48 protein-coding genes and 5 pseudogenes are annotated in these 57,237 nt (G+C 70.6%); 17 read left to right on the forward strand and 36 right to left on the reverse strand.

Features of this window, described 5'->3' with window-relative positions:
- Window positions 1–2 precede the first annotated feature (2 nt).
- Window positions 3–665, reverse strand: coding sequence for a response regulator (locus AOK11_RS06400; RefSeq protein WP_055592659.1), 663 nt, complete (start codon window positions 663–665; stop codon window positions 3–5).
- Window positions 666–713: 48 nt separating this feature from the next.
- Window positions 714–1,868: a sensor histidine kinase gene (locus tag AOK11_RS06405; RefSeq protein ID WP_055592660.1), complete on the reverse strand. Its 1,155-nt coding sequence runs from the start codon at window positions 1,866–1,868 to the stop codon at window positions 714–716.
- Between the two features lie 109 nt (window positions 1,869–1,977).
- Here AOK11_RS06405 and AOK11_RS06410 point away from each other — a divergent pair, with 109 nt between their 5' ends.
- The 4 genes from AOK11_RS06410 (at window position 1,978) to AOK11_RS44560 (ending at window position 6,103) form a co-directional block, all read left to right on the forward strand.
- Window positions 1,978–2,898 carry an ABC transporter ATP-binding protein gene (locus tag AOK11_RS06410; RefSeq protein WP_055592661.1) on the forward strand — a complete coding sequence of 307 codons (921 nt, stop codon included), beginning with the start codon at window positions 1,978–1,980 and terminating at the stop codon, window positions 2,896–2,898.
- Window positions 2,899–2,900: 2 nt separating this feature from the next.
- Window positions 2,901–3,626: an ABC transporter permease gene (locus tag AOK11_RS06415; RefSeq protein WP_055592662.1), complete on the forward strand. Its 726-nt coding sequence runs from the start codon at window positions 2,901–2,903 to the stop codon at window positions 3,624–3,626.
- Between the two features lie 577 nt (window positions 3,627–4,203).
- Entirely contained in the window at window positions 4,204–5,958 is a 1,755-nt protein-coding gene (locus AOK11_RS06420) for a sodium:solute symporter family protein (RefSeq protein ID WP_240497240.1), read from the forward strand.
- A gap of 16 nt (window positions 5,959–5,974) precedes the next feature.
- On the forward strand, window positions 5,975–6,103 hold the full coding sequence (locus tag AOK11_RS44560; protein WP_240497241.1) for a putative transporter small subunit: 129 nt from the start codon (window positions 5,975–5,977) through the stop codon (window positions 6,101–6,103).
- Between the two features lie 70 nt (window positions 6,104–6,173).
- Here AOK11_RS44560 and purB read toward each other — a convergent pair whose 3' ends face one another.
- Window positions 6,174–7,616, reverse strand: a complete 1,443-nt coding sequence (purB, locus tag AOK11_RS06425; protein WP_055592722.1) for an adenylosuccinate lyase — start codon at window positions 7,614–7,616, stop codon at window positions 6,174–6,176.
- 1,134 nt (window positions 7,617–8,750) lie between these two features.
- Between purB and AOK11_RS06435 the strand changes: the two genes are divergently transcribed.
- The 3 genes from AOK11_RS06435 (at window position 8,751) to AOK11_RS06445 (ending at window position 10,600) form a co-directional block, all read left to right on the forward strand.
- Window positions 8,751–9,287 carry a DUF5994 family protein gene (locus tag AOK11_RS06435; protein WP_055592665.1) on the forward strand — a complete coding sequence of 179 codons (537 nt, stop codon included), beginning with the start codon at window positions 8,751–8,753 and terminating at the stop codon, window positions 9,285–9,287.
- Between the two features lie 262 nt (window positions 9,288–9,549).
- A complete protein-coding gene (locus AOK11_RS06440) occupies window positions 9,550–9,822 on the forward strand; it encodes a hypothetical protein (RefSeq protein WP_055592723.1) in 273 nt (90 codons plus the stop codon).
- A gap of 286 nt (window positions 9,823–10,108) precedes the next feature.
- Entirely contained in the window at window positions 10,109–10,600 is a 492-nt protein-coding gene (locus tag AOK11_RS06445; protein WP_055592666.1) for a DUF5994 family protein, read from the forward strand.
- 38 nt (window positions 10,601–10,638) lie between these two features.
- On the opposite strand, the gene AOK11_RS06450 is transcribed toward AOK11_RS06445, so the two are convergent.
- Both AOK11_RS06450 and AOK11_RS06455 read right to left on the reverse strand, forming a co-directional pair.
- The gene (locus tag AOK11_RS06450; RefSeq protein ID WP_420902968.1) at window positions 10,639–11,910 is read right to left on the reverse strand and encodes an ATP-binding protein; all 1,272 of its coding nucleotides are present in this window, start codon (window positions 11,908–11,910) and stop codon (window positions 10,639–10,641) included.
- An 81-nt stretch (window positions 11,911–11,991) separates the two neighbouring features.
- A pseudogene (locus AOK11_RS06455) lies at window positions 11,992–12,531 on the reverse strand (PP2C family protein-serine/threonine phosphatase); the annotation flags it as partial.
- A 107-nt stretch (window positions 12,532–12,638) separates the two neighbouring features.
- On the opposite strand from AOK11_RS06455, the gene AOK11_RS06465 reads away from it, so the two are divergent.
- Window positions 12,639–13,846 (forward strand): IS3 family transposase gene (locus AOK11_RS06465; RefSeq protein ID WP_276204804.1). Its coding sequence is split into 2 segments (ribosomal slippage): window positions 12,639–12,933 and window positions 12,933–13,846, totalling 1,209 coding nucleotides; the frame shifts between segments, so codons are not numbered across the junction.
- Between the two features lie 393 nt (window positions 13,847–14,239).
- Here the strand turns inward: AOK11_RS06465 and AOK11_RS06470 are convergent.
- From AOK11_RS06470 to AOK11_RS06500, 6 genes are all read right to left on the reverse strand, one after another.
- Window positions 14,240–15,481, reverse strand: a complete 1,242-nt coding sequence (locus tag AOK11_RS06470) for a PP2C family protein-serine/threonine phosphatase (protein ID WP_055592669.1) — start codon at window positions 15,479–15,481, stop codon at window positions 14,240–14,242.
- Window positions 15,482–15,788: 307 nt separating this feature from the next.
- Complete coding sequence (locus tag AOK11_RS06475; protein WP_338058914.1) at window positions 15,789–16,946, reverse strand: IS3 family transposase; 1,158 nt, start codon at window positions 16,944–16,946, stop codon at window positions 15,789–15,791.
- A 148-nt stretch (window positions 16,947–17,094) separates the two neighbouring features.
- The gene (locus tag AOK11_RS06480; protein ID WP_055592670.1) at window positions 17,095–17,964 is read right to left on the reverse strand and encodes a universal stress protein; all 870 of its coding nucleotides are present in this window, start codon (window positions 17,962–17,964) and stop codon (window positions 17,095–17,097) included.
- 434 nt (window positions 17,965–18,398) lie between these two features.
- Window positions 18,399–19,469 carry a zinc-dependent alcohol dehydrogenase family protein gene (locus tag AOK11_RS06490; RefSeq protein ID WP_055592672.1) on the reverse strand — a complete coding sequence of 357 codons (1,071 nt, stop codon included), beginning with the start codon at window positions 19,467–19,469 and terminating at the stop codon, window positions 18,399–18,401.
- Window positions 19,470–20,139: 670 nt separating this feature from the next.
- Window positions 20,140–22,539, reverse strand: a complete 2,400-nt coding sequence (locus AOK11_RS06495) for a glycoside hydrolase family 65 protein (RefSeq protein WP_055592673.1) — start codon at window positions 22,537–22,539, stop codon at window positions 20,140–20,142.
- A 75-nt stretch (window positions 22,540–22,614) separates the two neighbouring features.
- Window positions 22,615–23,478, reverse strand: coding sequence for a universal stress protein (locus tag AOK11_RS06500; protein WP_055592674.1), 864 nt, complete (start codon window positions 23,476–23,478; stop codon window positions 22,615–22,617).
- A gap of 273 nt (window positions 23,479–23,751) precedes the next feature.
- Between AOK11_RS06500 and AOK11_RS46370 the strand changes: the two genes are divergently transcribed.
- Together AOK11_RS46370 and AOK11_RS06510 are read left to right on the forward strand one after the other, a co-directional pair.
- Window positions 23,752–23,952 (forward strand): hypothetical protein, encoded by a 201-nt coding sequence (locus tag AOK11_RS46370; RefSeq protein WP_338058915.1) that lies wholly within the window; start codon window positions 23,752–23,754, stop codon window positions 23,950–23,952.
- Between the two features lie 277 nt (window positions 23,953–24,229).
- Window positions 24,230–24,916: a CBS domain-containing protein gene (locus AOK11_RS06510; RefSeq protein WP_107098511.1), complete on the forward strand. Its 687-nt coding sequence runs from the start codon at window positions 24,230–24,232 to the stop codon at window positions 24,914–24,916.
- 56 nt (window positions 24,917–24,972) lie between these two features.
- On the opposite strand, the pseudogene AOK11_RS39240 reads toward AOK11_RS06510, so the two are convergent.
- Window positions 24,973–25,370, reverse strand: a pseudogene (locus AOK11_RS39240) (pyridoxamine 5'-phosphate oxidase family protein); the annotation flags it as partial.
- Window positions 25,371–25,868: 498 nt separating this feature from the next.
- On the opposite strand from AOK11_RS39240, the gene AOK11_RS06515 reads away from it, so the two are divergent.
- The 4 genes and pseudogenes from AOK11_RS06515 (at window position 25,869) to AOK11_RS44570 (ending at window position 29,022) form a co-directional block, all read left to right on the forward strand.
- Window positions 25,869–26,747, forward strand: a complete 879-nt coding sequence (locus tag AOK11_RS06515; RefSeq protein WP_055592676.1) for a universal stress protein — start codon at window positions 25,869–25,871, stop codon at window positions 26,745–26,747.
- Window positions 26,748–26,816: 69 nt separating this feature from the next.
- A pseudogene (locus AOK11_RS44565) lies at window positions 26,817–27,026 on the forward strand (AAA family ATPase); the annotation flags it as partial.
- 476 nt (window positions 27,027–27,502) lie between these two features.
- On the forward strand, window positions 27,503–28,558 hold the full coding sequence (locus tag AOK11_RS06520) for an alcohol dehydrogenase catalytic domain-containing protein (protein WP_055592725.1): 1,056 nt from the start codon (window positions 27,503–27,505) through the stop codon (window positions 28,556–28,558).
- A 347-nt stretch (window positions 28,559–28,905) separates the two neighbouring features.
- The gene (locus AOK11_RS44570) at window positions 28,906–29,022 is read left to right on the forward strand and encodes a flavodoxin domain-containing protein (RefSeq protein ID WP_240497242.1); all 117 of its coding nucleotides are present in this window, start codon (window positions 28,906–28,908) and stop codon (window positions 29,020–29,022) included.
- Between the two features lie 109 nt (window positions 29,023–29,131).
- Here the strand turns inward: AOK11_RS44570 and AOK11_RS06525 are convergent, their stop codons facing one another.
- From AOK11_RS06525 to AOK11_RS06555, 7 genes and pseudogenes are all read right to left on the reverse strand, one after another.
- Window positions 29,132–29,878, reverse strand: coding sequence for a hypothetical protein (locus tag AOK11_RS06525; RefSeq protein WP_240497243.1), 747 nt, complete (start codon window positions 29,876–29,878; stop codon window positions 29,132–29,134).
- A 552-nt stretch (window positions 29,879–30,430) separates the two neighbouring features.
- Window positions 30,431–30,781, reverse strand: a pseudogene (locus AOK11_RS06530) (transposase); the annotation flags it as partial.
- Between the two features lie 110 nt (window positions 30,782–30,891).
- A complete protein-coding gene (locus AOK11_RS06535; RefSeq protein ID WP_055592677.1) occupies window positions 30,892–31,548 on the reverse strand; it encodes a potassium channel family protein in 657 nt (218 codons plus the stop codon).
- Window positions 31,545–32,204 carry a potassium channel family protein gene (locus AOK11_RS06540; RefSeq protein ID WP_055592678.1) on the reverse strand — a complete coding sequence of 220 codons (660 nt, stop codon included), beginning with the start codon at window positions 32,202–32,204 and terminating at the stop codon, window positions 31,545–31,547. Before AOK11_RS06540 ends, AOK11_RS06535 begins: the two co-directional genes overlap by 4 nt.
- Entirely contained in the window at window positions 32,201–34,978 is a 2,778-nt protein-coding gene (locus tag AOK11_RS06545) for a cation-translocating P-type ATPase (protein ID WP_240497244.1), read from the reverse strand. The genes AOK11_RS06540 and AOK11_RS06545 overlap by 4 nt, the downstream gene beginning before the upstream one ends.
- The gene (gene fdhF / locus AOK11_RS06550; RefSeq protein WP_055592679.1) at window positions 34,975–37,656 is read right to left on the reverse strand and encodes a formate dehydrogenase subunit alpha; all 2,682 of its coding nucleotides are present in this window, start codon (window positions 37,654–37,656) and stop codon (window positions 34,975–34,977) included. Before fdhF ends, AOK11_RS06545 begins: the two co-directional genes overlap by 4 nt.
- On the reverse strand, window positions 37,653–39,338 hold the full coding sequence (locus tag AOK11_RS06555; RefSeq protein WP_055592680.1) for an NAD(P)H-dependent oxidoreductase subunit E: 1,686 nt from the start codon (window positions 39,336–39,338) through the stop codon (window positions 37,653–37,655). The genes fdhF and AOK11_RS06555 overlap by 4 nt, the downstream gene beginning before the upstream one ends.
- A 450-nt stretch (window positions 39,339–39,788) precedes the next feature.
- Between AOK11_RS06555 and AOK11_RS06560 the strand changes: the two genes are divergently transcribed.
- Both AOK11_RS06560 and AOK11_RS43335 read left to right on the forward strand, forming a co-directional pair.
- On the forward strand, window positions 39,789–41,135 hold the full coding sequence (locus tag AOK11_RS06560) for a PEP/pyruvate-binding domain-containing protein (protein ID WP_107098513.1): 1,347 nt from the start codon (window positions 39,789–39,791) through the stop codon (window positions 41,133–41,135).
- A complete protein-coding gene (locus tag AOK11_RS43335; RefSeq protein ID WP_055592681.1) occupies window positions 41,132–41,413 on the forward strand; it encodes a hypothetical protein in 282 nt (93 codons plus the stop codon). Before AOK11_RS06560 ends, AOK11_RS43335 begins: the two co-directional genes overlap by 4 nt.
- A gap of 443 nt (window positions 41,414–41,856) precedes the next feature.
- Here AOK11_RS43335 and AOK11_RS06570 read toward each other — a convergent pair whose 3' ends face one another.
- From AOK11_RS06570 to AOK11_RS06640, 15 genes and pseudogenes are all read right to left on the reverse strand, one after another.
- Window positions 41,857–42,276, reverse strand: coding sequence for a CBS domain-containing protein (locus tag AOK11_RS06570; RefSeq protein WP_055592682.1), 420 nt, complete (start codon window positions 42,274–42,276; stop codon window positions 41,857–41,859).
- Window positions 42,277–42,409: 133 nt separating this feature from the next.
- The gene (locus AOK11_RS44575; RefSeq protein WP_478501585.1) at window positions 42,410–43,000 is read right to left on the reverse strand and encodes a cation transporting ATPase C-terminal domain-containing protein; all 591 of its coding nucleotides are present in this window, start codon (window positions 42,998–43,000) and stop codon (window positions 42,410–42,412) included.
- A gap of 87 nt (window positions 43,001–43,087) precedes the next feature.
- Window positions 43,088–43,662: pseudogene (locus tag AOK11_RS44580) on the reverse strand (P-type ATPase actuator domain-containing protein); the annotation flags it as partial.
- Between the two features lie 118 nt (window positions 43,663–43,780).
- Entirely contained in the window at window positions 43,781–44,659 is an 879-nt protein-coding gene (locus tag AOK11_RS06585) for a potassium channel family protein (protein ID WP_055592685.1), read from the reverse strand.
- 146 nt (window positions 44,660–44,805) lie between these two features.
- A complete protein-coding gene (locus tag AOK11_RS06590; RefSeq protein WP_420902969.1) occupies window positions 44,806–45,798 on the reverse strand; it encodes an Acg family FMN-binding oxidoreductase in 993 nt (330 codons plus the stop codon).
- Window positions 45,799–45,855: 57 nt separating this feature from the next.
- On the reverse strand, window positions 45,856–46,764 hold the full coding sequence (locus AOK11_RS06595; RefSeq protein WP_055592686.1) for a DUF1918 domain-containing protein: 909 nt from the start codon (window positions 46,762–46,764) through the stop codon (window positions 45,856–45,858).
- 432 nt (window positions 46,765–47,196) lie between these two features.
- Window positions 47,197–47,484, reverse strand: a complete 288-nt coding sequence (locus tag AOK11_RS06600; RefSeq protein WP_055592687.1) for a DUF1876 domain-containing protein — start codon at window positions 47,482–47,484, stop codon at window positions 47,197–47,199.
- 544 nt (window positions 47,485–48,028) lie between these two features.
- The gene (locus tag AOK11_RS06605) at window positions 48,029–48,850 is read right to left on the reverse strand and encodes a universal stress protein (RefSeq protein ID WP_055592688.1); all 822 of its coding nucleotides are present in this window, start codon (window positions 48,848–48,850) and stop codon (window positions 48,029–48,031) included.
- Window positions 48,851–48,919: 69 nt separating this feature from the next.
- Entirely contained in the window at window positions 48,920–49,792 is an 873-nt protein-coding gene (locus AOK11_RS06610; protein ID WP_055592689.1) for a universal stress protein, read from the reverse strand.
- A 682-nt stretch (window positions 49,793–50,474) separates the two neighbouring features.
- Complete coding sequence (locus AOK11_RS06615) at window positions 50,475–51,251, reverse strand: SGNH/GDSL hydrolase family protein (protein WP_055592690.1); 777 nt, start codon at window positions 51,249–51,251, stop codon at window positions 50,475–50,477.
- Between the two features lie 126 nt (window positions 51,252–51,377).
- Window positions 51,378–52,391 carry a hemolysin family protein gene (locus AOK11_RS06620; RefSeq protein WP_055592691.1) on the reverse strand — a complete coding sequence of 338 codons (1,014 nt, stop codon included), beginning with the start codon at window positions 52,389–52,391 and terminating at the stop codon, window positions 51,378–51,380.
- The gene (locus AOK11_RS06625) at window positions 52,388–53,788 is read right to left on the reverse strand and encodes a hemolysin family protein (RefSeq protein WP_055592692.1); all 1,401 of its coding nucleotides are present in this window, start codon (window positions 53,786–53,788) and stop codon (window positions 52,388–52,390) included. The genes AOK11_RS06620 and AOK11_RS06625 overlap by 4 nt, the downstream gene beginning before the upstream one ends.
- Window positions 53,789–53,996: 208 nt before the next feature.
- Window positions 53,997–54,215 carry a GNAT family N-acetyltransferase gene (locus AOK11_RS46655; RefSeq protein WP_420902970.1) on the reverse strand — a complete coding sequence of 73 codons (219 nt, stop codon included), beginning with the start codon at window positions 54,213–54,215 and terminating at the stop codon, window positions 53,997–53,999.
- A 76-nt stretch (window positions 54,216–54,291) separates the two neighbouring features.
- On the reverse strand, window positions 54,292–54,711 hold the full coding sequence (locus AOK11_RS06635) for a GNAT family N-acetyltransferase (protein WP_055592693.1): 420 nt from the start codon (window positions 54,709–54,711) through the stop codon (window positions 54,292–54,294).
- 180 nt (window positions 54,712–54,891) lie between these two features.
- Window positions 54,892–55,425 (reverse strand): nucleoside-triphosphatase, encoded by a 534-nt coding sequence (locus tag AOK11_RS06640; protein WP_055592730.1) that lies wholly within the window; start codon window positions 55,423–55,425, stop codon window positions 54,892–54,894.
- Window positions 55,426–55,547: 122 nt separating this feature from the next.
- On the opposite strand from AOK11_RS06640, the gene AOK11_RS06645 reads away from it, so the two are divergent.
- Window positions 55,548–56,000: a YbhB/YbcL family Raf kinase inhibitor-like protein gene (locus AOK11_RS06645; protein WP_055592694.1), complete on the forward strand. Its 453-nt coding sequence runs from the start codon at window positions 55,548–55,550 to the stop codon at window positions 55,998–56,000.
- 136 nt (window positions 56,001–56,136) lie between these two features.
- Here AOK11_RS06645 and AOK11_RS06650 read toward each other — a convergent pair whose 3' ends face one another.
- Window positions 56,137–56,325: a hypothetical protein gene (locus tag AOK11_RS06650; RefSeq protein WP_055592695.1), complete on the reverse strand. Its 189-nt coding sequence runs from the start codon at window positions 56,323–56,325 to the stop codon at window positions 56,137–56,139.
- A gap of 385 nt (window positions 56,326–56,710) precedes the next feature.
- On the reverse strand, window positions 56,711–57,076 hold the full coding sequence (locus AOK11_RS42705; protein WP_157869293.1) for a peptidoglycan-binding domain-containing protein: 366 nt from the start codon (window positions 57,074–57,076) through the stop codon (window positions 56,711–56,713).
- Window positions 57,077–57,237 lie beyond the last annotated feature (161 nt).

Below are 57,237 nucleotides of genomic sequence, written 5' to 3' on the forward strand. Positions count from 1 at the left end.
GCTCACCCGAGCCCCACGAACCCCGACTCGTACGCCACGATCACCGCCTGCGTACGGTCCCGCGCCCCCAACTTCGTCAGCACGGCGCTCACATGCGACTTCACCGTCTCCACCCCTACCACCAGCCGACCGGCGATCTCCGCGTTCGACAGACCCCGCGCCATCAGCCGCAGCACCTCCGCCTCCCGCCCGGTCAGCCCCGCCCGGTCCAGCACGGCCCGTGCCGCACGGTTGCCGCCGCTCTCGCCGTACTCCGCGGCCAACTGCCGGACCGATGCGGGGAACAGCAGTGACTCGCCCTCGGCGACCAGCCGCACCGCGTGCACGATCTCGGCGGGCCGCGCCCGCTTCAGTAAGAACCCGTCGGCACCCACGCGCAGCGCCTCGTACACGTACTCGTCCTGCTCGAACGTCGTCACCACGATGATCTTCGGCGGGTCCTCGACCGTCCGCAGCACGGCGCGGGTGGCCTCGATGCCGTCCATGAGCGGCATGCGCACGTCCATGGCGACCACATCCGGCCGCAGTCGCCGTACCAGCGGGATCACCGCCGCCCCGTCGGCCGCCTCCCCGACCACCTCGATGTCCGGCTGCGCCTCCAACACGGCCCGCAGACCCGCACGTACGAGGGGTTCGTCGTCGACGAGCAGAACGGTGATCGGCATCCGGTCAGCCTAGATCAGCACGCCCCCGTGCAGCCCACACGCCCCTGTTCAGCCCAGCGGCAGCTCGACCCGGACTCGCCAGTCGCCCTCGTCCGGGCCGGTCCGCGCCCGGCCGCCCAGCAGAGCGGCGCGCTCGCGTATGCCGCGCAGCCCGCTGCCGCGGCCGGGGCCCGACACCCCCTCGGCCAGCGGATTGCGGATCTCCAGCAGCAGTGTGCCGTCGGCGACGCACACCCTCGCCCGCACCGGAACCGGCCCCGCGTGCCGCAGCGCGTTGGTCAGGGACTCCTGGAGGATGCGGTACCCCTCGCGTGAGACCGGGCCCGGCACGGTCTCCAGGGGGCCGGACACCTCGGCCTCGAGCTTCACCCCGGAGGCACGGGCGGACTCCAGCAGACGGTCGGCGTCCACGAGCGTCGGCCGGCTGCTCACGGGTCTCTCCGGCTCGCGCAGGATGCCGAGGACCCGGTCCAGGTCCTCCAGAGCGGTCCGGCCGGTCTCCTCGATGGCCTCCAGCGCCCGGTCGGTGAAGGCGGGGTCATCCGCGGCCCGCGCGGCGCCGGCCTGAACCACGGCGATCGTCAGGGCATGACCGATGGAGTCGTGCAGCTCGCGCGCGATGCGGGTGCGCTCCAGGAGCTGTTCGGTCCTGATCTCCAGGGCGGCCAGACGTTCGGCGGGGGAGGGGCCGAGCAGACGGCGCGCGGCGGCGGTGATCAACTCGCCGAGACCCACCGTCGTCGCGTACAGCAGGACCAGGAAGACCGGGATCAGCAGTGCGTAGGCCCAGTGCGGCGACGCGTCCTCCAGCAAGGGGATGCCCCTCGGCGCGTGTCCCATGGCTATTTCTCCCGAGCCGTAAGCCAGGAGTGGCAGCCAGGTCGTGGTGACCCCCGTCACTATCGCCAGCCCCACCCGCGCCGCCAGCCACAGCACGGTCCGCCACCGGTCCCACCAGCTCGCCGACGGCTCCTCGGAGAACTCCGACTCCCGTTCGTCGGATGCCAGCAGCAGCCGGGCCTGTATGCCCTCGCCCCTGCGCACCGCCGGGACCAGCCCCAGCGGAATCAGCACGAGCGCGGGCGCCCACGGGGCTGCCGGATAGATGAAGATCCAGATACTGAACGGCAGCGCGGTCACCCACAGATGCAGGATGCGGGTGTACGTCACCCCGCGCAGGAGCGGACGCAGGACGGTGGGCATGGCGTCATCGTGCCAGCCGTCACCGGCGACCGGCCTCCCCCGCCCGGGGGAGACGGTCCCCCCGCCCGGGGGAGGTGCAGGCGCCGGCCCTGCGGCCACGCTGGTCCGCATGACCAGCATCCACGTCCACGACCTGACCAAGGAGTACGGCAGCCGGCGCGCCGTCGACCATCTCACCTTCCACGTTCCGCCCGGCCGTGTCACCGGTTTTCTCGGCCCCAACGGCGCCGGAAAGTCCACCACCATGCGGCTGCTGCTCGGCCTCGACCGCCCGACGTCCGGCTCCGCCACCATCGGCGGCCAAGACTACGCCACACTGCGCGAACCCCTGCGCCGCGTCGGCGCCCTGCTGGACGCGCAGGCCGCGCACGACTCCCGCACCGGCCGTGACCACCTGCGCGTCCTGGCCGCGAGCAACCGCATCCCGGACCGCCGGGTCGACGAGGTACTGGAGGAGACCGGCTTGGCCTCGGCGGCCACGCGCAGGGTACGGACGTACTCCCTGGGCATGCGCCAGCGGTTGGGCATCGCCGCCGCGCTGCTCGGCGACCCGGAGGTGGTCATGCTCGACGAGCCCTCCAACGGGCTCGACCCGGAAGGGATCGTGTGGGTGCGGCAGTTGCTGCGCCGACTCGCGGACGAGGGGCGCACCGTGCTGGTCTCCAGCCATCTGATGAACGAGACGGCGTCCTTCGCCGACCACCTCGTCGTCCTCGGCCGGGGCCGGCTGCTGGCGGACACCCCGATGCGCGCGTTCATCGAGTCGCGCGTGCGTCCCGCCGTCCGTATCCGCACCTCGGACCCCGTCGCGCTGAAGAGCGCGCTCGCCCCGCACGGCCACGAGGCCGTCGAGCAGCAGGACGGGCACTGGACCGTGCAGCACGCACGCGTGGACGACATCGGACGCCTCGCGTCCGCCGCCGGCGTGCCGATCCTCGAACTCGCCGCGGAGGAAGGCACGCTGGAACAGGCTTACCTGGACCTCACAGCAGCCGAGACCGAGTTCACCGCTTCGCCCCAGGAGGCCTGACCATGCAGTTCGCACCCGTACTCCACGCCGAGTGGCTGAAGATCCGCACGCTCCGCTCGCTTCTGGGCGCGCTGGCGGTGCTGTTCGTGACGACCACCGCGTTCTCCGCGCTCGCCGGTGCGTCGAGCACGTCGGAACCCGAGTTCGACCCGTTGTTCACGACCCAGTTCGGGGTCTTCCTGGGACAGATCGCCGCGATCTCCTTCGGTGCCATGGCGGTGTCGGCCGAGTTCCGCAACGGTGCGCTGAGACTGTCGCTGGCGGCCGTCCCGCAGCGCGGGCACTGGTTCGCGGCCAAGATGACCGCCATCGCCCTCCCGGCTCTCGCCGTCGGCCTGCTGACCGCCCTGGCCTCCCTTTTCGCGGCAAGGGCGACGCTGGGCCCGGCGGCGGACGGGCTCACCACGGGCGAGCAGGCGCGCGCGGTCGTGGGCTGCGGCATCTACCTCATGCTGATGGCCCTGTTCGCGGCCGGACTCGCGACCCTGCTGCGCAGCGGTGTGACGACGCTGTCCCTGCTGATCCCGTTCATCCTGATCGTGTCGTTCGTGATCGGGGACGCGGCCGGCACGGCCGTCGAGTTCATGCCCGACCGCGCCGGTCAGGTGATCCTCCAGCAGACGTACGACGGGCCGCTCGGCCCCTGGTCCGGGCTGGGAGTGACCGCGCTGTGGGCCGCCGCGGCGCTGCTGGCGGGGGTCTGGAGACTGCGTCGCCGGGACGCCTGACGGACAGGGTGCCGACGCGCCGTCAAGTTCCAGGGACGGTGGGGTCACCGGCTCCATGAGCAGCGCACAGCGCATCGCCCCCATCGACGGGCCGCGCTCCGCCTCCTCCCTGCGGAGCGCGGCCCGTCGGACGGTGGCTTCGCGGGACCGGATTCCCTGTGTACGCCCTGACACCACTAGGCGGTCATTTCTGAACAAGTCGGGCGCTCCGTCGCAGTTGCGACTTGTAAAGAGAGAGCTGCAAAGATCCTGATGTGGGAATAACGAAGTTGGACAGGATGGGCGTTGCAGTGTAAACATCAGTTGTCTGCCTCGTGTAGCTGCGAGGCAGCTCTCCGTGGATCTCCGGTAGGGCCGAAGGGTGCCACCGTCGGCAGAAGCCGATGCCCTGAAGCCGGTTTGCGGGCCCAAAGGGGCCCGCTGTTTTGTGAGCGCCCCCGGCTTCAGCGACGACGCGCCGGGTGGCGAGATGGAGTGCGTCCCCGGGCCTCCGGCGCATGGATGCGTTTGGCATGTCCTGGGCGAGTCTTCGGTGCGGTCGCTGACGCCGGGCTCGATGAGTCGAAGGAGGTGGCGTGTGTCGGGCGGAACGGATACGGCCCAGTTCAGCGCCGTGGTTGTTGTTGGCTTGCTGGTCCTCTTCTATGGGGGGACCTTTCTGATCTCGACCCGTATCGGCAAGAGGGAGGAGAACGCCGACGGGTACATGACGGCCGGCAACAACGTCGGATTCGGCATCTCGGCCGCCAGCATGACGGCGACATGGATCTGGGCATCCTCGATGTACGCGTCCGCCACGTCGGGTTACACCTACGGCATCTCGGGCCCCATCCACTACGGGCTCTGGGGCGCCCTGATGATCCTTTTCATCTACCCCTTCGGCAAGCGCATCCGTAAGGTCGCCCCCAAGGCGCACACCCTGGCGGAGGTCATGTACGCCCGCCACGGCCGCTCCAGCCAGTTGATGCTCGCGGGCTCCAACGTCGTCGGCAGCCTCATCAGCCTGATGTCCAACTTCATCGCCGGCGGCGTGCTGATCTCACTCCTGTCACCGTTCAACTTCATCCAGGGCGTCGTCTGCGTCGCCGCGGGTGTGCTGCTCTACACGCTGTGGTCCGGGTTCCGCGCCTCCGTCATGACCGACTTCGTGCAGGTCGTCGCGATGCTCGGTGCCGTGGCCGTGATCGTCCCGTTCATCTTCTTCGCGGCCGGCTTCCCCGCGGCGTTCGAGACCGGTGCGGACAACCTGACCCCGCAGCAGGGGAACTTCTTCTCCAGCGAAGCCTTCATGGGGCAGGGCGCCCCCTACATCGCCGCGGTGCTGGCCTACGCGATCGGCAACCAGACCATCGCCCAGCGTCTTTTCGCGGTGAAGGAGAGCCTGATCAAGCCGACCTTCATCACCGCGACCATCGGGTACGGCGCCATGGTGATCGGCATCGGCATGCTCGGCGTGCTCGCCCTCTACCTGGGCTTTGAGCCGTCCGGTGGCGACCTCAACAACCTCATCCCCGAGATGGCCGCCGAGTACCTGCCGCCCGCGCTGCTGGCCCTGTTCTTCATCATGATCGTCGGCGCGCTGTCCTCCACCGCCGACGCGGACCTCGCCGCCCTCTCGTCGATCACCATGGCCGACGTCTACGGCCAGGGTGTCGGCAAGGAGAAGGCCGACCCGAAGACGATGCTGCTGGTCGGCCGGATCACCATGGTGGTGGCCACCGCGCTGGGCGTCACGTTCGCCAGTCTCCAGCTGAGCATCCTCGACCTGCTGGTCTTCGTCGGCGCGCTGTGGGGCGCGCTGGTCTTCCCGGTGCTGGCCAGCTTCTACTGGGAGAAGGTCACGAACAAGGCGTTCACCACCTCGGTGCTCGTGGCGCTCGCGGTCTTCCTGCCCGTGCGCTTCGGCTGGATCCCCGTGGACGGCGCCTTCGGCATCGTCGTGGACGTGCTGGCGGTCCTCGGCATCGGTGTCGTCCTCGGCCTGATGGTCTTCGGCTTCCTGGGCGCCAGGGCGGCGAAGACCGTCGGTGTGCTGGCCGTGCTGGTCTCCGCGCCGTTCGCCATCGGATCCCTGCACGAGTACGCGACGCTGTGCGGTTCGCTCGTCGCCTACTCGGTGAGCACCGTCATCTGCTGGGCCATGTCCGTACGGCAGGAAGAAGGCTTCGACTTCTCCGTCATCGCGGAACGCACCGGCAACTTCGACGACGGCGGCGCCGCCGCGGCGACCGCCGACGGGCAGGGGGAGGCACCCCCTGTCCCCGGCCGGGCCCAGCGCCCCGGAGGCGCCCCGGACGCGGGCGACCTCGAGCCCGCCGCACACACCAAGTGAGACAAGAGGAGGCACAGTGACCGTCGCTCTGAGCGTCTACGTCCTGATGTGGCCCGTCGCCGTGGCCGTCATCCTGTTCGTGATCAGCCGTGGGTTCTTCCGCGAGTGGCTCGAAGCCCGCCGCAACGGCCAGGACATGATCTGACCCGCGCCGTAGCACCAGGCCCTGTCCTCAGGACCCCATGGGGGTTCCGAGGACAGGGCCTGGGAGCGGGTCAGAGAATCGCCCCGGGAGTGTAGGCGGCGGCTTCCGGGTGCTGCTTGACGATCTCGTCGACACGGCCCACGACGGCGGCGACCTGGGCGCTCGCCGCACCCGTGAACGACAGCTTGTCCGCCATCAGCGCGTCCAGCGCGGACCTGTCGAGGGGGATCCGGTCGTCGGCCGCGAGCTTGTCGAGCAGGTCGTTGCGCTCGGCGCCCTGCTCACGCATCGCGAGGGCCGTGGCGACGGCGTTCTCCTTGATCGCCTCGTGCGCGACCTCACGGCCGACACCCGCGCGCACCGCGCCCATCAGCACCTTGGTGGTGGCCAGGAACGGCAGATAGCGGTCCAGCTCCCGGGCGACGACCGCCGGGAACGCGCCGAACTCGTCGAGCACCGTCAGGAACGTCTCCAGCAGACCGTCGAGCGCGAAGAACGCGTCGGGAAGCGCCACCCGGCGCACCACCGAGCAGGACACGTCGCCCTCGTTCCACTGGTCGCCCGCCAGCTCCCCGGTCATCGAGGCGTAGCCGCGCAGGATCACCATCAGGCCGTTGACGCGCTCGCAGGAACGGGTGTTCATCTTGTGCGGCATCGCGGACGAGCCGACCTGGCCCGGCTTGAAGCCCTCGGTGACCAACTCGTGCCCGGCCATCAGCCGGATGGTCTTCGCCAGCGACGACGGGGCCGCCGCCAACTGCACCAGCGCGGTCACCACCTCGTAGTCCAGCGACCGCGGGTAGACCTGTCCGACCGAGGTGAACGCCTCGGCGAAACCCAGGTGCCCGGCGATCCGACGCTCCAGCTCCGCGAGCCGGTCCACGTCGCCGCCCAGCAGGTCCAGCATGTCCTGCGCCGTACCGACCGGGCCCTTGATGCCCCGCAGCGGATAGCGGCCCAGCAGCTCCTCCAGCCGGCCGTACGCGACGAGAAGCTCGTCGGCGGCGGTGGCGAAGCGCTTGCCGAGCGTGGTGGCCTGGGCCGCCACGTTGTGCGAGCGGCCGGCCATGACCAGCTCGCCGTACTCACCGGCCAGCCTGCCGAGCCGGGCCAGCACCGCCACCGTACGGTCCCGCATCAGCTCCAGCGACAGCTGGACCTGCAGCTGCTCCACGTTCTCGGTGAGGTCGCGGGAGGTCATCCCCTTGTGCACGTGCTCGTGCCCGGCGAGGTCGTTGAACTCCTCGATCCGCGCCTTCACGTCGTGCCGGGTCACCTTCTCGCGCTCCGCAATGGAGGCCAGGTCGACCTGGTCGAGGACCCGCTCGTAGTCGGCGAGCGCCGCGTCCGGCACCTCGACACCGAGGTCCTTCTGCGCCCGCAGCACGGCGAGCCAGAGCTGCCGCTCCAGCCTCACCTTCTGCTCGGGCGACCAGAGCGTGGCGAGCTCGGCGGAGGCATAACGTCCGGCGAGGACGTTCGGGATACGGGGCTTGGCGGGCGCAGCAGTCACGTGCACGGAGTTTACCCGGCGTCCAAGGAGACTCCGAACCGTCCATGCGGTCCGGAAAGACCAGGTCGGACACCTTCCGGCCTGGGCTCTCCACCGGTTCCGTGAGATGCGTGGGAGACGACGAGGGCCCGCCGGAGCACTCCGGCGGGCGTTCGTAGCACGCCTGGGTGCGCGGGTCGAAGCACAGGCGGGTCTGCGCGATCCGGTGCAGGGCGGCGTCGGCCTGCCGGCCGCCGCCGCGGTTGAGGCGGAGGTACGGCCTGTTTGCCGAGAGCGCTCGACGGGGCTGACCCCGCACAGCGCGGCGAGGGACGCCTCACTGCCCGGACGCTCCGGTTGTCCCCCACCGTGATCGGCAAGGTGACGGCCGTCCGGACCGATGCCCACCCCTGTGAGCGGCTGCGGGGCGTGGCGGTCCACGATCCGGGCCAGGCGGTCTTCCAAGCCCCGGATCTGTTCGGTGAGCTGCCCGATTCGGTGGGACCAGCAGGCTCAGCGTGATGCGGCCGGCCTGGAGCACAAGCGTCGCGCTGGACGAACTCCCGCACGGCCGACTCACGCCGCCAGGGGGCCAGGGCCGCGTTGAACTCACGGACGTAGTCCGTGGCCCGGCTCGGCTGGACGTGGGCGAGGATGTCGACGGACCGGTTGCCGAGCTCGAGTCCGTGGTCGAGTCGCGGGCCTGGCGGTGGGAGGGCCCGACGATGGCGAGCCGCATGCCGACGGAGCGGGTGAACACGCCCGTCGGCATCGCGGTGGCCTGCTTGTTCCAGGCCAGTGCCGTCTTGGGGTTCTTCGGGTCGCGGAAGACCTCGGCGGCGTCCGCGGACAGGCGTAGGGACTGCATGGCCATGGTGGTCAGCACATAGCAGCCGAGCTGTACGTCCCCGCCCGCGCGGGCCATCCGCAAAGCCTGGATGAAGTGCCGCTGGGCCACCTCGTGCTGGCCGACGTACTGGCTCTGACCAGTCGCTCCCGAGTCAGGAAATAGCTGGTCATGCGCACATTTTCGGGCTCGGGTGCGGAGTAGGGTGGAGGCGCCGGGAGCTCTTCGCACGCCGGTTCCTCTGCGGTGTCGTTCCCGGTGATCGACAAGGCCGGGCCGCCCCACGAGCCCGGGGGCAGGTCCGCGCCATGACCGTGACCATCGACCGTACGGCATCGAGCAGGCGCGCACCGTCGCTTTCGGCTCGCCTGTGCCTGACGCCCGCGCCGGGCGGGCTGGACGGCACGTGGTGGCCTCGCTCCCGTGCCCTCACCCGTGAGCTGCCAGCCTTGACAGCCGCGCTGGGCGACCTCTGGGGCCGCATCACAGGCGTCACGGTGAACCCGGACCACTGGCCCGTCATCCCGCATTGGGTGTCCGTCGCCGGGCGCACCGTGCATGTGGGCTGGTCCACCGAGGAGCAGGATCCGCACCGGATGACCCTTTTCTCCACCGGTGGCCGCCGGGACGTGCTGGCGATTCCGCCGGAAACCGGTGTGGATGCCGCCGCACGGCTGATGGCGGGTGACGGTATCGATGCCCCGGGCCGGGAGGAAGCAGCAGACAGGATCGATGCCCGAAGCAGGGAAGAAGCGTGGGAGACCGACGGCGGGGCAGGTCCGCCGTCGTTCCTGCCCCGGTCCATCGGCTCGACAGGGCGTTCGCCCGCCGGCCAAGGGATGTGAGAGGACCATGACTGTCATCGCCGTGGCCGCGCTGCTCGTCCTGATCGCTGTCGGAGTCGCTCTGATCCACCGGCTCAACGCTCAGCACGACGAACGGATCGCTGCCTTCCACTACAGCGATGCCCTACCGGGGATCGGCCGCCGGACCCGGAGGCACCGCCGGCCGGCGGTGGACGCGACCGCCCCGACACGCCCCACCGCGACAGCGACTGCGGATGACATCGACTTCGGCCCAGTCGGGGGCCGTAGAGGACGGCAGGTCATGGCGATACTGCGAGACCGGAAGACGTACCGCGAGAAGATCATGCGGGCTCTGTACGAAGCCGCCGAAGGCAATCGGCTCCTGGGCGTCGACGGGGCGAAGCTCCGCAACGACCTCGGCATCCCTGAGCAGGACATGGCCGCTGCCTGTACGTATCTGGCGGGTGAAGGCTGGGTCGTCGTCGACTGGGCGAGGGGCAACACGCCCACGATGATCACGCTGACGCACCAGGGGATCCGGCGGATGGAAGCAGAAGAGGAAGGGCGTGGCTGAGTCGCCACGTCGGCTTCTCGGACCGAAGTGAACCTTCGTAAGGATTGCTTATGTCGGGATAGTCCCTTTGGCGTAATGTGGAAAGCGGGTCGGCGCACGCTCACGTGCAATGACCCGGAAGGGCGGCTCCGGCGGGTATACGCCGGAGCCGTTGCCTGTCTCCGGAACCACCTGCGGCGAAGCGTTCACGCGAGCGTCGTGCGGAGTACGGTGAGGTGGCAGGGTCATTTCATATCACGGTCGCACGCCCTGCGGTCGCACTACTCTCTGCGGACGGGCGGACCTCATGGCCGACTCCGACACCCCCCACACCCCCAGGTTGCTGCCGGACGCCGTCCACCAGCCGGTGAGACCCGGGACGGCCCTGCTGAGGCTGGAGACGACACACGCGCGCGAGGGAATCCTGGACGGTGCCTGGTGGCCGCGGTCCCGGGACATCGGCGCCGAGCTTCCCTCGCTGATCACCGCGTTGACCGAGCATCTCGGACCCGTCACCCGCGTCGGTCTGGACCGCAGTGCCTGGGACGAACTGCCGACCCGGCTGATGATCGACGGCCGAGTCGTCCACATCGACTCCTTCCCGGTCGGTGACGACACCGTCCTCATCACCCGGGGCGACCGGGACCATTTCTCCTTGCTGGTAGTCCCGCCGGACACGATGCCTGACGCGGCACACGCCGCGATGACCAGGGCCGTCCGGGCCGACAACGTCACCGGGGCCGAACAGATTCTCATCGACATCGACACTGGCAGCGACACGCCGTCTCCGCCGAGCTGACACCTCCGTTGCAGACCGGATATCCGGAAGCCAGGACGCTAGATACGGGCGAACTTCTCGGTCTGGTCGGCGAACTCCTGGGCCATGGCGCCGCTGACCGTGGGCTGGGTGTCGCGGATCGTGGCCAGGTAGTCGTCCGTGGTGGCCAGGGCCTGGGTTCCGGTGTCGAAGGTGCGCTCGAACTGTGCCTGGGAGACAGTACGTGCCACGTGGGCGATGTCGGCGGGGGTGAACCCCTCGCTGGCGGACGAGAGTGCCGCGCTGTCGGCCCGGGCGCCCGCTCGGGTCAGGTAGCTCTTCCACAATGCGGTCCTGGCGCTGTGGTCGGGAGGGCCGAGGGGCAGCACGTAGTCGAAGCGACCGTGCCGTAGGAAGGCCGGGTCGAGGGTGGTCACGTTGTTCGTGGCGCAGACGAGAAGCCGCCCGTCCTGGGTTCGGAACCGGACGATCGCCTTGAGCAGTTCGTTGACGACGCCGACCGCGGTCGCATCCGCACCGCTGCGTTCACCGGCGACCTCCTCGACCTCGTCGATGAAGACCAGGACGTGGTCGAGCTGGGCGATCTCGTCGAAGCGCCGGCTCAGCCCGCTCGCCAGACCGTACTCGGCAGCCAGACGTGCGGGGAACAGTTCGAGAAAGGGCCAGCCCAGGCGGCCGGCGATCGCGTGCGCGAACGTGCTTTTACCGGTCCCGGGCGGACCGAACAGCATCACCGCTCGCGGCAGTTCCACACCGTGCTGGGCGGCCAGTTCGGGATGGGCCAGTGGCAGGACCAGGCGGCGCTCGATGAGCTGTTTCTCCCTGTGCATGCCCGCGACCTTCTGCCACAGTCCCCCGTGCGGCAGTTCCGCCCCGAGCGAGGAGAGCATGCCGATCTCCTGAGGAGTCACCGGCCCGCGCTTCTCGAAGACGACCATGCCCGAGCGGGCGCCGAAGCCGCAGTTGTACAGAGCGGCGGCACCGGTCTCGCCCTTGGGCAGGACCGCGTGCACCGCGCGGACGCCACTGGCGAAGAGCCGGTGCTCCAGGGCTGTGATCAGGTCGCTGCCCAGCCCCCGTTGCCGCCAGGCCGGTGCCATGCAGATGCGCAGGATCCATGCCCGGTCGCCCTCCACTCTGCTCACCGCGGCGCCGACCACCCCCTCGTCCGCCGTGGCCACCACCGCCGGGTGGAGGGCTTGGAGGGCCGCCACGGCGTCCGAGAGCGGGAAGAGAGGTGGCTCTTCGGCCGTGCTGCTCTCCGCATCGACGCGGATCACCGCTTCGAGATCGTCCTGGGAGTAGTCCCTGACACGCCACTCCGTCATCATCAGCTCCGCGTGTTCGGCCGTACTCCCATCATCAGCCGATGCATGGAGTACGCGCGCGACAGGCGTCGGCCGTGAGTCCGATCAGTCGGCGCCGCGCCACTCGATGAGCAGGAGCGTCGCGTCGTCCGTCGTGATCCCGCCCCGTGCCCGTTTGAGCGTGTGGGGGAGGGAACGGGCCACGGCCCGGGTCTCATACGCCGTACGTTCGAGGCGGTCCACCCAGCCGATGAGCTGTTCCTCACCGAATTCCTCACCACCGACATCGTGCTCCTCGATCAACCCGTCGGTGAAGCACATGATCCGATCTCCGGGGTCGAGGGCCAGTTCACTGATCCGGGGCTCGTGACCGCCGAAGCAGACAGGGAGCGTCGTCGGGCCGCGGAGCCGCCGGACAGCACGGTGTCCGCGGATCAGCAGGGGGGCGGGATGTCCCGCGTTGACCCACTGGACACGGCCCGTCATTGTGTCGAGCCGCATTATCTGAGCGGTCACGAAGTGGTCGGGGCCGAACTGCTCGGCGATGGCCCGGTCCATGAACGCATAGATCTCCGGCAGGCCGACACTGATCCGCCGGGCGTGCCGGTAGGCACCGATGGCCACCGTGTCCATCGTGGGGGCCTCCCCCTGAGTGGTGGACACGCTGATACTGGATCTGCTTGATCCGGAGGAAGCGAGAAAGACCGCCGATGGCGCTGAAGGACTACTCGGACTAGTTCAAGGCCGATGCCGTGGCCCTGTACGAGTCCACGCCCGGGGCGACGCACAAGGGTATCGCCGCCGACCTGGGCATCAACCGGGCCACCCTGCGTGAGTGGGTGCTGCGGGACCGTGACCGCCGCGGTGTCGCCGCCACGGCCCCCTCGTCGGGCGGGCAGATGGCGGCCCGGGCCGGGAAGACGGTGCCGTCCGAGGATCCGGACGAGCGGATCCGGCAGATGGAGGCCCGGGTGGCCGAGCTCGAGGCGAGTGAGCGGAAGCCGGCGACCGAGCGGGACATACTCCGCAAGGCGGCCAAGTATTTCGCCGGGGAGACGAACTGGTGATGAGCCGCTTCCAGTTCGTTGACGACCACCGGGACGCCTTCGAGGTGAAGCGGCTCTGCGAGGTCCTGGACCTGAACCGGTCCAGCTACTACCAGTGGCTCGCCGGAAGACAGGCGAGGGCGGCACGACTACGCAAGGACCGGCTCCTGGCCGAGGAGATCCGCGAGGTCCACGGCGAGTTCCGCGGCACCTACGGCTCTCCGCGCGTGACCGCCGAGCTTCGCGAGAAGGGCCGGCGGGTGAACGAGAAGCGAGTCGCCCGGCTCATGCGCACGTTCTCCATCACCGGCGTCCACCTGCGCAGACGCGTCCGCACCACGATCCCGGACCCGGCAGCCTCGCAGGTCCCGGACCTGTTCCAGCGGGACTTCACCGCCACCGAGCCGGGCCGCAAGTACATGGGCGAGATCACCCATCTGCCCCTGGAGAACGGGAAGTTCCTCTATCTCGCAACGGTTCTGGACTGCTTCAGCCGCAGGGTCGCCGGCTGGTCCATCGCCGACCACATGCGCACCAGTCTGGTCACCGACGCCCTGCGGATGGCGGCTCGGACCCGCGCCGGCCTGGACGGCTCCGTGTTCCACTCCGACCACGGGGCCCAGTACGTCTCCCGGGCCTTCGCGGACCTCTGCACCGAGCTCGGGGTCACCCGGTCGATGGGCGCGGTCGGCATCAGCGCGGACAACGCGGCCTGCGAGAGCTTCCACGCGTCCCTGAAACACGGGGCGCTTCAGGGCGCCCGCGACTACGGCGACCGGGCCGCCTGCCGCAGTACCGTCTTCGCCTGGCTGACCCGCTACAACACCCGCCGCCGGGACTCCGCCAACGGCCACCTCAGCCCCAACGAATACGAACGCCGACGCCGCACCGCTAAACTCACGCTCGCCGCGTGATCAATAACCGCGTGTCCACCATTACGGGGGAGGGCCCACCGCCGTGGCCGGCGGATCCCTGCGATTGCACCACCTGCCCCCGGCGCTGGCTCGGATCATCGCCCTCACCGGCAACAGCACCCTGCTCCACGGCTACCCGGACGACCTCCCACCGCGGCCTTCTTCGCCGCCCTGGACACCCGGAGCGCCAAGTCGGGGGCCCTCCCGAACACCGAGGGTCACCGCGATCCCTACGCCCGGGAACTGACCGACCTCCGATTCCGACCGACCGCGGCCCGGTCCTCACCCCTCACCGCCCGCCCTGAGCGCCGAACGCGGCACCACGTCCCACACCGGCCTGAAGCTCCTCGCCGGCGAGGTCGCCACCCTTTCGTCGTGGTGGTGGCTGTCGGCTCACTCCAGGAGGGCGAGGTGGTCAGCGGCGCCCCCGCGCCATTCGATCAGGAAGAGGGTCGCGTCGTCGCTGGTGCGGCCGCCCCGCTGCTGCTTCAGAGCGTGGGAGAGTGCGCGCACAACCGCGCGTACTCCCTTCTCCGTGTGTTCGATGCGGTTGACCCAGTGGATCAGTTGCTCCTCGCCGAACTGCTCTTCACCGGCTTCGTGTTCCTCGATCAGGCCGTCGGTGAAGCACAGCACCCGGTCGCCGTGTTGGAGCATCTGTTCGCTGACCCGGGGCTCTTCACCGCCGAAACCGACCGGCAAGGTGGTCGGGCCTGCCAGTTGCCGCACGACCTGGTGATTGCGGATCAGCAGCGGTGCGGGGTGGCCCGCGTTGACCCACTGCAGGTGGCCCGTTGCGATGTCCAGACGCATCATCTGCGCGGTGACGAAGTGGTCGGGCCCGAACTGCTCGGCGATGGCCCGGTCCATGAAGGTGTAGATCTCGGACAGGCCGATGTCAGCACGCCTGGCGTGCCGGTAGGCCCCGACGGCGACGGTCGCCATCGTGGCGGCGTCCAGGCCGTGGCCCATCGCATCGACCATGGCCATATGCAGGATGTCCTCGTTGAGGGCGTAGTCGAAGCTGTCGCCTGCGACGCTGTAGGCGGGCTCCAGGATTCCGGCCACCGCTGCCTGCGGGACGGACATCGCCAATGGCGGCAGCAGGGACCACTGGATCTCCGCGGCCACGCTCATCGGTTCGCGGCGCCGGGCGAGGAAGAACTGGTCGGTGTAGCTGTGCTTGGTGACCAGCATGTCGGCGACCAGACCGGCGAGCCGGCGCAGTAGCCGCCGGTCGTCGTCATCGACGGTGTCCAGGGTGAGGGCCATCACTCCCACCTGGTCGCTGCCGTCCAGCAACGGCAGGTACATCCGGACGCCGTCGGACTGCGGCACCTCGACAGTGGTCGCCTGCAGGAAGGCCGTGCCGGCGGGAGAGCCATCGATCGGTTCAGGCTCGCCGACCGTCAGCCGCCGACCCGGCAGTGGCACCAGCATCAGCTGGCCGTAGTCCTGCAGCAGGATCGAGACGTCGCGGCCACCGACCCTGGCCACCTCTTCCGCGATCAGCGGTGCGATCAGCTGCGGCGGCATCTCGTGTGCCCGGTCCAGCAGCACCCCCAGCAGCCGCTCACCGAACCCTTCCGAGCGGTCCGTCATGCCGTTGTCCGGCCGTCGCTCACCTTGTGCCATGGCCGCGCCCTTGCACCAGTGTCCTCAAAGTCTCGGTCACCGTGCCCTGCTCACCTTGTGCCGCGGATCCAGCGCCCGCCCGGACCGCTCGGGGCCATCCGGCGGTCGTGGCCGATCCTCTCGACCCTCTCACGTGATCTGTACACAAGACTCCTGACGCGACCGTGATCACCCCTTCCAGAGTGACGCGGCCGACCAACCCAAAGTGCCCATTACGCTAAACGCGGCATGTCATACGGCTTCAACCAGCTCAACGACCCCACCTGGCTGTGGGAGTGAACTTCCCCCGCTGTGTGGGAGGTGCTGACTAGCTGGTCAGGGCGGGTTTGCGGGGTTTCAGGTTCACCGGTTCGGCCGTTGCCTGGTTGACGTAGTACTTCTCCTCGAACTCGATGGGGCTGAGGTAGCCGAGTCGTTTCTGGATGCGGCGGGGGTTGGAGAACCCGTCGACGTACTCGAAGAGCGCGAGGTTCGCCTCGGCCCGGGTGGCGAACACCCGGCCTCGGGTGCACTCGGTTTTGATCAGCATCCACAGGTTCTCCGCCAGGGCGTTGTCGAACGAGTCGCCCACCGATCCCATGGACGCCTTAATTTTTGCCCGCACCAAGCGTGTTGTGAGCTTGATGGACGTGTACTGACAGCTGTGGTCGGCATGGTGAATGAGCGTGCCGGGGGTGACCTCGCGGCTGGCCAGGGCGTACTCCAGCGTGGTCAGGACCAGGTCGGCATCGGCGCGGGCAGAGGTCTCCCAGGCCACGATGCGGCGGGAGAACGCATCTCGGATTGCCGACAGCCACAGCTGGCCCTCGCCGGTGAGGATCATCGTGAGGTCGGTGACCCACAGCCGGTTCGGCTCGCTCGCGGTGAAGTCGCGCTGCACCAGGTCCGGGACAAGGCCGGCGTCCGGGTCACGGCGGGTGAAGCCCCTGCCCGTGCGGCGTGGGCCGATGCCGGCTTCCCGCATCAGCCGCTCGACCCTTTTGCGGCCGATCGCCACGCCCTCGCGCTTCAGGACGGCATGCACGCGCGGGGAGCCGTAGATCCCGCCGGAGTCCGCGTGAACCTGGCGGACCTTCTCGGTGAGCTCGGCGTGCTGGCGTTTCCTGTGACACGGCTCCTTCTTGGCGCGGCACCACCGGTAGTAGGCGGAGGAGGAGATGTGCAGTTCCCGGAGTACGGGCTTGACCCCCATGCGGCCGACCTGGAGCACAAGCGTCGCGCTGGGCGACTTCGACCGCCAGGGCTTCCCCGACGAAGCGGCCCGGACGCCTCCGCTGCGGTCGGCTCCCCATCCGCCTGCACAGCAAGCCGAGCCGGAGCCACCTGCTTGATCAGGCCGAGGATCATCGAGCGTTCCGCCTCGGTGATCTGCCGCTTGCGGCCCTGCCCGCCCAGATCCTCCAGCCCTTGCAGGCCCATGGGGTTGAAGCGGTGCAACCAGCGGCGGGGCTGGATTGGGTTGCACCTCAGCTCATCCGCGATGACGGGCACCCGCCGCCTTGTCCGGGCCGAGGCCGACGTCACGATCACCCGGCGCTGACGAGGTGCCGGGTTGGCGGCATGACATGAGTTCTCCCGTCCGGTTCCGGTTCACTCTCCGGTCCGCCACCGGCTCAGCCGTGCTGGGACTCGGGCACGGTGATCACCGGGCACTCCGCCCGGTGCAGGAGACCGTGCACCACCGATCCGAGCCTCATGCCGGAGTACCCTCCGCGCCCGTGTCTGCCGACGACGACCACCAGGGCGCCGATCGAAGCGAGGGCCAGTTCCTCCACCGGGTGGCCGCGCAGGACCTCATGGGTGATCTTCACATCCGGGTACTTTCCTCCCCGTCCCGCTACGGTTTCGGACAGGATCCGGCGCCGCTCGTCAAGCTCCGCTGCTTCGTCGCCGAAGGACACGACGGGTCGCCGCCACACCCATACGGCGTGCAGGGCGGCGCTGTGCAGCGCCGCCTCTTCCACGGCGAACTCCAGGGCCGTTCTCGAGGATTCGCTGCCGTCGACACCCACGACGAGATGGGGATGCCGTTGCCCCGCGCGCTCCGGCTCCCTGACCACGACGACCGGGCAGTCCGCCTGGGCACTCACCGGAACGGCCACCGAGCCCGCACTGAAGAGCTCTTCCGGTCGGCTGAGCCGACGGGAACCGACGACGACCATCCGGGCCTGCGCCGCTTTCCGGCAGAGCACCACCGACGGCGTCCCGTCGAGCAGTTCCGTCGCCAGGGGCACTTCCGCGTACAGCGCCCGCACCGTGGCGGCCGCCTCGGTGAGCGCGCTTTCGCCCTGGCCCTGGAGCATGGTGCGGTTCCAGGGTGCGTCGACGTGCCGTCCGCCGGGCAGGGGCGGCACCGCTACCACGAGCCGGAGGGGCAACCGTCTGCGGACGGCCTCGTCGGCCGCCCAGGCGAGCGCCGGAACGGACTGCTCGCGCGGGTCGATCCCGACGATCACCTCATCGCGTCCAGCGGTGTTCTGCATGGCTTCTCCTGCTGCCTCACGCCGTCATGGGAAACGGACCGCGACGAGTGGGCTCGACATCGCCGTAAGCGCCCCCGGCCAGACCCCGGTCAGTGGCGCTTGGACGGGACGCTCCGTGCACGCTGTCATCGCGGCCGCACGAGAGCCGGGGCCGGCAAGTCTCCGCCCGGGACCGAAGGTCCCGCATACGGCCTGTCCCACTCCATTCTTTCCCCGGACGGGCTCGCCCGCCGCCCCAGGCGGTCCGCGCGGCGGGAATCGCCCGTGGCGAGCCCGAGCCCGAGCCCGAGCCCGAGCCCGGCGGCGGCCGCCCGCCGGGCCGTGTCGTCGTGGTCGATCTGCACCGCCGCCGGATCGGCCCCTGCAAGACCGTCGCGCGGCCACGGGGTCCCGTGCCGCCGCAGCACCCGGCCCCGGACGCCCACTCCCTTTTATCAGGACGCCCGGACCGCCAGGACGTCGTGCTGCTGTCCGCCGAGAACGACCTTGAGCGCACCGGTGTCGGCGGCCCGTGAGAAGACGTCGTACGCCTCTTCCATATGGTCCAGGGGGAACGTGTGGGTGACCAGGGACGCCGTGGGCAGGCGGCCGGCGGCCAGCATGCGCAGCAGCATGGGAGTGGAGTGCGTGTCGACCAGGCCGGTGGTGATCGTCACGTTCTTGATCCACAGGTCTTCGAGGTGCAGTGTCGCGGGTTTTCCGTGCACGCCGACATTGGCCACGTGCCCGCCCGGCCGCACCATGCGCGTGCAGGTCTCGAAGCTCTCCGGCACCCCGACCGCTTCGATGACCACGTCGGCGCCGAGCCCTTCGGTGAGGTCGGCGACCAGTTGCTCGGCTTCTTCCCCCGCGGAGGCCACGGCATCGGCGCCAAGGCGCTTGGCGGCCTCCAGCCGGGGCGGGGCGAGATCCACGGCGATGATCTTCTCGGGCGTGTACAGCCGGGCGGTGGCTATCGCCGCGAGCCCGATGGGCCCCGCTCCGACCACTGCGATCGTGTCTCCGGGCCGTACGCGCCCGTTCAGGACGCCCACCTCGTAGGCGGTGGGGATGATGTCGGCCAGCAGGACGGCGTCCTTGCTGTCCACCGCGCCGGGAAGGGGGTGCACGGACAGGTCCGCGTACGGCACACGGACGTACTCGGCCTGGGTGCCGTTGATCAGGTGGCCGAGGATCCAGCCTCCACCGCCGCGGCACTGTCCGTACGCCCCCTCCCGACAGAAGCGGCAGCGGCCGCACGCCGTGATGCACGAGACCAGGACGCGCTCGCCGGGGCGGACACCGTGTACGTCGCTGCCCACCTCGACGACCTCGCCGACGGCTTCGTGCCCGAGCACCGTGCCGGGGCGTACCTCCGGCACATCGCCCTTGAGGATGTGCAGGTCGGTCCCGCAGACGGTCACGGCGTCGACACGGACGATCGCGTCGGTGGCCTCCTGCAGGGCGGGGTCCGCGATCTCCTCCCAGGCGGACTTGCCGGAGCCTTGGAACACGAGTGCTTTCACAACGATCCCTTCCGGGCAGCGGTCGTGGGCAACACCAGCGGCCGGTGCCCTGCGCACGGCCACCCGCAGCCCCTGGACTCGTCGGCGCCGAGGATGGTCGGGGCACCGTGAGGTGGCCATTCGAACGGAGTGACCTCGTCCCTCCAGCCTGCCCGTGACGGCCGCCGTCCGCATGGGCAGACGATCCCCACTGCGGGACCGTCGGGACCGTCGGGCCCGGTATGCCGGCCCCGGCCACCGCTTGTGCACCAGGGCTGAACTGCCAAGGCCGGACGTGACGGGTACGTCGGACGGTCCCCTGAGGCCGCCCGGTAGGACCCTGAGGGATTCCGGGCGCAAGGCGGGATAACGGGAGCAGGGCGGGATGAAAGGTCGTGATCCGGATGAACAGCCGGGGCAGCTCGGCGCGGAGCCGCCGTCCGCGGGTACGGCGGCCACCGAAGCCGCCCTGCTCGGTACCAGGACCGCGCTCGCCTTCCCGGGTCTGACGTTCGCCGTCGGCGTTTCGCACAGGGGCGGCTCGTCCAGGGGCGGTACGAGCAAGGAAGCTGTGAGGGAAACCGGGTCGGACCACAACGGGGACCCAAGGCCCCGGCTCCAGGGGCTGGTTGTGGTACGCCGTGCGGTCCGGCCGGCCTCGACGGACCGTGGACGCTTCGAGTCCGGTGGATCAGTCCTCCGGCAGGAGCAGCGTGCAGGTCTCTCCTGGCGCGACGGTGACGGCCCGGTCGGTCAGGACGACGCGGATCGGCGCCTCCTCCGAGCCGGGCACACCGATCCGCAGCTTTCCGGGGCGCAGCCGTACGCTGATGCCCCAGTGGCCCCGGTAACGCAGTGAGAATCCGTACTCGGACAGGGCCGGTAGCGGCACCGGGTCCAGCCGCAGGGCGTCCTCCCTGGTCTCCAGGCCGGTCAGGCCGCGCTGCACCAGATCCAGGCTCCCCGCCATGGCGCCAAGGTGGATGCCCTCGCCGGTCGTGCCGCCCTGGAGGTCGGCGACATCCTGTTCCAGGGCTTCCTGACAGTACGTCCATGCCTCGGCCCGGCTGACCCGTGCGAGGACCCATGCGTGGACGAGGCTGCTCAGGGTGGAGCCGTGACTGGTGCGCTTGAGGTAGTAGTCGACGGTCCTGCGCCAGATCTCGTTGCCCACGTCGTAGCCGAGGCGGCGGAACAGGTCCCGGAGCTCGGCGGGCGAGAAGAGGTAGCCGAGCATCAGGACGTCGGCCTGTTTGGAGGCTTGGTAGCGGTTGACGGTGTCGCCCTCGGCCTCGAGGATCCGGTCCAGCCGCCGGATGCTGTCGTAACGTGCGCGGTAGCCGTCCCAGTCCAGGTCGGCGAGGTCGCCGTAGCCGTCGAACTGGCTGATGACCCCCTGGTGGAAGGGAACCAGCAGCCGCCGGGAGATGTCCTCCCACTTCGGGAGTTCGCCGCTGTCCAGCCCGATGCGCTCGAGCACCTCCTGCCGACGCCATACCGGAAGTCTCCGCACCAGTTCCAGGGCGCGGCTGAGGACCCAGGCGGCGGTGACGTTGGTGTAAGCGTTGTCGTCGATGCCGGGGCGGGCGGCGTCCGGGTAGCTGTCGTGGTACTCGTCGGGGCCGACCACGCCGCGGATGCGGTAGCGGCCGATGTCCGGGGCGAATTCCGCGGTGTCCGCCCAGAAGCGGGCGATCTGCAGCAGCATCTCCGCGCCCTTGGTGTGCAGGTACTCGGTGTCGCCGGTCGCTTCGCAGTACTGCCACACGTTGTAGGCGATCGCCGAGCCGACGTGGTGCTGGAGCCGGGAGTTGTCGGGCAGCCAGCGCCCCGAACGGGGGTTGAGATGCAGTTGCTGGGTCTCCTCACGCCCGTCGCTGCCGCTCTGCCACGGGTACATGGCCCCCGCCCGGCCCACCTCGCCCGCCGCACGGCACGCCTGCGGCAGGCGCCGGTGCCGGTAATTCAACAAGGCTCGAGACACTTCTGGAAAGTGCAGGTTCAGGAAAGGCAGCACGAACAGCTCGTCCCAGAAGACATGACCCCGGTACGCCTCGCCGTGCAGTCCCCGGGCCGGCACTCCCACGTCCAGCTCCGCGGTGTGCGGGGAAAGTGTCTGCAGTACGTGGAACAGATGCAGCCGCAGTACGCGGCCCGCCTCACCGGGCACCCGGATGTCCGCGCGCCGCCACAACCGCGCCCACGCGGCGACGTGGGAGTTCACGAGCGCAGTGAAGTCCCCGGCCGCGGTCACCCGGTCGACGGCATCCCCGTACGGGTCGTTGATCGCCAGGTCACGCGAGGTGTGCAGGGCGACGATCTTCTCCACGACGGCAGGCTGTCCCGGGGCGACCGGTATCAGCAGCCGGTGTACCGCACGGCGGCGGGACGGACGAACCTCCGACGAATCGGGCGGCGGCCCGATGACGACCGTGCGGGCCGCCATACCGATGCCGACGTCGGAGGCGCTGGTGCGGCACCGCAACCACGTCGTGTCGGCTCCGACAGCACCGGTCCGTACGTGGGCCAGATGGTGCCGGTTGAGGGACCGGTAGCGGTGCACGTTGCCGTTCATGACGCCGCCGTCGAGGACGGACTCGACCTCTATCCGCCCCGACCGCTCCTCGGCCGTGAAGACGGTCCGCAGCGTGGCCAGGTGAGGATCCGCCATATGCACCAGGCGGATCTGCCGCACGCCCAGCACCCCTGCCTCGGTGTCCCGGTAACGGAACGTGCGCGTCAGTGTGGCACGGCGCAGGTCCAAGATGTGCCGGTAGTCGAACGGCTGTCCCGCGTCGGGAGAGAACCAGGGGCCCGCCGATCCGTCCGCCGAGCGGAAACGGAACCGCAGGAGCAGCCAGTTCGGAAGATTCACCAGGTCCTCGTTCACCACCTGCCGTCCCGCCACGGTCGACTCCAGGCGGTTGTACACTCCCGCCGCGTAGGTGGCCGGGTAGTGCACCAGGCCCGCCCTGCACTCGGGCACGGCGCCGCGGGTGGCGAAGTAGCCGTTGCCGAGCGTGCACAGCGATTCACGCAACCGCTCGGCAGCGGGGTCGTATCCCTCGTACTCCCAGGTCCATTCCGGCATCCGTCGCACTCGTCCTCTCCTCGGGAGACGCTCTCCTCGACGAGCCGTGCGGGAGCGCGGCCCGAGGACCGGAGTTCAGGCCCGTTGCGGGACGACGGCGACCGGGCACTCGGCGTGATGCAGCAGGGCGTGGGCGACCCTGCCGAGTTGCAGGCCGAAATGGCCGTGCCGCCTCAGCTCACCCACGACGATCAGGTCGGCGTCGGCCGATGCGTCCAGAAGGACCGTGTGAGCGGGGCCTTCGACCACTTGCCGATGGACGTCGACCTGCGGGTGCTCCCGTACGGGGGTGCGGAGTGCGTCGGTGAGAAGGGTGGAGGCTCGTTCCTCATGGACACCGGCGGTGTCGTCCCCGTCCCCCTGCTCGTGGGCGGGACGGCGCCAGGCCCGTACGGCATGGAGCTCGCAGCCGCGTTTTTCCGCCTCCTGAAAGGCGAACCCCACGGCGGCCGGGCTCACGGTGGAGTCGCCGACGCCGACCACGACACGGCCGAGGGAGCCCTGGCGATTCCGCTTCCCGCCACGGACCACGACGACCGGGCAGACCGCACGGGCGGCAACCGCGAGACTCACCGATCCCAGCAGCATCCCGGCGACCTCTCCGCGGCCTCGGGAGCCTGTGACAAGGGCGAAGGATTCAGGACCCGCGTGCAGCAGCACGGACACGGCGTCCTCGGGCAGCACCTCGCTGGAGACCTTCAGCTCCGGATGGCGCAGCCGGACGCGTTCCGCGCACGAGGCGGCGATGTTCTCCGCCATGATCACCCCGGACGGGGAGTCGGTACTGATGGAGGGAAGACGTCGCTCGTACCGCTCCCACAGGAAGCCGTGGACAAGCCGCACCGGCAGCCCGTGGTGCGCCGCCTCGTCCGCTGCCCAGTCCACCGCCTCCAGACTGGAATCCGACCCGTCGACGCCCACGACCAGCGGGAGTTCCATCGTCCCCACCGCCTTTCTGCCCGGTCACCGCGAGAATCCCCTGTAAACACCGTCGCACCGCCCTCGGCCCACCGCGACACATGCCTCGGCTCCCGGAGTTGTCTTCGCCCGGGTTGCGCCACGCCGGTTTGCGGCGATCGTGGAGTCATGCGGCCGGCAGGAGGACACCGCTGGATCCGCCCTCCGCAGCCATGGCCCGGCCGCGTGCCGAGGCGTCCGTGGCCGGACAGGAGCCCGGCTCCGCTCCGAGGTCGCGGAGAAGGGACGGCCATCATGGTCATGCGGACCGGCGTCTTCGGCGTCATGACCAGGGAGCATCGCGAGCAGTTCATCTCACTCGCTCGTGAGGTGTCGTTCGCGGAAGGCGGGCGCATCCTCAACGAGGGCGACAAGGCGGACCGCCTCTGGACCCACCCGCACGGGCACGGTGACTCTCGGCCTTCACGCGCCGGGACGGCGGGCAGCGGTCGTTGAGGCATTCGGTGTCGGAAGACCGCTGGGCTGGTCCTGGCTGGTCCTTTGCCGTCACTGGAAGCCGGGCCGGGGCCGGCAGCCCGGTGCGTGCCCACGAGTTCGGCGCGGCGACGGTTCGTGAGATGTGCGCGAAGGGCCCGAGGCGGACTCACGAGCTGTGCGCTCATGTCTCCGGCGTGCTCGCGCGCCGGCTCCGGTCCGCCCGGGTGCGACTGCTCGACCTGCGTGCGCCCTACGGTGCGGACGAGGTTCCCTGAACGAGACGAGGTGCTTCGAAGTGCCGCATACTCCGCACATCGTGAGTGATGTGATGACCCAGACGGTCGTGGCTGTCGGACGCGACGCGCCCTTCAAAGAGATCGTCCGGACCCTGGAACAGTGGAAAGTCAGTGCCATGCCCGTCCTCGAGGGCGAAGGCCGCGTGATCGGTGTCGTCTCCGAAGCCGACCTGTTGCCCAAGGAAGAGTTCCGTGACAGCGACTCGAGCCTCTTCGAGCAACGCCGGCGTCTGTCCGATGTCGCCAAGGCCGGGGCGGCGAAGGCGGAGGAACTCATGAGCACCCCAGCCATCACGGTCCACCCCGACGTCACCCTGACCCAGGCAGCCAGGATCATGGCTGTCCGGCGCGTCAAGCGTCTGCCCGTGGTCGACGACGTCGGCATGCTCCAGGGCATCGTCAGCCGTGCCGATCTGCTGAAGGTGTTCCTGCGGTCCGACGAGGACATCGAGGAGGAGGTTCGCCGCACCGTGGTGTCCTCCCTCTTCCCGGCCTTCAGCCACGCCGTCCATGTGAAGGTGCACGAGGGAGTCGTCACCCTCCGCGGGCACATCCGCGACACCTCGCTCATCTCGGTCGCCGTGCGCCTCGTGCGTGCCGTGGAGGGCGTCGTGGACGTCGATCCCCAACTCACCGGTGAGTCCGCCACTCCGGCCGGACCGGGGGCCGAACCGGCGTCGGAATGAGGCACCGTGCGGTCGAGCACGGTACGTACCGGGCAGGCGAGTCCGGCAGGCATTCCTCACGCGACCGAAGCAATGCGGTGCCCGGTGATGCGTGTGGGCTCGATCGGCACCCACATCTCGCGTTCGCCCCCGGCCACGGCTTGGTGTGGGCCAGGTCGGTCGGTCTCCGTACAGCGTCGGGCTCGGTGACCATCCGCGCATGTCCGGCGACGAGTACGCTCCAGCCCTGGCTCATGGCCTCCTCCACATGGTCGACCTCGAAGGCGACCTGTGATCCCGCGGCCGCCGCGGGGAGGGACTTCGGCGCGGTGCGGAACGCGATCCCACCGTTGATGACGTCGTAGTTGACCGGAACCACCGCCGGGCCGTCAGGTGTCGACACCGCGAAGCGTCCCACGCCGTGTGGGGAGATGCGGGCGCGGCATTCCTCGGGGTCCAGGTCCCGCGGCTGAGGCCGGAACCCCGTCTTCGATACGGTGGCGGACCTTGCCAGTGAGTGCGGCCAGTCGCTCGGAGGTCACCGCCCGTGGTGCAAGGGGTTTCCGGATCGGAGGTGCTGCCGACGGAAGCCCGGCCGGGTCAGTGGCGCATCCGAAGGGCGCACGCCCGTAGCGACGGGGCTCCGAAATCCCCGTTGTCCAGCCGCATCGCCGAGCCGGTCGCAAGGCCCGGGTCCCACAGCACGCGGGCCGCGACACGGGGCCCCTCGACTCTCAGGCCGGACTTCATGCCCGTCCGTTCGCCGCCGTTTCGCGGACCACATGCGCTGCGAGGAGATCTGGGGTACTCCTCGATGGAGAAGCGTCGTGCCCAACGCATCGACCAGACGCTCCTACGGCGCACGGAGCACGCCCCAGGATCGGCCTGCACGGCCCCGACGCTCGGGGCACCGGCAGCCTGACCGCAGCCCCACACCGTTCTCCCGGCTTCGTACGAGACGGAGGCAGTCGCCATGGAACGAGTCCTCACCGTGGGCCTAGACGGCTCACCCGAGAGCCTTGCCGCCGCCCATTGGGCCGCCGACGAAGCCCAGCGGCGCAAACTCACGCTGCGACTGCTGCACGCATGGCCCCTGCTGGCACCGGAACCGACCGGCGTCCCCGCGGAAGTGGACCAGAACTACTGGGCGAAGCGGCTCGTGCACAACGCCCGGACGGAACTCCAGGCGCACCACCCGGGCCTCACCGTCGTCGGCAACCTGGTCGCCGACGACGCCCAGGGCGCACTGCTCCGAGCGGCGTCGGAGTCCGAGATGCTCGTGCTCGGCTCGCGCGGCCTGACTCCCGTGGAGAGCTACTTCCTCGGCGACATCAGCATGATCGTCGTGGGACGCGCCGAGCGGCCGGTGGTCCTGGTACGTGCCGAGGAGCGGGCGGAAAGGCCCTCGACACCCGAACCAGGTGCGACAGGCGACGTAGTGGTGGCACTGAAACTGCACGCCCCGTACGACGAACTGCTCGATTTCGCCTTCACCACCGCCGCGGCGCGGAGCTTGCCGCTCCGCGCCGTCCACGGCCGCGGCACTCCGCTCCACGCGTACACCCCCTGGGGCGTGGACCACACCGTGACCCAGGAGATCGTCCAGGAGGCGCAGAAGGACCTGAATCAGGCGCTCCGTCCCTGGCGCGAGAAGTTTCCGGGCGTGAGCGTCGCCGACACCATCCGTCTCGACAGTCCTGCCAGGGCCGTTGTAGCAGCCGCAGAGGACGCCGAACTGCTGATCGTCGGCCGACGCAAGCACCACCCCAACCTGGGACCGTACCTGGGCCCGGTGGCCCAGGCCGCCGTTCACCACGCGCACTGCCCTGTCGCCGTCATCCCCCATGACTGAGCCGAGCTCGGGCAGCAAGCCGTTGATGTCGGAGCGGCGGGCCGACGCGTCCGCACTCCGGCCCGGTGCCGCCTCACCAGCCGCGCACCCGGGGCGTCCGATGCAGGTCCCGACGTGGCCACCGTCATGGCGGCCATGGAACCGCCGTGGTGGGAAGCCGTCAAGGCCGAAACGAGCGGGCCCCTGGAGACCGCCGTGGTCCAGGCACTGGCAGCGATTCGACCCCACGCCGATGGCCGGGCCCCGGTCTTCCGTCGCCCCTGCACGGAGCCGGACTGAGGGCTCGCAGAGAATCAACCTGTTGCTTCCCGTGATTCAGCTCGTCGGTGTGGTGTGCGCGTTTCCGAGTCGATCTGGCGGGGCCACGCACCGTATGCCCGTCACGGCCTCGAGCGAGGAGGCCGCCGTGGCTGAACCGAGACCTCCTGACCCTGGCGCGGCGGGCCGTGGCTGCTTGCTTCCTCGCCCCCTTCCCGCTGCTCGCGCAGCGCTGAATCCACTTCCCGAGGGACCGCCCAGGACCGCCTGGGAACGCGGCCGCGCCCAGCCGACGGCACCTCGGTCGGGGTGTACTGGGAGAACCGCCCCGGCAGTGACTGGGCGAAGGACCCTGCAGCGGGCCGGGCGAGAGTGCTGTACCGAACAGGTCCGCCATTGCGGCCCAGCCGCACACGGGTCCGCCAGTCCCAGTTGCCCGAACGTGCTGTGAGAGCGACGGTGGAGGGGCAGCCGGGGGAGTCAGGGAGTGGGTGATCATGCGAGCACTCGTCTACCACGGCCCCGGACGGATTGCCTGGGACAAGGTCATGGATCCGGCGATCGAGGATCCGACCGACGCGATCGTGCGCGTCGACGCCACCACCATCTGCGGCACCGATCTGCACATCCTGCACGGGGAACTCCCCGAAGTGAAGCCCGGAACGGTCCTCGGCCACGAGGCTGTCGGCGAGGTGATGGACGTCGGCCGCGAGGTCCACTCCATCAGCCCGGGCGATCAGGTGATCGTGTCGTCCGTCACGGCCTGCGGCCACTGTCAGCCCTGCCGGGACAACACGTTCGGACAATGCCGCGGCGGGGGCGGGTGGATGCTCGGGGATCTGATCAACGGCACCCAGGCCGAGTTCGTACGGGTGCCCTTCGCCGATTACTCCACCCGGCGGACGCCCGGCACCCTGGCGCTCGATGACGCCGTCCTGTTCTCCGAAGTCCTCCCCACCGCCTACGAGGTCGGTGTGCGCAACGGACACGTGAGCCCCGGAGACACCGTCGTCGTCGTGGGCGCCGGTCCGATCGGACTCGCCGCGGTCATGACCGCGCGGATCTACTCACCGCGCAGAATCATCGCGGTGGACCTGTCCTCCTCCCGGCTGGAAGCCGCCGGCCGGCTGGGAGCCGACGCCGCCGAGCTGCCCGGACGGCTGATGGCCGATCTCGCGGACGGACCCGGCGCCGACGTGGTCATCGAGGCCGCCGGAGCTCCGGACAGCTTCGTCCTGTGCACCCGGGCCGTCCGCTCGGGCGGGCACATCGCCAACATCGGCATGCACGGCAAACCGGCCACACTGCATCTCGAGGCGCTGTGGCGCAAGAACGTGACGATCAGCACCGGCCAGGTCGACACCTCCTCCACGCCCTGGCTGCTCGACCTGGTGACCTCCGGACGCCTTCACATCTCCCCGCTCGTCACCCACACCTTCGGGCTCAGCCGGATGGAGAACGCCTACGAGGTCTTCTCCCACGGCACCGACACCGGCGCCCTCAAGGTCGTACTGCACCGCGAAGAGAGCGCCCTCTCCGGTGACCGGCCGTGAGGGCGGACCTGCAGCTCCACCGAGCCGTCCGACTCCCGTGCCCGGACCACCCGCGCCAACGAAGCTGAGCCACCCGACCAACCGGCCGGTACAGGAGCCGCGGTGGGAGTGTCCGGCCTCGCCCGACGGGCGCCGCGGCCGTCCCGGTGGGCAGCAGCCGTGGTCAGATGCGGCTCCCAGGGAGGCCTGTGTCCGCCTACTCCTCAACGTGCCCTGGTGCAACCCGTGGCTGTCTCTCTCGGCGAGTGCTGGACACCGGCGTCCTCGACGCCGGTGCAGCAGGCTGGCCGGCGTCCCTGTCCTGAGCCGCCCTACGGCTGCGAAAAAGCCACAAGGAGGTGCCTCCCATGGGCGTCCTCGTCGGATACGCGACCGTCCACGGTTCCCCCCGGACGATCGCCGAGCGGATCGCTTCCGTGCTGAGCGGTGCGGGACTGAACACAGAGGCCTCGACCTGGACCTGACCACCCGGGCGGTGACGGTGCCCGACTCGCGCGCCCCAGGTGACGACCACGCCGAGCAGCACTCGTCAGCACGCACGGCTGGTGGCTCCGGCCAGGGGCGGCCGTGGGGTCAGTGCTCGCTGGTGGCGATGTAGGTGCCGTGCCAGGTGTGGTCCCACACGGCGCCGGTGGAGGCGTTGACCGACAGCATGCCGGTGATCTTCCCGGAGCGCAGGGTGTGCAGGGTGTAGTAGCCGGGGAACGCCTCGGCCTCACCGGCGGTCAGGTCACCGCCCCGCTCGCGCAGCCACTGCTGGGCGCGGTCCTGGGCCTGGTCGGCGGAGATCCGGGTCTCGGTCCGGCCGCCGCCGTGCATCCCGTAGTCGGTGTTCCACATCATCGCGGGTCCGTACTCGATCCCGGTGTCACCGTCGGCCGGGTCGACGAGGATCTCGGTGGCCGGTTTCCCGTCAGGGTTTTCCAGTTCGGCGTAGAAGTTCTTCGAGAACTGCATGACCTCACCGACACGCAGATCGAGCCGGTCGGCGAAAGCCTCGGCCCGCTGTCGGGCCTGGTCCAGGGTCGTCACCGGGGTGCCGCCGCCCCGCTGCCAGTAGTGCCCGCCCATCATGCCCGGCCCCCACGAGCAGTCCTCGCGGCCCATCATGCCCGGTCCCATGCCGGGCCCCCACGAGCCCCAGTCGTCCCAGTCATCGCCCGACATGCCCGACCTCCAGCAATCGCCGGCGGAGGAACTGGCTGGGGCGGTGGCCGGGTGGAGGGAGGTGCTGTCGCCCGACGCGCATCCGGCGGCCAGAGTGCCGGCCAGCGCGAGGGCCGCCAGCGCGGCGGCGGTCCGCCTGCTCGTGCTGGGCATGATCATCACTCTTCCGGGTCGTTCCTGTCCCGACCGCCCGACCCGGCGGACGCGGGTCTGTCCCCTCCAGCCTCTCTCCGGGCGCAAGGACTGCCCAGGGCCGTCCGGACCCGGCCGGTGCACCGATCGGCCCGTGCATGAGACGAGATCAAGAGCGGTGAGCCGGACGAGGTCAAGGAGCGCCGGGCGCTGAAGTTCATCGCGCTCACGTTCTTCGCGCTCGCTGTCCACGCCACCGTCGAGGGCATCCGCGACCTGATCGGCGGGGAGAAGCCCGACACCTCCCTCGTCGGTATCGTCCTGACCGGCCTGTCGATCGTGATCATGCCGTGGCCGGCGCGGGCCGAGCGCGAGGCGGGCCTGGAGATGGACTTCCCGCTTGGTCGTCGTCGCCGACGCCGCCGAGACCAGGTTGTGCGCCTGGCTGAGCGTGTCCACCTTCGCCGGCCTGCCGGCCTTCGCCCTGTTCGGCTGGACCCGGTCGCCCGGTCGCCGGATTCGTCACGCTGAGGTACTTGTCTCCTCGCCGTAGTTGTACGAGAACAGGGCCGGGGAGGAGTCGATCACCGCCCGCGACCAGTCGAGCTGTTTCGCTGCTCGCAGCCTGGTCGGCAGCACGGCGTGGAGCCGGTCCCGGACGCCGGCCTCGTTCCACGCGGCAGGCCGCCGCCGGCACGTCATGCCCGAACCGAAGCCCAGCTCCTGCGGCAGGTAATCCCGCTGGATCCCGGTATGCAGCACGAACAGGATCCCGCACAGCGCCTGCCGGTCAGGCACCCTCGGCCGGCCGGCTACCCGCTTTGGCCCCGGCTCGGGCAGCAACGGCTCGATCAGCGACCACAGTTCATCCGAGACGGTCCATGGAGGCGACTCCCTCTTCCCTACGAACAGACCAACGAGCATCCAAGCCGACAGTCGCATCATCAGAGACTTCTGTGAGGACCTCTTGGGCACGACCGAAACAGGAACGTCCTCCCTCCCCGTGGGATTTCCGGCTGTCTGACGACGCCGGTCTACTGAAAGGCCGCGTGGATCTCCCGCTCGGTGGCGGCGTGGGAGACGACGAGGAGTTCGTCGCCGGGCTGCAGCCGCATCCCGGGAGCGGGGACCGTGGGCCGGCCCTCCCGGATGACGGTCGCGATGACGGTGCCCGCGGGGAGGGCGATCTCGGCGAGTGTGCGGCCCGCGGCGCGGGACTGCGGGGTGATGGCGGTTTCGATGACGTCGACGCCCGCCTTGCTCAGCCGCAGCAGGGCGACGGTGTCGGTGGCGCCGGTCGCTTCCTCGATGAGGGAGATCAGTGGCGTGGCGACGGGGACCGCGGTGTCCACTCCCCAGTTCTGGTCGAAGAGCCAGGTGTTCTCCTCGTCGTTGACGCGTGCCGCGACCCGGGGCACGGCGAACTGCCGCTTGGCGAGAAGACTGATGACGAGGTTGTCCTCGTCGTTGCCGGTGGTGGCGATGACGAGGTCTGCGGTGAGCGCTCCGGCATGCTCCAGGAAGGTGGGTTCGCAGGCGTCTCCCACCATGGTGCGTACGGGCAGACGGCCCTCGAGTTCCGTGATGCGGTCGTCGTCGATGTCGACGAGGGTGACGTCGTTGCGGGCGGCGGCGAGGACCTGAGCGATCTGAGTGCCCAGGCGTCCGGCGCCGGCGATGAGGGCTTTCACGTCCCCAGCTCCTTGTCCAGGAAGCCGCGCAGTCTGCCGAGCGAGGTGGCGGCGACCGCGAAGGTGACCAGATCTCCGGGCTCGGCCGGGGTGCTGTGCGCGGGGACGAGCGAGCGGCCCGCCCGGGTCACCTCGACGACGCGGATTTCGCCGTCCATGTCGAACTCCGTCAGCCGCCGCCCGGTGAGATAGCCAGGCAGCTGTGAGCGGACCAGCAGCGTTTCGCCGTTGCCGAAGCTGAGTTCGGGGGTGAGGTGACGGTGCAGCAGCATCTGGTGGATCTCATGCACCGTCCAGCGGACGCTGGCGATGGTGGGGATGCCGAGTTCACGGTAGAGGTCGGCGCGGCGGGGGTCGTAGACGCGGGCGAGGACGATCGGTACCCGGTAGGTCTCCTTGGCCGTCCGCGCGCTGACCATGTTGCTGTTGTCGCCCGAGGTGACGGCGACGAACGCGTCCGCGTGCTCGATCCCGGCGGCCTCAAGGACTGTACGGCTGTATCCGTTGCCCACGTGGAACTGGCCCGGGAAGCCGGCGGGCAGCAGCCTGCGCGTCCTGGCCACGCGGTCCACGATCCGTACGTCATGGCCTTCGGCGGCGAGTTGGGCGGCGAGCAGGGACCCGGCCCGTCCGCAGCCGACGATGATCACTCTCATCGCGTCCCTCCTTTCGGGTCTGCGGGCGTACGGCGGCGCAGCCACGCCTTCCTGAGTTCCTCGGCGACCAGCAGCAGCACGCCGAGCCCGGCGAGGACGGCCCAGTCGCCCGCGGCCAGTGGGGCGGTGTTGAACAGGGCCTGCAGCGGGGGCAGATAGCTGATGCCCGCCATGAGGGTGATGCCGAAACATCCGGCGGCCAGCAGCCAGGGGTTGGACAGCAGGCCGATGCGCAGCAGGCTCTGCCGGTCGGTGCGCACGGCGAGGGCGTTGAAGAACTGACTGACCACGATTCCGGCCTGGACCATCGTGATCGCCTCCCGGTAGACGGTGTCCTCCTCGGTGAACTCGGAGTACGCGATCCCCGAGGCGTGGATGTGCCAGAAGAAGACGGCGGTCACGCCGAGAGCCTGGATGCCGCCCAGGAACAGGATGCGACCCATGACGGCCCTGGAGAACAGCTGCTCCTTCCGTGAGCGTGGTGGGCGGTCCATGACGTCGGGTTCCGGCGGCTCGGCGCCCAGCGCCAGCGCCGGCAGGACGTCGGAGCCGAGGTCGATGGCGAGAATCTGCACGGCGCTGATCGGCACCAGCGGAAAGCCGGCCAGGGTCGCCGCGAGGATCGGCACGAGTTCGGCGATGTTGTGGCTGAAGAGGTAGATGAGGAACTTGCGGATGTTCTGGTAGACCGACCGGCCCAGCCGCACCGCCGCGGCGATGGAGGCGAACGAGTCGTCCAGCAGCACCATCACTGCGGCTTCCCGGGCGACATCGGTGCCGGAGGCGCCCATCGCCACACCGATGTCGGCGTGCTTGAGGGCCGGGGCGTCGTTGGCGCCGTCGCCGGTGACCGCGACGACCTCGCCGCGCCGGTGCAGGGCGCCCACGACCCGCATCTTGTCCTCGGGGCTGACCCTGCACAACAGCAGCTCACCCGGCCGGTCGAGCAGGGCGTCCAGGCCGTCGTCGTCCAGCGCCTCGAACTCGGCGCCGGTCGCCACGGTGGGGGTTGATCCGGTGACGATGCCGACCCTGCGGGCGACGGCCTCGGCGGTCAGCGGATGGTCCCCGGTGACCATCACGATCCGGATGCGGGCCCGCCGGCAGGTGGCGACCGCGTCGCTGACCTCGGGCCGCGGCGGATCCAGCATCCCGACGAGTCCCAGCAGCGTCAGCTCCGACTCGGCCGTGTCCTGGCGCGGACGGGCGTCGGGCACCGGCCGCCGGGCCACCGCCAGCACGCGCAGCCCCTGGGAGGCCAGCTCGTCGTTCGCGGCGATGACCTCGGCCCGCAGCGCGTCGGTCAACGCGCGGCGCTCTCCCGCCCAGTCGGCGACGGTGCAACGGTCGAGGAGTTCCTGCGGTGCGCCCTTGACGTACACGCGGTAACCACCGCCGTCGGTGCCCTTGTGCACGGTGCTCATGAGCTTGCGGCCGGAGTCGAAGGGGTACTCCGCGACGCGCGGTGCCGCGGCCTCCTCCGCGGCCACATCAAGCCCTGCCTTGGCCGCGGCCACGAGCAGCGCCCCCTCGGTGGTGTCGCCGAGCACCCGCCAGCCCGCCTGCTCCGACGGCGGGACCAGCCGAGCGTTGCAGCACAGGGCCCCCGCCCGCAGCAGCCCACGGACCGGCTGCGGGTCGACGACCTCGCCGTCGGGCGCGTACCCCACGCCGGTCACCGTGTGCTCCGCCCCGCCCGCCCACACCCGTACGACGGTCATCTCTGCTCGGGTGAGGGTGCCCGTCTTGTCCGTGCACACCACCGTGGTGGACCCCAGCGCCTCCACCGCCAGCAGTCGCTTGACCAGGGCGTGCCGCCGGGCCATGCGCCGTACGCCGATCGCCAGGGACACCGACAGGGTCGCGGGCAGGCCCTCGGGGACGAGGGCGACCATGACGCCGAGGGCGAAGACGAAGGTCTCGACGAACGGCTGCCCGGTGGGCAGGCGCACCAGGAACAGCAGCGCCCCGATCGCAAGGGCCGTCCCCGCGACCCTGCGGGCCATCAGGGCGACCTGGCGCTGCAGCGGGGTCTTCTGGCGGGGTGCCGCGGCCGTGAGCCGGAAGATCTTGCCGAACTCGGTGGCCGTGCCGGTGGCGAACACCACGGCCTTCGCGGAGCCCGCCACCACATCGGTGCCCATGAACACACAGTTGCGGGCCTCGAGCACCGGCCCGGCGGCCACGGGGTGGGCGGTGCGGCCGACGGCATCGCTCTCCCCCGTCAGTGCCGCGTTGTTCACGGAGACCTCGTGCGCCTCCACCAGACGGCAGTCCGCGGGCACCGCGTCCCCGGCCTCCAGCACCACCACGTCCCCGGGCACCAGCTCCCGCGACGGCACCTCTCGTCTCTCCCCGTCGCGCAGCACCCGGCAGGTGTGTCTGACCATCGCCTGCAACGACTCGGCCGTCCGCTCGGCGGAGTACTCCTGGGCGAAGCCGATGGCGGCGTTCAGCACCACCACGCACAGGATCGCCACGGCGAGTTGCAGCGTGCCCAGGTCCCGGGGGTCCTGAAGTCCATAGGCCAGGAAGGTGATCGCCGACGCGACGAGCAGGACGACGGCGAACAGATCGGTGAACTGGCCGGCCAGTTCCCGCCACAGCCGCGTCCGACCCGCGGAAGGGAGCGCGTTGGGGCCCAGACGGCCCTGCAGCGCCGTGGCGTCCGCCGACGTCAGCCCGCGCGGCGAGGTGTCCAGCGCCGCGAAGACCGCCCCGGTCGGCAGAGTTTGGACGGTGGGAGCGGAGCGCCCGGCTTCCTGTTCCGTCACGAGACGACCACGCGGACCGCCGTGACCTTGTACTCGGGGCAGGACGTCACGGTGTCGGCGTGGCCGGAGGTGAGACGGTTGACCCCGCTGGCGGGGAAGTGGAAGGAGCAGAAGACCTGGCCGGGCGCGGTCTGCTCGCCGACGCGGGCGATGAGCCGGGCCCGGCCGTGCCGGCTTTCCACCGTGACCGGCTCGCCGTCGCGCACGGCGTACCGGGCCGCGTCGCCGGGGTGGAGGTCGAGGAAGTCGACCGGGTCGAGGGCGAGGTTGGCGCCGCGCCGGGTCATGCTGCCGGAGTTGTAGTGCGCCCAACGCCGTCCGGTGACCAGGACCAGCGGGTAGTCGTCGTCGGGGTGTTCACCCGGCGGGAGATAGGGCGCCGCAGCCAGGTGGGCACGGCCGTCGGCGGTGGCGAACCGATCCCGGTAGAGCTTCGCCTCGCCTGGCTGGGCAGGGTCCCGGCAGGGCCACGGAACGGCGCCCTCCCGGTCCAGCCGGTCGTGGGACAGACCGGCGAAGACGGGGGCGACCCGACCGCACTCGGCCAGGGCCGCGGTCGGGGTCGGGCAGTTCAGGTCGGCACCCATGGCCGACGCCACGGCGTGGACGACGTCGAAGTCGCTGCGGGCTTCTCCAGGCGGGGGAACGGCGGGGCGGACCCGCTGGAACCGGCGGTCGAGGTTGACGAAGGAGCCGTCCTTCTCCAGCCAGGACGCGACCGGCAGCACCACGTCGGCGCGGCGGGCGGTCTCGGACAGGAACAGTTCGCTGCACACCACAAGCGGGCACGCCTCCAGGGCCGCGGCAACCTCGTTCGCGTCGGGGTCGGTGGCGCAGACGTCCTCCCCGATGACCCACAGTGCCCGAAGTTCTCCCCCTCGCGCGGCTGCGAACATGTCGGGAATCCGCAGGCCGGGCCGCTCGGGAACCGGCACGCCCCACACCGCCTCGGCCCGGGCCCGCGCCGCCGGGTCGATCACCTTCCCGTAGCCGGGCAGGAGGTCGGGCAGCGCGCCCATGTCGGAGGCACCCTGGACGTTGTTCTGGCCACGCAGTGGATTGACCCCGTGCCCTCGGTCGGTGCCCACGGCACCGCGCAGGATCGCCAGGTTGGCCAGGGACCGCACTCCGTCCGTGCCGTGCAGGTGCTCGGTCACCCCCAGGCCGTAGACGATCGCGGGACGCCGGGCCCGGCCGTAGAGCCGGGCGGCGGCGATCAGGTCGGCGGCGGGCACGCCGGTGATGTCCGCGACCCGGTCCGGCGGGTAGCCGGCCAGCAGCTCGATGAGTTCCGGCAGGCCGGTGACCCGCTCCCGCAGGAACTCCTCGTCGGTCAGGCCTTCGGCGAGCAGGACGTGGGCGAGTCCGTGGCAGAGCGCGACATTGGTGCCGGGGCGGGGCCGCAGATGCACATCGGCGTGCACGGCGAGGCCCACGGCGCGCGGGTCGGCGACCACCAGCCCGGCCCCGCGCAGCACGCGCCTCAGCAGCCGCGCCCCGACCACCGGATGGGCCTCGACGGGGTTGGCCCCCACCACGAGCAGGCAGTCGGCCCGCTCGACGTCGTCGAAGCTGTCGGTGCCGCCGGACAGGCCGAAGGACGCGGTCAGGCCGGCGGCGGACGGGGAGTGGCACAGGCGGGAGCAGTTGTCGACGTTGTTCGTGCCGATGACCACCCGCATGAACTTCTGGACGAGATAGTTCTCCTCGTTGGTGGCGCGGGCCGAGGAGATCGCCGCCACGGCGTCCGGACCACCGGCGGCGACGGCCGCGCGCAACCCTCGGGCGACATGACCGAGTGCCTCGTCCCAGCCGGCGGGCTCCAGGCGGCCGTCACGTCGCAGCAGGGGCCGGGTGAGCCGCTCGGATGAGGTGAGGTAGCCGTGGGCGAAACGGCCCTTGACGCAGGCGTGGCCCTGGTTTACCGGGCCGTCCCTGGCGGGCAGTACGGCCGTGACCTCGCCGTCGGAGGTGACGACGTCCAGGGCGCAGCCGACGCCGCAGTATCCGCACGTCGTTCGGGTCGCAGCCGGCCGGTGGGCGGAGGTGAGCCCGCGCGCCGGGCCGGGTTCGGTGAGCGCGCCGGTGGGGCAGGTGTCGACGCAGCCGCCGCAGGCCACACAGTCCGACTCGGCCCAGGACCCGCCGGTGCCGGGCGCGACCACGGTGTCGGCACCCCGGCCGACCAGGGTCAGGGCGAAGGTGCCCTGCACCTCGGCGCACATACGGACGCACCGTCCGCAGGCGATGCACAGGTCCCGGTCCAGGTGGACGTACGGGTGGGAGTCGTCCCCGCCCCGGCCTCCGGCACCCTGCGCCGTATCGGGGCCGATGCCCGACGACCGGCAGACCTCGGCCAGTTCACTGGGGTTGCCGTCGGCGAGGGCGCGGGGCGGCAGGGCGGAGGCGATGACCTGCACTGCCTCCCGGCGCAGCTGCCGGAGATCATCGGTGGCGGTCTCGACGTGGGCACCGGAGGCGGCCGGGGTCACACAAGCCGCCACGATCCGCCCGCCGGCACGGACGAGGCAGGTACGGCAGGAGCCGGCCGGGCTGAGCCGGTCGTCGGAGCACAGCGCGGGCAGGTCGATCCCGGCCGCCCGCACCGCCGCAAGCAGGGACGCTCCCTCGGCCACGGCGACGCTCGTGCCGTCGACCTGGATCTCGATTCCGGTCATGGCTCCCATCCCGCCAATCGGTCGCCGTAGACGTGGGCGAGGCTGTGCACGGTGGGCGGGATACGCCGCCCGAAAGCGCACAGGCTCGCCTCGGTCAGCACATGCGCGAGCCGTTTCCACTCGGCACCGGGCGGAGTGTCGGCCAAAGCCAGCTCCAGGCCACGGCCCGAGCCCACGCGGCAGGGGGAGCAGGCGCCGCAGCTCTCCGCTGCCGCGAACTCCCACACCTGCCGCAGCATGTCCTCCGGTGCCACACGCCGGTCGAAGGCGACCAGTCCGGCATGGCCCAGTGCGGCGCCGCGGGCAGCGATGCCGGCGGTGGTGAGCGGTACGTCCAGCGCGTCGGGGGCGAGGAAACCGCCCAAGGGGCCGCCCACCTGGACAGTGGTCAGCTCGCTGCCGCCCTTCAGGCCGCCTCCCAGCTCGGTGACAATGCGCAGCAGCGAGGTGCCCAGCTCGACCTCGTACGCTCCCGGCCGGGCGAACCGCTCCGACAGACAGACCAGTTTCGTCCCCGTCTCGTCCGGCGTCCCGCGCCGGGCGTACGCGTCGCCGCCCCGGGCCACGATCCACGGAACGGCTGCGAGGGTCTCCACGTTGTTCACCACGGTCGGCGCATCCCACAGTCCGCGCCCGGTCGGGTACGGCGGGCGCGGCCGGGCGCAGCCCCGGTCCCCTTCCAGGCGTGCGATCAGCGCGGTCTCCTCCCCGGCGACGTACGATCCGGCGCCCTCCACCACCTCGACGTCCAGGGCCGTGTCCGTGCCGTGCGCGGAGGGGCCGAAGTGCCCGTCGGCGTAGGCACGCTCCACTGCTTCACGTATGTGTGCCAGTGCCTGCGGATACTCCGAGCGCACCAGCACCACGCCCCGGCGGGCGCCGCAGGCGAAGCAGGCCAGCGCCAGGCCCTCCAGCACCCGCTCCGGATCGGTCTCCATCAGCAGCCGGTCGGCGTACGATCCCGGGTCCCCCTCGTCTCCGTTGGCCACCACCACGGTGCCGGGCACCCGGCCGGCCGCCTCCCACTTCGCCGCCACCCGGAAGCCCGCTCCTCCACGTCCCCGCAGCCCGGAGGCAGCCACCTCCCCGTGGACCTGGTCAGCACTGCCGGCCGTCACGATTCCCGGCCACACCTGCCACGCCGGCTCACCGGCGACCACCCCTGCCAGCAGCACAGGGTCACCGGTGTCGTCGGCCACCGGCATCCGCGGAGCCGACGGTGGCTCGCGCCCTGCCAACTGGGCGGCGAGCGCAGGGCCCGTGCAGGGCGTGTCGCCGTCGAGCGCGGCGGGGCCGGCGTAGCAGTACCCAAGACAGCGGACGGCCTGCAGCGACGTCTCTCCGCCCGGCGAGACGGTGCCCACCGTGACGCCCAGTTCCTCTTCTATCTGGGTGAGTTGCCGTCCCGCCTGCGCCGCGAAGCAGGCCGTCGCCGTGCAGACCCGGACGTGACGGCTCCCGTGCGGGGCGACGAGGTCCGCGTAGTGGGCGGCCGGTCCGAGTGCGGCGGCGGCAGGCAGGCCGAGGCCGGCGGCGACCGCCGGAGCCCAGCTGGCGGGGCCGTCCCCCGTGCCCGCTCTGGTGCGGGTCAGGCTTTCCATCAGCCGCTCACCGGCTCTTCCGCGCCGCTCGGAGAGGGCGCGGAAGGCGTCGTAACGGCCAGCAGGACGAATGGAAGGCATATTTTCATGGTGGCGGTAGACACATTGCCCCACAATTCAGACTTTTAGAGCGCATGGTCGAACCGGCCGGCGGCGACACCCGCATCGCTCCGGCCGCGGTGTCCGCAGTCAAGGGTTGCCCGGTCACCTTCCTCGGGTCCGCGAGCGGGAGCACCGGGCGCCGTGCAGCAGCGCATTGTGCGGAAGGTGCGGCCGACGGAACGATCTGTGTTCCGATCCGTCCCGAACGGGCACTTGTGTCACGGGTTCGGCCATGGGTACCCACCGGGACCTGCGCGAGGTGCTCGCGCTGCACGCCGCCGGACGTACCAGGTCATCGTGCGGACCTCTGCAGCCGCCGACGAGTTCATCGCCGAAGTCCTGGACGGGCGGTAGTCCTGGACGGGCGGTTCAGGACACGCATCGTCCTCGAGATGCAATTCGACCGCAGCCGGAAGGAAGAGCACCGCCATGGTCCACTACGTGTACGCGTTCACCGAGGGCGGCCGGGACATGGCCGGCCTGCTCGGCGGCAAGGGCGCCAATTTGGCCGAGATGACCAGCTTGGGCCTGCCGGTGCCGCCCGGCTTCACGGTGACCACTGAAGCTTGCCGCTCATTCCTCACCACGGGCAGCGAGCCGGCCGGCCTCGCCCGCGAGATCTCCGATCATCTGGCCATGCTGGAGCAGGTCGCCGGGCGGCGGCTGGGACAGCCGGACGACCCGCTGCTGCTGTCGGTCCGTTCCGGGGCCCGCTTCTCCATGCCCGGCATGATGGAGACGATTCTCGACATCGGTCTCAACGACGACTCCGTCCTGGGCCTCGCGAAGTCCTCCGGGAACGAGCGCTTCGCCTGGGACTCCTACCGCCGCCTCGTGCAGATGTTCGGCAGTACCGTCATGGGTGTCGACAGCGCCCTGTTCGAGAGCACCATGGCCCGGCTCAAGCAGGCGCGCGGCGCGGTCGACGACCTGGGGCTGGACGCGGCCGATCTGGCCGGGCTCGTCGAGGCGTACAAGGAGCTGATCCGCCGGGAGACGGGCGAGTCCTTTCCGCGGTCCCCGGCCGAACAGTTGCGGCGGGCGGTCCTGGCCGTCTTCCGGTCGTGGAACGTCGAGCGGGCCCGCGTGTACCGCCGTCGTGAGCACATCCCCGATGGCCTCGGCACCGCGGTCAACGTGCAGACCATGGTCTTCGGCAACCTTGGTCCCGACTCCGGCAGCGGCGTCGCCTTCACCCGCGACCCGGCCACCGGCCGCTCCGGCCTGTACGGCGACTACCTGCCCAACGCGCAGGGCGAGGACGTCGTCGCGGGCATCCGCAACACCGTGCCGCTGGACGAACTCGGCCGGCTGGACCCCGACGCGTTCACCCGGTTGCGCGACCACATGGCCACGTTGGAGGCCCACTACCGCGACCTGTGCGACATCGAGTTCACCATCGAGCGCGGCCGGCTGTGGATGCTGCAGACCCGGGTCGGCAAACGTACGGCGGAGGCCGCGTTCACCATCGCCGCCGAGCTGGCCGACGATCGGCTCATCACCCCGGACGAAGGCCTGGCGCGGGTCAGCGGCGACGAACTGGCCCGGCTGATGTTCCCCCGGTTCGACACCTCCGCCGTCGCCGAGGGCCGCGCCGCACGGCCCGGCCTGAAGATCGGCGTCTGCGGTGAACACGGTGGCGACCCGGAGTCGGTGCACTTCTTCCACGCCGCCGGTCTCGACTACGTCTCCTGCTCCCCGTTTCGCGTTCCGGTCGCCCGCCTGGAGGCAGGGCGGGCCGCGCTCTCCGGGACCGAGGTCAGCGACAGCAGGTGACCGGCGGCCGTCCGGCCCGGACATCCGGGCTTACGGACCATCGTCAACGCGCCTTCCCCGCAGGGCTCGACGGCGGCGTCCACAACGGCCTGCTGCCGTCACCGACACTGGGCTGCGGCTCGTCGGGCAGCACGTTCGTGCCCAACGACGTCTCCGTCGGCCGACTACGCATGCACGCCCGGTGTGGCGACCGTCGACCCGCTGCCGACCACCAAGACGACCCGGCGTCGGCGGCCGACGGCGGCTTCGACGCCCTGACCCACGTCGTCGAGGCGTAGCAGGGGCGGGAGGCGGAATCCGCGGCGCCGGTGGGGGAGTCGCGAACTGCCGTGATGCTCATCCCTTCCAGAGGGCGACGCAGGACGTGGACGACTCTCCTCGCCTCTTCGACGTCTCGCGTCACGGACATCCGCCATAGGGGCCGCAAGGCCTGGACAGCGGGCCGAACGCCCCCTGGGCGAAGCCCTGTTGGTAGGCCGTGAGCCGTCCGCTCCTGCCAGGCTCACCCGGTCGGGACGCGTGGGACGTACTCGGAGTCGACTCGACGCCCTGTCAGACCCATCGGCATGCGGCGGGTGTCCGCAAGCCCTCCCGAGGGTTCCGAGAAAAGGACGACACCCCGGCGCCACCGGTGATGGCCGCCGCTCGCTCGTCGAGACGTTCCAGCACGGCCTCCTGAACCAATGGTCCCTACGAAGAATCGCCAGGGACGACAGGCCGGTCAGGATGTCGCGCAGACCGCCTCGACGAAGCGACCCACCTGGTCCTCGGGCAGGTGACGTGCGAGGTCCGCCTCGCTGATCATGCCGACGAGGCGATGGTTGTCGGTCACCGGCAGCCGACGGATCCTGTGCTCCTCCATGGTGTGCAGGACCTGGCCGGCATCGGCCTTGGCATCGATCGTGACCGGCTTGCCCTGCTCCAACTGGCCGGCACTCATGGTCCGGGGGTCCTTGCCCCTGGCGAGACACTTCACCACGATGTCGCGGTCCGTGATGATCCCGTGGAGCCGGTCGTCCGGTCCGCAGATCGGCAGGGCTCCGACGTCCAGTTCCTTCATCCTGCGTGCCGCGTCCTGAAGCGTTTCGTTCTCCTGTACGCAGGTGGCACCGGCGTGCATGATCTCCTGGGCAGTCGTCATGGTCGTGTCCTTCCGGCGTCGCTGCCGGAGCGGGAGGAGGTCGTGGAGTCCGACCCGCTCCGGCCGGTCTCGTCCTTCAGACCAGTGTCGGCTGCTCTCCGCCCTTGCGCATGCCGGGGGAGAGGCGGTCGCGTCACCGCGTGGCGATGTGTTCGACGACGTCTCGGGTCGCCGATGGGCCCCCGCGCGGCGGGCGTTCCGGTCCGAACCCTGTCTGGAGCCGCATGACGACAGGGCCGAGGCCGGACAGCGCACAGGCGATCACCAGGTCGGTGGGAGACAGAGGCTCCGTACCCAGCAGGTCCTGGAGGGGCGGCAGGTAGACGCCGGCTGCCTGCAGGCTCAGTGCCGTCCCCACCGCGATCAGCAGGAACGGGTTGGTCAGGCTGCCGGGACGCGCCCGGGACCCGAGTGCCACGCCGAGCTGGGTCGCCCCGAGCACCAGGAAAATCATGGACTGCCAGGGGCGTCCGGTCTCCCGGGCCCAGATGCCGGCCGCGAGAGTCACGGTGGCGATGAAGGCGCCCATGAACAGGCTCCGCGGCCACAGACCCGCCCCCAGCGCACTCTCCGCGGGAGGCCGGGGCGGGTGGCGCATCGTGGCCGGGGCGACGGGTTCCGCGCCGAGAGCGACGCCGGGCAGGCCATGTGTGAGCAGGTTGATCCACAGGATCTGTGCGGGCAGGAGCGGTAGCGGCATTCCCAGGAAGGGGCCGAGGAGCATGACCAGGATCTCCGCCGTGCCACCGGCGAGGGCGCTGTCGGCCCCGGTGGCGGTCACGTCGACCCGTCCGTGGCCCCGGACGATGACCGTGCCCGCCGACACCGTCCCGCGCGTGCCGTCCCCGTCGGGGGCCTTCTCCACCGGAGCGGACTCACCCGTCAGCGACGACTCGTCCGCCAGCAACGACGCCGCGGCGAGCACGTCCGCGTCTGCGGGGACGACGCCCCCTCGGCCACCAGGACCAGGTCGCCCGGAACCACCTCGCTCGCCGCGACGGAGCGTTCCTCACCGTCCCGCACCACCCTGGCGGCGGGGGCGTTCATGGCGGACAGGGCCGCTACCGCCTGTTCCGCCCGCACCTCCTGCACGACGCCGACCACGGTGTTCACGGTGAGCACGAGCAGGATCACGGAGGCGTCGGAGAGATCGCCGGTGGCGATCGTCAGGGCGGCCGCCACGAGCAGGACGAGGACCAGCGGGTCGCGCAGTTGCTGCAGCACCCGCCGCCACACCGGGATCCGCGGTTCTGAGGGGATCTCGTCGGGCCCGTGGCGCGTCAGACGCCGTGCCGCCTCGTCCGACGACAGACCTGTAGCGGGAGTCACATCCGGGCGTCGGCCTGCTTCGGCAGCGGGTTTCCGGCTGCCACCGGGGCGGTTCACCGCCGTCGCTGAGGTGTGTCCGGACGGCTCTGCGTGCTGGGTGCCATGACCGCTCCCGTCCTGTGACCGGCCGCCCCGAGGGACGGAACCCCCTTCTCAGAGTGCCGCCCCTGCCCGCTCAGGGCTGGGCGCCGTCGCGGCCGTGGTCGGCGGCGTAGGCGGCGAACACGGCCGCCGGCGGGCCGCCCGTACGGAGGAAACGCTGGTCGAGGATGGCGGCGAGGTCCTTCAGCGCGCCGGCGAGCAGGGCGCCGGCCAGTCGTACCTCCGGCCGTCGGGCCGCCTGCCCGTGTCGGGTGAGCACGGTGGCGTAACCGACCATGGCCGCCAGCGACGAGTGGTCCTCCCCGTCATGGAAGTAGTACGCCTCGGCGTACTGGGTGAAATCGATGCGGACACGTGCGACTTCGCCGGCCAGGCTGTCCAGCAGCAGCGCCCCCGCGGTGCAGTCGAGCTGCCGCGTCGTCGGACCCGCTTCGCGCAGCAGAGCCAGCCGGAGGGCCAGAACCCTCCTGCGGGTCAGCGCCGGATAGATCTCCAGCACCCAGGAGACGGTGGCCGTCAGGAGGACGAAACCGACGAGGGCTTCGAGCGGTGAGACCAGACGGAGCCAGTCCTCGCCGGGTGCGATGTCACCCAGCCCCAGGGTGGCCACCGTGACCAGAGACAAGTACACGGAGTCGAGCAGAGCCGGCTCCTGCGCCGCCTGGGAACCGGGGGAGAAGGTGAACGCCCCGGGCATGTGGGGCCAGTAGACGATCGCCCAGCCGAGGACGACGGTGACGGTCCACATGCTCACCACCGTGACCATGGCGAGCGGCCCGACGAGCCCGACCACGCGCCCGGGCGCACGGAAACGCCGGGCCAGTCGCCAGAGCGCCGTCATCACGAGGCGGCTCAGCCCTCCGTGGCGTGTGGGGTGCCAGAGTGTGTGGAACAGGTCCCGCAGGGTGACCATGACGAGCCCGGCTCCGACCAGCGAGACCAACCACTTCATCCGCGTCTCCCCACGGTCCTGTCGAATGGACGGAAACCCACCACGGGAGCCCGGGGCAGGTGAGGGTGCGCCGGACACGCCGGTCGGGTGCCACCGGCCGGTGACCGGCGCAGGAGGCGTGAACGCGGGCCGTGAACAGCCCGGGGTCAGGGTTCGATGCCGAGTACCTCCGCCACGGGGCGGCGCGGCGTGCCGGGACCGTTCGGGCCGTATCCCAGGCGCAGCAGGACCTGCGTATAGCCCGTCCCGGTCATCGGGTCGCGCAACGGCCAGCGCAGGTCCGTCCATTCGAGAGGCTGGGTCGCGAAGGAGCTGGAGAGACCCTCACGGGTGGCCAGCAGGAGGACACGTTGCATGGCCTGGCCCGCGCGGAGCCAGTTCTCCGGGCGGTCGTGGTCCGTGCTGATGAGGGCCAGCTGCGGGGTCTGTTCGAAGTCCGCGGCGTCGCGCCCGGCCACCTGTCGGGGGCCCGCGAAGTCACGCATGGGCGCCTTACCCCCGCGCTTGCGCGGCCCGAAGGCGTAGTGCGGGACTCCGTCGTCGGCGGTGCTCACCGACGGGGCGTCGATACGCGTCCACCGGGCCAGGTCCTGGTCGCTGCCGCGGTCGGTGATGTTGCGTGCCTCGGCTTCCTGGACCGCTTCCAGTACCTCCCGCAGATGCCATGAGGTGGGGAACATCAGTGCCGCTCCCTCGACGCGAGCGGCCGCGCCGAGAGCCTCCCGCACGGCTCCGGGGATCCGCCGTTCCTCGAACGGGTGGCGGCTGCTGTGGCGTTGGTGGATCGCCGGATACAGCGCGCCGAGGCCGCTCTCGTCGTGCGTAGGGCCGGCCAACCGTACTCTTGCCAGGAACGCCTGGTCAGCGGGGTCGGGCAGGAGCCGGGTTTCCGGGTGCCGGCCCTCGTGGACGATGGCGGCCCTCAGATTCAACAGGGCGGCACCGCAGCCAAGATGAATGCCGCGGGTGTCGGGGTCGGAGTGCGGCATGGCGCGCTCGAAGTCGGCCCGCACCTCGAAAGTGCGGCTGCGCCGGTGATAAAGGAAGCGCCAGGGCTGCGCGTTGTGCATCGACGGGGCGGCCACCGCGTCGTGCACCAGGGCGGCCACCCACTCGTCGGACGGTACTGGCCGGCTCACCGGAACCTCCTTCGAGAGTCGTGGGGACGGGACCGCTCCGCGGTGGCCCGCGTCCGGTCATCCATCGGCCGGGGTGATGCGGCGGCCCGTGAGCTGTGCGGGCCGGATCGACACCCACATCTCGCGTTCACCGCCCGGCCATGGTGTGGTGTGGGCGTGTCCGGTGAGTCTGCGCACGGCGTCAGGCTCCGTCACGACGCTCGCGGGGCCGACGGCGAGGACGCTCCAGCCCTGACTCAGGGCCTCGTCCATGTGATCGACCTCGAAGGCGACCTCCGTTCCGACAGCCGCTGCGGGCGTGGAGTTCGGCGCGGTCCGGAAGACGATCGCGTCATCCACGACGTCGTAGTTGACCGGAACGACCGCCGGGCGGCCGTCGGACGCCGACACCGCGACGCGCCCCACCCCGTGCGTCGAGAGCAAGATGCGGCATTCCTCCGGGCCGATGTCCCGCAGCCGAGGACGCAGCAGCGCCTGTCCTTGGCCGGGTGGCAGATCCACTCCTCCGCCGCGCAGCGTGGTGACGGTGGTGCCCAGCGCGTCGGCCAGCCTGATGAGGGTTGCCGCACTCGGGTCGGCAGGCCGTTCCTCCAGGTACTCCAGGTAGCCGGGGGACATTCGGGCGCGGCGGGCCGTCTCCTCGCGGCTGAGCCGCTGCCTCCGGCGTTCGACGGCCACGCGCCGGCCGATGTCACCGGGGCGGGGTGTCCCGGGCACCGCGGTCTCCTCCTCGGCCGGATCGGGGCCGGAAGGGGAGCGGGCGGTCCCGGGGTGCCCGTGTTCGAGATGCCGGATGTGCGCGTCGGGCCCGGGGAACACGAGCGTTGTCTCGCCCGTGTCCGACCAGCGCACGTCGTAGGGCGGAGTCCCGTCCTCGTGATGGAGTCCGATGATCTCGCCGTCGCGCCTGGGACCGTCGGCCGTCGTGCTTTCGATGACGAGCTGATCGCCGAGATGAGCTCTCATGACGCCGCCCTCTTCTCGAAGTGGTGCTGTATCCAACGTGCCACGCGCGACGGGCGGCCGCACGGGGCGAGCAGACCTGGAGACCGGCCACCGCGCCCCGCACGCCCGTCGGCCGATCCGGCCGGTGATCTCGATACGCCGAGCCTCGCCCTCCTCGGTCTTGGGGACCTTCACCGTGAGGACCCCGTCGGTCGGACAGGTAGGCGTCGTCGGTGTCCTCGACGTCGGCCAGGGGCGCCCATGGCTCGGTCGCACCGAACCCGGGGGAAGCCGCCACCGGGAAAGGCGGCGCGCACGAGCTGGCCCACCCCGGCGCGCGGGTCCTCCAGCTCCCGCAGGACTGCCGGAAGCCCACCTCTGCCGTGTCGTGCGGGGTGTGTCACGGGTGATCCCTCCTCGACTTCTGCCTTGGCGTCGCTGTGTCGCCGTCGGTCACGTGGGCCACCCGGCGACCTTCCGGCCGTGCGGCCGCGGTGTGCCCATGCCCTCGATGTCGCGCTCGGCGGTCTTCAGCAGCCGCCGGGCCAGGTCGTTCAGGGCCCGGCCCGCGGCCAGCTCGTCACCGATCTCCGGCACGTTCGCGTCCGCCGGATGGCAGTGCGCGGTCCCGTGACCGGTGAGCTCTGTGGTGCCGGTGTCCAGGATCAGATGGGCCTTCGTCGTGCCCTCGTCGTCCTCGAACAGATGAAGACGAACCGTCCATTCCGATGTGTGCGGCATCGCTCTCCTCCTCACCTCGCTGCGGACCGATGCGATCCGGCCGGGCTTCGTTCTGAGACCTGGGGCCGTGCGGAGGTGGCCGACAGCTGTTTCCCGATATGGCGCCGGACGCGGGCGGTGAGCACACCGAGCGACACCGAGCGACTCGGAGCCGTCGCGCGGGGTGCGATCGGCCACCGGATCCGGCGGGCGGCTGAGGACGGCCTGCCCGGGGCTGCGGCGAATCCACCCGGTACTCGTCGAGCGTGGGCCTCCGGCCGGTGTGCCGCCCGTTCCGCATCACCGTCTCCACCAGCGCAACGCCGTCGTCGGGGAGTTCGCGCCCTGGGGCGCGTGATCTCCGCGCCTCGACGGCGGACCGGAGGTGCGGGGCGAACCTTGTGCGCTCATGAGTCAGTCTCCCGTGACTCGTCGGCGGTCCCCCCACCACCTGCTCCCACCGTCGAACGGCGTTGGGCTCGGGGCAGGGGGCCGAAAGTCCCTGCGGGCCGGTTTCCGGCCCGATTCCACCGGCTGCCGTCATGGTCCCCCTCTGCCGCCGTGGTCATATCTGCGGAACGACCGCGACAGGACACGGCGCGTGATGCAGCAACGCGTGATTGATCAGGCCCAGTTGCAGGCCCGGGTGCCCCTGCCGCCTGTGTGCGCCGACGACCAGCAGGTCCGCCGCCGACGCCGCGTCCAGCAGCGCTCGGCGGGCCGGGCCCTCAATCACCCTGGGGTCCACCCGGGTGTGGCGATACGGATCCGCCGGGCCGCGCAGGGCGTCGTCGAGCACCTGGGACGGTGGGCGCCGATGGGTCTCCAGGGCGTACCACGATGAGGCCGGCCGTGGGGTGAGAGCCCTGGACGACGGGTTCCAGGCGTGCACCGCCGTCAGCCGGCAGTTCCGCACATGGGCCTCGCGGAACGCGAACTGCAGGGCCGTGCCGCTGCCCTCCCCCTCCTCGACACCGACGACGATGTTCCCGAACAGGCCGTCCCGGTGCTCCGCGGTACCACGCACCACGACGACCGGGCAGTCCGCTCGTGCCGCCACGGCCAGACTGACCGTGCCCAGGAGCATTCCGGTGAGGTCTCCGAGCCCTCTGGACCCGAGTACCAGCGCGAAGGCGTTGCGCCCCTTGTGGATGAGGGCGGAGACGGCGTCCTCGTGCGGCGCCTCGCTTGCCGGCCGGACCGTGGGAGCTCTTTGCCTGGCGCGCTCCGAGGCGGCACCGATCACGCCGGACGCCTCGTGGTCACCGGCCGCCGCATGCAAGAGGTGGAGCGGCACACCATGCCGGACTGCCTCGTCGGTGGCCCAGTCCACCGCCTCCAGACTCGCTTCGGATCCATCGATGCCGACCACCAGGGGAATCGCCATCGCACCTGCCTCCTCCGCCTCGACCACCCGGCCGTGCGCGGGCACGGTGCCCCCGGGCCGTTCGGCGCTTCACACCGGGACCACGATGACGGGGCAGTGGGCATGGTGCAGTACCCCCTGGCTCACCGAGCCCAGCAGCATGCCCGTGAACCCTCCGTGCCCGCGGGCTCCCACGACCAGGCCCAAGGCGTGTTCCGAGGCTTCCGTCAGGACTTGCACGGGGTGACCTCGCACGACTTCGTGGTGCAGCTCGACTCCCGGGTGCGTCGCGGTGCGGCCCGCGACCGTCTCGGACAGCACACGGCGGCACTCCCGCACCGCGGCGTCCTCGTCCAGGACACCGAGGAGCGGCGGATGCCACACGTACAGGGCTCTGAGGTTCGCTCCCCGCAGGGCCGCCTCCTCGAACGCCACATCCACAGCCGCGACCGCGTGCGGACTGTCGTCGACGCCGACCACGAAGTAAGCGGGTTCCTGGGTGGTGTGCTCCGGCTCCGGGACGACGACGACCGGGCAGGGCGCGTGAGCGATGAGCGGGAGGGAGACGGAGGCCGAGGTGAACAGTTCGTGCCGGGTGCTCAGATGCCAGGAGCCCACCACGACCAAGGAAGCGTTCCGCGCCTCCTCACGCAGAACCCACGCCGGCTCGCCCTCCGCCAGCAGGGTCGACATCTCCACCGTCGGCCGCCGGGATTCGACGAAGGCGACCGCCCCCTCGAGCACCTCGACACCCGTTTCGTGCAGCGTCCGGTTCCACTGCTCCCAGGACGGCTGGGTCTTGCCCGACCGGTATCCCCCCGTCGGTACGCCTTGGGCGTGGACGAGCCGCACCGGCAGGCCGCGGCGATCCGCCTCGTCGGCGGCCCAGGCGAGTGCCAGCCGCTTCGCGGGGTCGGGGTCGATACCCACCACGATCGGTTTACGGCCGTCCGCACCGCTCATGGCACCTCCAGGAAATCCCGTTCCGCCGCCCGTCCTCTGCCCTTCCAGCGTGACCCCAGCCGTCGGAAGCCGCCAGGTGGCCGACCGCGCGCGGTGGGGCCCCTGATACGGGGCGCCGCATGCCGACGAGTCTCGACGGACGCAGACGGAGCCCTCGGCTCGGCCGCCCCGGGACATCGGCCGCCCCGGGACAGCGGAGCACCTGCGGCAGCGGTCGTTCGAGGGCGACGGTCGTGGCGTGGCAGGGAGAGCCGGCAGGGGAGTCAGAGACTCCGGCCGGCTGCGGTGTGGGTCGATGGCTTGCGGGAGGCCGGGTGCAGCGGTGTTGGGCTGTGCGGTTCCGCGCTGCGCTCCCGACTTCGTGCGGCTTCGGCTCCGGCTCCGGCTCCGGCTCCGGTGATCGGCGTGTTGACCAATTGCTGCGGCGGCGCCCTGTCCGGTTGGTGGGTCCGTCCGGCCTGCGCCGCCGTCGCGGCAGCCGGGACGGCGGAGGTCGCGATGTGGCGGACGAGTTGCTCGGCCGCCACCAGGTGCTGCTGGAGCTGCGTGACGTGCTGGTTCGACCGGTCAGCGCGACGCTTATGGGAACGGGCTGCCCGGCGGTAGTGCACGGCCGGGCCGGCCGGTCGGCGCCACGGGTGATGCGGAGGAAGCTACGAGGCGAGGCGGTGGTCTCCCGCCGTCACCGCTCGTCGTACGGCAGCAGTTCGGGGCGCTTGGGCGGGCGGCCGTCGCCCGAGGAGCGGCCGGTGAGACGGCGGCCGATCCACGGCAGCAGGTGCTGCCGGGCGAACCGGGCGTCCGCGGCGCGCCGTGTCGTCCAGCCCGGTGGCAGCGAGGCCGGCGGGGGCAGCTGCCACTCGGGATCCTCGGGTGGGTAGCCCAGCGACTGCCACACCGCCTCCGCGACCCTGCGGTGCCCGTCGGCCGTCAGGTGCAGCCGGTCCACGTCCCACAGCCGCTGATCGCCGAGCGAGGGCGCCCCGTACAGGTCGACGACCAACGCGCCGTTCCGTTCGGCCAGTTCGTCGATACAGGTGAACAGCGCCTCCATGCGTGGCCGGAACCGCTCCTGCACGGGGCCCTGGCGGGCCGGGCTGCGCATCAGCACCAGTTGCTTGCAGTGCGGGGCCAGCCGCTCCACCGCCTCGGTCAGCAGATCCCGCACCATGACCATGTCGCACTTGGGCCGCAGCGTGTCGTTCAGCCCGCCGACCAGGGTGACCACGTCGGCCCGCATGGCCGCCGCCGTGTCCACCTGTTCGTCGACGATCTGCCGGATCAGCTTGCCGCGCACCGCGAGATTGGCGTACCGGAACCCGGGAGCGACGGCCGCCATCCGCGAGGCGAGGAGGTCGGCCCACCCCCGGTACGTGCCGTCGGGCAGCAGGTCCGACATGCCCTCGGTGAAGGAGTCGCCGACCGCGACCAGGCTGGTGTGAGTGGGGTTCGTCTGCATGGCGACAGAGATGATATCCCGTGCACATACCCGTTGGTCGGTCGGCTCCTTTCCTGCTCCAGGACCATCGGCCCTCGTGCTCCGTCCCCGTTCGCCCCCGGCCGGAAAACCCGGCCGGGGGACCGCTCAGACCCGCTGGCCGAACAGCTTCTGCAGCACGTCCTCCATCGTCACCAGCCCCGCCAGCCGCCCGTCCGACCCGAGCACGGCCGCCAGATGCGTGCGGCTGCCGCGCATCGCGGTGAGGACGTCGTCCATCGGCGTGCTCTCCCGCACCCGTGCGATGGAACGCATGTCCCGCAGCAGGAACGGCATGTCGCGCGGAGAGGCGTTGAGGGCGTCCTTCACGTGCAGGTAGCCGACGATCCGCCGGCCCTCGTCCACCACCGGGAAGCGGGAGTACCCGGACTCGGCCGAGAGCTCCTCCAGCCCCTCGGGAGTGACGCCCACGCGCGCGTAGACCACGCTCTCCAGCGGCAGCACCACGTCCCGCACCGGCCGGCGGCCGAGTTCCAGCACGTCGTTCAGGCGCTCCTGCGCGCGGTCGTCGATCAGACCCGCCTCGCCGGAGTCCTTCACCATCTGCGCCAGCTCCGCGTCGGAGAAGGTCGCCACGACCTCGTCGCGCACCTCGACCCGCAGCAGCCGCAGCAGTGTGTTGGCGAAGGTGTTGATCGTGAAGATCACCGGGCGCAGCGCCCGGGACAGCGCCACCAGCGGCGGACCGAGCAGCAGCGCGCTGCGCACGGGTTCCGCGAGGGCGATGTTCTTCGGCACCATCTCGCCCAGCAGCATGTGCAGGTACGTCGCGAGCGACAGGGCGATCACGAAGGACACCGCGTGCCCCGCGCCGGCCGGCACGCCCAACGAGTGGAACGCCGGTTCCAGCAGGTGCGCGATGGCCGGCTCCGCGACCACACCGAGGACCAGGGTGCACAGCGTGATGCCGAGCTGCGCGGCCGCCATCAGGGCGGACACGTGCTCCAGGCCCCACAGCACCTTCTTGGCGCGCCGGTCGCCCTGCTCGGCGTGCGGCTCGATCTGACTGCGGCGCACCGAGATCAGCGCGAACTCGGCGCCCACGAAGAAGGCGTTGACGACCAGCGTCGCCAGACCGATCAGCAGTTGTACGGCAATCATCGCCGGGCCCCCTTCTCACGCGTCATGCCGTGCCTCCTGCCGTCCGACTCGGCCCCCGGCCCCTCGTCCGTCGCGTCCTGCGGGTGCGCGTCGGCGAGCGGCGCGTGCAGCAGCACGCGTGCCGCGCGGCGTCCCGCGGCGTCCAGCACCTCCATCCGCCAGCCGGCGACCTCCAGGGTGTCGCCGACGGCGGGGATCCGGCCCAGCTCGGTGGCCACGAGCCCGGCCAGGGTCTCGTACGGCCCGTCCGGCACGCGCAGGCCGACGCGCGCGAGCTGGTCCACGCGCGCCGAGCCGTCGGCCGAGAACAGGTCGTGCCCCTCCTCGTCCGAACCCGTCCGGGCCAGGTCGGGGGTCTCATGCGGGTCGTGCTCGTCGCGGACCTCTCCGACCACCTCCTCGACGATGTCCTCCAGCGTGGCCACGCCCGCCGTACCGCCGTACTCGTCGATCACCACGGCCATGGTGCGCCGACCGGAGAGCCGGTCCAGCAGCCGGTCGACGGTGAGCGATTCCGGGACCAGCAGCGGCTCGCGCATCATCTCCGACACGGGAACCCGGGTCCGGCGCTCGGCGGGCACCGCCAGTACGTCCTTGATGTGCGCGGTGCCGACCACCGAGTCGAAGGTGCCGCGGTACACCGGGAACCGGGACAGGCCCGTCGCCCGGGTCGCGTTCGCCACGTCCTCGCAGGTTGCCTGGACCTCCAGCGCGACGACCTGGACGCGCGGGGTCATCACGTTCTCCGCGGTGAGATCGGCGAGGTTCAGGGTGCGGACGAACAGCTCCGCCGTGTCGGCCTCCAGGGCGCCCTTCTTGGCGGAGTGCCGGGCCAGCGCCGCCAGCTCCTGAGGGCCGCGCGCGGAGGCCAGCTCCTCCGCGGGCTCCACACCGAAAAGGCGCACTATGCGGTTGGCCGTGTTGTTCAGGTGCGAGATGAAGGGGCGGAAGGCGGCACTGAACCAGCGCTGCGCGTTGCCCACGTTCTTGGCGACGGCCAGCGGCGACGAGATCGCCCAGTTCTTGGGCACCAGTTCGCCGACCACCATCAGGAAGACGGTCGACAGCGCCGTGCCGAGCACCAGTGCCAGGGAGCTCGCCACCGAGTCGGAGACTCCGACGCTCCTCAGCGGGCCGGAGATCAGCGCGGCGATCGACGGCTCGGCGAGCATGCCGACCACCAGGTTGGTGACCGTGATGCCGAGCTGCGCACCGGAGAGCTGGAAGGTCAGGTTCCGTACGGCTTTGAGCGCACCGGGGGCGCCGCGCTCGCCGCGCTCCGCCGCCCGCTCCAGGTCGGACCGCTCGACCGTGGTGAGGGAGAACTCGGCCGCGACGAACGCGCCGCACGCGAGGGAGAGCAGGATCGCCACCAGGAGAAGGAGTACCTCGGTCACCGGGACACCCCCGCCCCACGACCGGACGGGAGGAGAACGAGTATGCGATGCGATGTGCGGCGACGTCGGGTACTTCGATGCCGCGTTCTACTGGGGGGCTCGCCCATGGGCGGACGCACACAACCTTTCATGAAGGACCGGGTTACCCTCCCAGAGTAAAGGACCAGCAAAGGTCTTCGGCGAGGTCATCCGCCGTCCGTCCGCACGCTCAGGGCCTGCCGTCCGGAGTGTCACCCGGCAGCGGCTTGACCCAGCGGCGCCAGTGTTCCTCGGGCGCGTACCCGGCGGCGCCCCACGCGCGGTGCGCGGTCTCGTTGCGCCGCAGCACCATGGCGTCCGCGCGGCGCCCGCCGAGGCGCGCGAACCGCTCCTCGGCGGCGGCAGGCAGTGCGGAGGCGATGCCCTGCCTGCGGTGTTCCGGGTGCACCGCGAGGCGGTACAGGTGGCAGCGCCAGCCGTCGGATCTTGGCGGCTCACAAACGTCCGTGGAGTCCTGCCCGTGCTTACAGCGGCTTGACCCAGCGCCGCCAGTGGTCCTCGCGATGGTAGCCAGTGGCGGCCCAGGTGTGGTGGGCCTGTGGGTTGGCTTCCAGGACCATGGCGTCGACGCGTCGTCCGCCGAGGGTGGCGAAGCGTTGTTCGGCGGCTTCCAGCAGGACGGTGGCGATGCCCTGTCGGCGGTGGTCGGGGTGTACGGCGAGTCGGTAGGCGGAGCATCGCCATCCGTCGAAGCCGGCTATGACGGTTCCCGTGAGGACGCCGTCGCGCTCGGCGAGGAGCAGGGCTTCGGGGTCTCGTGTGATGAGGCGGGCCACTCCGTCGTGGTCGTCGCTGATGCTGGTTCCTTCCGCGGCCTCGCGCCAGAACCGCAGCACGGTGTCGATGTCCGAGAGGGTGGCGCAGCGGATGTGAAGATCACTCATGGGGTGAGCCAAGCAGAGCGCCGCCCCGTCCGGCGAACGGTTTTGCCGAGGAAACGAGAGAGGGTGGGCCTGGTACCTGGCTTCCGCAAGCCGCAAGCCGCAAGCCGCAAGCCGCAAGCCGCAAGCCGCAAGCCGCGAGCCCGTCGGCCGATCCTCATGGCTGTGCCCGGGTGACGGTCGTCATGGCCCCTCAAGCCGTGCTGCCAGATCTTCGGGGAGGGCGTCCCGATTGGTCCGGGTCACTTGGACGAGTGCGATGTCTGGGCGCTGCTTGAGGGTGTCGGTGAACGGGGCACTGTGGGCGTGGACTGTGGCGACGATGTCGATGTCGGACTCGAACAGGCACCGGACCGTGTCCTGGAACGCGGTGCACGCCAGCTCCATACGCCCGAGCTCGTCGATCAGCACGAGATCTCCAGGAGCAGGATCCGCTGCAGCCGACCTGAGCGGCGGCAGCGCGAGCCGCTCCATGACGCCCAGATCGACGCCGTACCGGCCCACCCTCGGTGGGCCCGGGAAGTCGACATGGGCGAGCACGGCTCGCAGACCGCCCTCCAGTGTTTCCAGCGCGAAACCGCTCCGGGTACCGCCGTGCCGTATCTCCTCCGTGGTGAAGCCGACAGCCCTACGGGTGCGCAGGAGCGCGGCCAATCGGCGAACGATGGTCGTTTTGCCCGCGCCGGGGCGTCCCTCGAGCAGGATTCTCGTCGGCATCTCGTGCTCCATGTCAAGTCCGTCTTACAGATTCCCGGTGCGCTGGTCGGCGTACTCGGCCAATGAGGTGTTCGGCCCGCCTGGGCCGGTGCCGGCCACGCCGTTCCGGGTAGAGCCGCGATATGACCGGAATTGAGCTCACGAGCGTGGCGTTCGGCGACCATGCAGCGATCCCTCGCAGTCACAGCGGGGAGGGCGACGACGTCTCGCCACCGCTGACCTGGTCGGTGGTGCCGGACGCTGCGTCGGAGTTGGTCCTGCTCTGTGAGGATCCTGATGCCCCGGGCGGGACGTTCCTGCACTGGCTGGTCACCGGTATCGATCCGCGGAGTACCGGTGCGGTGGAGGGGGAGCCGCCTCCCGGCGGCCAGGAGTGGCCCAACGGTTTCGGCCGGATGGGCTGGGGCGGTCCGATGCCTCCGCCGGGGCACGGGGCGCACCGCTACTTCTTCCGATTGTGGGCCGTGTCGGAGTCGCTTCCCCTGCACGGCCGGCCGACAGCCGACGCAGTGCATCGTGCCGTGAAGGGCAGGGAGTTGGCGAGCGGCACGCTCGTGGGCACGTACCAACGCTGACCACCATCGCGGAGATTGGTGGAGATGCCCATGGGTGCCGTGCGGGCGGTAGGAACTCGGGGCGATGTGACGGCGCGAGCGACAAGCCCGCCGGGATGTTCGCCAGGCGCGCTTCGGGTCCCGCATGCCGCATTGCTCACCACCAGGCGCGACCGGCCAGCAGGGTGTCCGTGGTCAGCTCGACGCGCTCGCCGTTGGCGTCGTAGCCGAACATGCGGGTGGGCGCGTTGAGCGCCTCGGTGTGGCTGGGATAGGTGAAGTAGAGGAGTTCGCCGCAGTGTTCGGCGGCGTCGTCCAGGAGCGACTCCTGGCAGGTGCCCAGCACCGTGATGCCGTGTTCCTGCGTGCTCTTGGCCAGGGCCTAGGAACGGTGTGCACATCGCCCGGCGCGTGGTGACCTCGGTCGTCAGGCGGCGACCGCCGCTTGGAAGCCGCCTGCAACAAGGCCATCGCGGTCGGCGACCCGTCGAATCCTGGCTGCGCACAAACACCCCCGGAGCGCTGCCCGTGCCTACAGCGGGTCTGTACGGTGTTCACCGTGCAGACCCGATGCAACAAGGCTCACTGGTCTTTGTGGGGCCGGGATGGTCTTCGAGGGGCTCTGGGAGAAGGTCTTCTCCCGGGTTTCTCCTCAGCGGCGGTGCTGCGGTCCGGCACATGCGGCTGCCTGGCAGGGTGCTTGGGCAAATGTGCTCCGACTGGTGGCTTGCTCAGGCGGGGTACGGGTCGTAGCAGTCCAGAGCCGGGTGGTACAGCACCTGCCAGGTGCGGCCCTCGATGACACCGTTCTGCGGCAGGCCGTGGCAGCCCTGGATCCACTCGAGCTTCTTCAGCATGGCTGAGTCGAACGCCCCGTCGAGGGCCAGCTTGGGCGGCTGACCTCCCCACATGTTGCTCAGGCACTGCGCCTGCTTGACCGCCGCACCGGTGTCACCGTGCGTAAGCGTGGGCCGATACGTCGATGATGTGTAGGAACAGCGGTCGGGGGAGGCCAGGGCGGAATGCGGTGCCACCAGGCCCAGTGCTGCGGCTGTGCACAGCCCCGCTCCTAAGGTGAGCAATCTGCGCTGTCTCATGCCGTTCCTTCCGGTCCGTCCATTTGCTGGCGAGGCCCGGCGTCCGGGAGCGATGTACACCCTCATCATGCCCACACTCAACAACGACCGCGAGTTACGACCCGTACGCACAGAGAGTGCGCCGCGGGCCATACGGCACATTCTCGAGCGGCGGTAGGAGC

It is taken from the genome of Streptomyces hirsutus, from assembly GCF_001418415.1.
GTDB classification, from domain to species: domain Bacteria; phylum Actinomycetota; class Actinomycetes; order Streptomycetales; family Streptomycetaceae; genus Streptomyces; species Streptomyces hirsutus.

Excerpts from the sequence above, each read along its gene's own strand:
- AOK11_RS06400 (WP_055592659.1), bottom strand. The coding sequence starts at position 665 with ATGCCGATCACCGTTCTGCTCGTCGACGACGAACCCCTCGTACGTGCG.
- AOK11_RS06405 (WP_055592660.1), bottom strand. The coding sequence starts at position 1,868 with ATGCCCACCGTCCTGCGTCCGCTCCTGCGCGGGGTGACGTACACCCGC.
- AOK11_RS06410 (WP_055592661.1), top strand. The coding sequence starts at position 1,978 with ATGACCAGCATCCACGTCCACGACCTGACCAAGGAGTACGGCAGCCGG.
- AOK11_RS06415 (WP_055592662.1), top strand. The coding sequence starts at position 2,901 with ATGCAGTTCGCACCCGTACTCCACGCCGAGTGGCTGAAGATCCGCACG.
- AOK11_RS06435 (WP_055592665.1), top strand. The coding sequence starts at position 8,751 with ATGACCGTGACCATCGACCGTACGGCATCGAGCAGGCGCGCACCGTCG.
- AOK11_RS06440 (WP_055592723.1), top strand. The coding sequence starts at position 9,550 with ATGGCGATACTGCGAGACCGGAAGACGTACCGCGAGAAGATCATGCGG.
- AOK11_RS06445 (WP_055592666.1), top strand. The coding sequence starts at position 10,109 with ATGGCCGACTCCGACACCCCCCACACCCCCAGGTTGCTGCCGGACGCC.
- AOK11_RS06450 (WP_420902968.1), bottom strand. The coding sequence starts at position 11,910 with ATGATGACGGAGTGGCGTGTCAGGGACTACTCCCAGGACGATCTCGAA.
- AOK11_RS06470 (WP_055592669.1), bottom strand. The coding sequence starts at position 15,481 with ATGGCACAAGGTGAGCGACGGCCGGACAACGGCATGACGGACCGCTCG.
- AOK11_RS06480 (WP_055592670.1), bottom strand. The coding sequence starts at position 17,964 with ATGCAGAACACCGCTGGACGCGATGAGGTGATCGTCGGGATCGACCCG.
- AOK11_RS06495 (WP_055592673.1), bottom strand. The coding sequence starts at position 22,539 with ATGCCGGAATGGACCTGGGAGTACGAGGGATACGACCCCGCTGCCGAG.
- AOK11_RS06500 (WP_055592674.1), bottom strand. The coding sequence starts at position 23,478 with ATGGAACTCCCGCTGGTCGTGGGCGTCGACGGGTCGGATTCCAGTCTG.
- AOK11_RS46370 (WP_338058915.1), top strand. The coding sequence starts at position 23,752 with ATGGTCATGCGGACCGGCGTCTTCGGCGTCATGACCAGGGAGCATCGC.
- AOK11_RS06515 (WP_055592676.1), top strand. The coding sequence starts at position 25,869 with ATGGAACGAGTCCTCACCGTGGGCCTAGACGGCTCACCCGAGAGCCTT.
- AOK11_RS06520 (WP_055592725.1), top strand. The coding sequence starts at position 27,503 with ATGCGAGCACTCGTCTACCACGGCCCCGGACGGATTGCCTGGGACAAG.
- AOK11_RS44570 (WP_240497242.1), top strand. The coding sequence starts at position 28,906 with ATGGGCGTCCTCGTCGGATACGCGACCGTCCACGGTTCCCCCCGGACG.
- AOK11_RS06525 (WP_240497243.1), bottom strand. The coding sequence starts at position 29,878 with ATGCCCAGCACGAGCAGGCGGACCGCCGCCGCGCTGGCGGCCCTCGCG.
- AOK11_RS06540 (WP_055592678.1), bottom strand. The coding sequence starts at position 32,204 with ATGAGAGTGATCATCGTCGGCTGCGGACGGGCCGGGTCCCTGCTCGCC.
- fdhF (WP_055592679.1), bottom strand. The coding sequence starts at position 37,656 with ATGACCGGAATCGAGATCCAGGTCGACGGCACGAGCGTCGCCGTGGCC.
- AOK11_RS06555 (WP_055592680.1), bottom strand. The coding sequence starts at position 39,338 with ATGCCTTCCATTCGTCCTGCTGGCCGTTACGACGCCTTCCGCGCCCTC.
- AOK11_RS06560 (WP_107098513.1), top strand. The coding sequence starts at position 39,789 with ATGGTCCACTACGTGTACGCGTTCACCGAGGGCGGCCGGGACATGGCC.
- AOK11_RS06570 (WP_055592682.1), bottom strand. The coding sequence starts at position 42,276 with ATGACGACTGCCCAGGAGATCATGCACGCCGGTGCCACCTGCGTACAG.
- AOK11_RS44575 (WP_478501585.1), bottom strand. The coding sequence starts at position 43,000 with ATGCTCCTCGGCCCCTTCCTGGGAATGCCGCTACCGCTCCTGCCCGCA.
- AOK11_RS06585 (WP_055592685.1), bottom strand. The coding sequence starts at position 44,659 with ATGAAGTGGTTGGTCTCGCTGGTCGGAGCCGGGCTCGTCATGGTCACC.
- AOK11_RS06595 (WP_055592686.1), bottom strand. The coding sequence starts at position 46,764 with ATGAGAGCTCATCTCGGCGATCAGCTCGTCATCGAAAGCACGACGGCC.
- AOK11_RS06600 (WP_055592687.1), bottom strand. The coding sequence starts at position 47,484 with ATGCCGCACACATCGGAATGGACGGTTCGTCTTCATCTGTTCGAGGAC.
- AOK11_RS06605 (WP_055592688.1), bottom strand. The coding sequence starts at position 48,850 with ATGGCGATTCCCCTGGTGGTCGGCATCGATGGATCCGAAGCGAGTCTG.
- AOK11_RS06610 (WP_055592689.1), bottom strand. The coding sequence starts at position 49,792 with ATGAGCGGTGCGGACGGCCGTAAACCGATCGTGGTGGGTATCGACCCC.
- AOK11_RS06615 (WP_055592690.1), bottom strand. The coding sequence starts at position 51,251 with ATGCAGACGAACCCCACTCACACCAGCCTGGTCGCGGTCGGCGACTCC.
- AOK11_RS06620 (WP_055592691.1), bottom strand. The coding sequence starts at position 52,391 with ATGATTGCCGTACAACTGCTGATCGGTCTGGCGACGCTGGTCGTCAAC.
- AOK11_RS06635 (WP_055592693.1), bottom strand. The coding sequence starts at position 54,711 with ATGAGTGATCTTCACATCCGCTGCGCCACCCTCTCGGACATCGACACC.
- AOK11_RS06640 (WP_055592730.1), bottom strand. The coding sequence starts at position 55,425 with ATGCCGACGAGAATCCTGCTCGAGGGACGCCCCGGCGCGGGCAAAACG.
- AOK11_RS06645 (WP_055592694.1), top strand. The coding sequence starts at position 55,548 with ATGACCGGAATTGAGCTCACGAGCGTGGCGTTCGGCGACCATGCAGCG.
- AOK11_RS42705 (WP_157869293.1), bottom strand. The coding sequence starts at position 57,076 with ATGAGACAGCGCAGATTGCTCACCTTAGGAGCGGGGCTGTGCACAGCC.